The sequence below is a fragment of the Veillonella sp. 3627 genome, assembly GCF_003992195.1.
Classification (GTDB): Bacteria; Bacillota; Negativicutes; order Veillonellales; family Veillonellaceae; genus F0422.
Genome location: NZ_RQVG01000012.1, coordinates 1 through 57,671, shown reverse-complemented (window position 1 = coordinate 57,671; position 57,671 = coordinate 1). Strand labels below are relative to the sequence as shown.

Here is a 57,671-nt window from a genome sequence, read left to right as displayed (position 1 = left end):
CTCTAGGAAACGTATACTATCCATTGTAGACGAGAAGAGCGCAACTAATACAAGTAGATTCTTAGTAGATTTGGAGGCACGTATGGGCTTTAAAGTATGTACGATACAGACAGATAATGGGCGAGAGTTTACTAATTACGGTTTTAAAGAACGAGCGTGTTTGTTTGATCGAGTGTTACGTAAATTAGGTATAAAACATAAGCTAATTTGCCCATTTTCTCCATGGCAAAATGGAAAGGTAGAGCGGATCCATAAGGTTGATGGAGAAAGATTCTATACAAGAAGGTTTAGGAGTCTTAACGCTTTTTTAAAGGAACATCAACGATATGCAGTAGATATAATAACATAGCACAGAAAGTATTGGGGTTTAAATCATCCAATGAATATATAGCAGAGTACTTCTTAAATAAATCATTAGAAGGTTGTGTCACAAATGTTTGACTACTATAGAATAAGACGATGCAAGGCTATGCCTTTTTATTTATAATCTCCTTAAAGTATGTTACAATTAATAAAATACGGAATTCTTTATAAGGAGAGATTCGATGAAATTATTTTCTTCATTAGGAAGAGATTTAGGAATAGATATTGGTACCTTTCACACACATATTTTTGTGGAAGGTCGAGGGGTAGTTGTATCAGAACCATCCATCGTGGCAACGGATGCAAAGCAAGAGAATATCGTCACCGTTGGGGAAGATGCACAACGCTTGTTATTGCGTAATCCAGAAACATTAGCCCCTATGAGTCCTCTGAAAGAGGGCTTTATTGTGGACTATCGTATTGTGTTGTCTATGTTAAAGTATTTTATGAACAAAGCGTCCAAGGCGGTTCGTAGATCTCGTGTCGTCATGGCAGTGCCTTGTGGGATTACCGATGTAGAGCGAAGAGCGATGACAGATGCTATTATTCAGGCAGGAGCTCGGGAAGCTCATTTGCTGGAAAGTCCAGTGGCAGCAGCGATTGGTGCAGGGCTTCCTATCTTTGAGGCCCGTGGTAGTATGGCTGTAGATATTGGCGGTAGTACTACAGATGTAGCTATTTTATCTATGGGTGGTAAAGTAGCGAGCCGCACATCACGGATTGGTGGTAATGAATTAAACGAAGCCATATATCATTATATACGTAATGAGTTTTCTATTATGGTATCCGATGAAACAGTGGAAGACATTAAGCAAACTCTTGGTTGTGCGATCGCTCCATCTATCGAAGGGGAATACACTATCGTAGGTCGTCACTCTGAAACGGGACTCACCAAACGCTGTATGATTCGTAAAAGTGAAGTCTATGAAATTTTGCGACAACCTATTGCAGATATGGTGGCGGTTATACGCAGTATTTTGGAAAAAACACCACCTGAATTAGTGGCAGATATTATGGAAAGTGGCATGCTCCTTACGGGAGGTACGTCCTTACTTGAAGGGTTAGACCGCCACATCCAAGAGGAACTAGGCATTCCTGTACGCATTGCAGATACGCCCGGCGATACGGTGGCACTTGGTTTAGGAAGAGCTGCCGCAGATGTGCAACGTTTAGAACGATTGTTAGTGGCAAGTAAATTACGAAAGGGGCGATCTTAATGCAACAATCTGAACGCAAATGGTTGACTATGATCGTCATTCTTTGTACTGTACTAGGTGTTTTTGGATATGTGTGGAAACAAAGAACACAAGTTCCAGTGGTAACAGTAACTCTAGAAAATTTGATGGCCCCATTTACCTATGGAGCTAGTCGTTTCTTAGAAGGAATACATACGGGGATAGCGATTATTGATGATGGTATTCTACGTGTGAAAGATATGTCTGATATAGAGGAACGCAATGCAGAATTAGAGCAAAAGCAAGTGGCCTATGACGAATTGGTGGCAGAGAATATTCGTTTACGCCAATTGTTACAATTTAAAGGAGAACAACCTCAATTTGCTTTATTAGCAGCCTCTGTAGTGACTCGTGATAGAGGGGCTTGGACGGATACATTCACTATTAGTAGAGGCCGTGCAGATGGGGTAGAGCCAAATATGGCAGTCATTGCTCCCCGCGGGGTCGTAGGCTTTGTGTCAGATGTATATGAACATTCTGCACGGGTACAAAGCATATTAGATCCAAGATCTGCTACTGGTGTTATCGTGCAACGACCAGAATCTAGAATTGCATCTATACTGAAAGGGAATGGGAATCGCCCTATGGAGCCACAAATGGTGAACATTGCCTTAAATGGTGATGTGCTAAAAGGCGATACAATTGTAACTTCAGGGTTTGGAGGTATGTATCCAAAGGGATTATTATTAGGTCATGTGAAAGATATTGTGACTGATGAAGAAGGTTTTGTGAAACATGCAATCATTGAGCCTACGGTAGACTTTCAAAGTTTAGAAGAAGTATTCGTCATTACCAAATCCTTTACAGCGCGACCAGAAACACCAAAATTAGAGCCAAAATTGATTCCTCGCACGCAACGAGATCAAGTAGAAGGTGCTAAAGGGACGGTGCAACAATGAAGCGATTTGCCTGGACATTGATGTTAGTAGGTGTGATTATTATCCAATCTTTAGTCGTACCTAGATGGTTTCCCTACTCTTGGGCACCTCATTTGTTGCTAGATATTGCCTTAGTCGTTACTATACTGAAAGGGCGTTCCTCTGGATTGCTATTAGCAGTTGTAGGGGGTATTGTCCAGGATGTGATGATTGGTAATTATTTTGGATTACATGTGGTATCCTATGCCGCAGTGAGTTATGTCTTAGGGTCTATACATTTGACTATTTATGAAGAACAATGGTATGCCAGTGCCGGGTGGATTGGACTAGGAGCGTCGTTAGTGATGCTAGTGCAAATAGGCTTATTGTGGATTGTGCAGGAGCCTATCATATTGACTACCTATATATGGAATCATGGCATTCCTTCGATAGGTATTGATGCCTTGGTGGGAATCTTAGTGCATAAACTAGTATGGCGCTGGGAAGAAAAAGATGAATACATGTGGTAGAAAGGAGAGACTATGTTAAAAGCACTATATAAAAAGAAAAAAACTACACGCTTTGATGTGTTGTTAACTATAGTCATCCTCGTTTTTGCTGTTTTATTAGGACGTGTATTTTACTTACAAGCTATTGAAGGTGATTATTACCGTGGAAAAGCAGAGGGGAACCGGTTACGTATCTTATCTATGACGGCTACTAGAGGGCTGATGTATGATCGAAATGGTCAAATTATCGTCGGCTCACGACCTGCTTATATGGTATCTATGTTGCCAACTGGAAAACAGGCAGATCCAAAAGTGTTAGAACAATTGGCTGCTTATTTGCAAGTGCCAGTGAAAACCTTAGCAGATAAAATAGAAGCTCATAAAGGTGGTTATGAACCAATTAGATTAGCTAGTGATGTAACCTTAGATAAGGTCACAAAAATTGAAGAACATCGTCACGAATTACCAGGTATTACAGTAGATGTAGAACCACTTCGCTATTACCCTCATGATACGATGGCATCTCAACTATTGGGCTATGTAGGAGAAGTGAGCGAAGAAGAATTGGCAAAAGTAAAGCAAGCAGAATTAGAAGGCACAAATTCTGGAGGCCCTATTGGAGCGGGTACGATTTTAGGAAGATCGGGCCTTGAGAAAATGTATGACTCTGTCTTGCGTGGTGTTGATGGTGGTCGTCAAGTAGAGGTAGATGCCAGCGGACGACCTGTTGAAGAAGTAGGGCGTAAACATACAGTACCAGGGCGAAATATTCATTTGACAATTGATTTGAATTTGCAAAAAGTGGCTGAAAAAGCTGTGTATGATCAATTAGCTACTCTTAGATCGCAAGGTATTCCTGCAAAGGGTGCTGCCGTTGTGGCCCTAGATCCTAATACAGGAGCTGTATTGGCGATGGTTAGTGCCCCAGGATTTAATCCGAATTGGTTTGCCAAAGGGATTACCACAGAACAATGGAACCAACTCAATACTGATGCGAATCATCCTTTTGAAAATAAAGTAGTTACTGGTGAATATCCACCAGGATCTCCTTTTAAAATTATTACTGGCGCAGCCGCATTAGAATTAAAAAAAGTAACTCCTAATGAAATGATTTACGATAGTGGTAAACACTGGTTAATTGATAAGCGAAATGCAGAGGGAGAAGCCTTGGGCTGGCTTGACTTTAATAAAGCCTTAGCCAAATCTGATAATGTGTATTTCTATGAAATGGGTAATCGCTTAGGTATAGAAAATATTGATAAATATGCTAAAATCTTTGGATTAGGAGAAAAGACAGGTATTAAGCTCTATGATGAGGGTCGTGGTAACTTAGCTAGTCCAGAATATAAGAGGAAAGTATTTAATCAAGATTGGTATTTAGGGGAAACTTTTGATGCTGCTATAGGTCAATCTTTTACCTTAGTCACGCCTATACAGATGGCAGTGGTTATGTCTGAAATTGCCAATGGAGGGATTCGTTACCAACCGTATGTGGTGAGCCGCATTGATAATGCAGATGGAACGCCAGAAGAAATCTTTGGACCTAAGAAGCTAGGCGTTTTACAAGTGTCTAAAGCAGTTATGGATATTGTTCGTAATGGTCTTAGAGACGTAACGTTGGAAGGTGGTACAGCAGGGGAAATCTTTAAAGGATTATCCCTAGCAGTAGCTGGTAAAACAGGAACTGCAGAGAATGCTACTGGTACTGACCACGGTTGGTTCGTCGCCTATGCACCTTATGACAAACCCCGTATTGTTGTGGTAGCTCTTGTGGAGCAAGGTGGCTTTGGAGCTAGCTCAGCCGGCTCTATTGTACGTCCGATTTTAGAAGAATATTTTCATATTCCTAAACCGGTTGTTGCACCAGTGAACGGGAAAAAAGGTGATTCCAAAACGGGCACATCTTCTATAAAAGAGCAAAAAGTAGACTAGGAGTATACTATGTGGCAGAGAATTATACGAGAATGGGATTGGATTTTGATGCTGTCTACGATTAGCCTTATCATCATAGGATGCATTGTGATTGGTAGTGCTACGCATGTGAATCGCGAAGGTTTACAACTAACGGGACTGGTATCAAAGCAATTACTATTTTTTGGATTAAATATCATAGCCATTGTAGGTCTACAATGGCTAGATTATGAGCGTTTGCGTCCCTATGCTAAATGGATTTATGCAGCTACCATCCTCATGTTATTGGCTGTTATGATCGTGGGTACATCAGCACTGGGTGCGCAGCGCTGGATTCAGATTGGTCCGATTACTATCCAACCATCAGAGTTTACAAAACTGATGATGATCATTAGCCTTGCCAATATGTTGGAAAGTCGGGTAGAAAAATTAAATTCCTTTAAAGAACTGTTGCCAGTATTCTTGTTTTTAGGAATTCCGGCACTACTAGTATTTAAGCAACCTGACTTAGGAACATCCTTAGTGTATGTGGCTATTTTGGCAGGCATGCTTTTTGTTAGTGGTATTCGAATGCGATTAGTGCAGATTATGGTAGGTACCATGGTGGCATTAGCTCCGCTAAGTTGGTTTGTTTTGCAAGAGTATCAAAAACAACGGATTATGGTATTTTTGAATCCCAATGTAGACCCATTTGGAGCCGGATATCATATTATCCAATCTAAAATTGCAATCGGTTCAGGTTTGCTATTTGGAAAAGGCCTTTTTGAAGGAACCCAAAGTCAACTGAACTTTTTGCCAGAAAACCATACAGATTTTATTTTCTCCGTGGTCGGAGAAGAATTGGGTCTTCTTGGGTGTTGTGTGGTCTTAGGATTATTGTTAGTGGTGGTATATCGTAGTTTTTTAATTGCCAAACGATCAGTAGATCCCTTTGGTATGCTAATTGCTACAGGTATTGGGTCTATGTTTTTGTTTGAAGTCTTAGTCAATGTAGGTATGACGACAGGGATTATGCCAGTAACAGGGATCCCATTGCCTTTCATCAGTTATGGTGTTAGTGCTTTGACCACTAATCTATTGAGTATAGGTTTATTATTGAATATAGTAATGCGTCAGAAAAAACGCATGTTTTAATTGTTAGAAATGAGGCTTATGCCTCTAGTGAGGTTGTATGATTCACTTAGATCCATCATGGTTACAACATGTGGAAAAACCGGCTCGTTATACCGGAGGGGAATGGAATAGCATTGTAAAAGACCACAGTACAGTGGATGTGACAATGGCATTGGCATTTCCTGATGTATATGAAGTAAGTATGAGCCATTTAGGAATAAAAATTTTATATGGTTTGTTAAATGAACGTCAAGATGTGGTGGCTGAGCGTGTCTTTGCCCCTTGGCACGACATGGAAAAGGAAATGCGAGACCGTAAGATTCCTTTATTTTCTTTGGAAACCAAAACGCCAATTCGCGAATTTGATCTATTGGGATTTACATTGCAATATGAAATGAGCTATACCAACATCTTGAATATGCTGGATATGGCAGAGATCCCTTTCTATAGCAAAGATCGAGACATGTCTTTCCCATTGCTATTAGCAGGGGGACCTTGTGTATATAATATTGAGCCTATTGCAGATTTTTTTGACATCGTGTCTATCGGTGAATCGGAAGAATGGCTTGTGGAATTTGTAGAACTATTTAAAACAGAAAAAGCGAAAGGTTTTCCAGGCGGTAAAGAGGCATTCTTGCGCAAAGCAGCCTTAATTGAAGGGACCTATGTACCTGCTTTATATGAGCCAGAATACACAGAGGACGGTCATTTTAAAGGATTAAAAATTTTGGCAGAGGAAGCGCCGGCAGTTGTAAAAAAACGTATCGTAGAAGATGTGGAACACTCCTATTATCCGACAGCACCTATTGTGCCATATTTAGACGTAGTCCATGATCGGGCTGTATTAGAATTATTCCGTGGTTGTTTGCGAGGCTGTCGTTTCTGCCAAGCTGGTATGTTATATCGTCCTGTTCGTGAAAGAACGCCGGAACGGTTATTACAAATGGCAAAGGATATTATTGCCAATACCGGATATAATGAAATTTCTTTAATGTCTCTAAGTTCTGCAGATTATTCTAAATTGCCAGAATTAGTAGATATGCTGATGGGAGAATTTAAAGATAAACAAGTCAGTGTTAGTCTACCATCTTTGCGTATTGACGCATTTTCTATTGACATTGCAAAAAAAGTGCAGCAAGTGCGTAAAAGTGGCTTAACCTTTGCTCCAGAAGCAGGCTCTCAGCGTATGCGTGATGTGATTAACAAAGGTGTTAGTGAAGAAGATTTGATGGCAGCTTGTGAAAATGCTTTCAAATCTGGTTGGAACACAGTGAAATTATACTTTATGATGGGCTTACCGACGGAAACCGATGAAGACGTAGCAGGCATTGCTGACTTAGCTTATAAAGTATTAGATTTGCACCGAGATATTACAGGCAAACGCAATGGCAAGGTGACAGTGAGTTGTTCTTTCTTCGTACCGAAAACACACTCCCCTTACCAATGGTATGGTCAACAAGATGTAGAGGAGATTCATCGTAAACAGAGATATTTAAAATCTCTTATCAACAATCGGAATATTTCCTATCATTATCATGATGGACATACGGGGTATTTAGAGGCTATCTTTGCTCGTGGAGATAGACGATTAGCGCCATCTGTCATAGAGGCTTGGAAACATGGTTGTAAATTTGATGGCTGGACAGAGTATTTTAAATACGATATCTGGATGCAGGCTTTCAAAGATACGAATATTGATCCAGATTATTATGCTCGCCGTGACCGTAGCTTTGAAGAGGCATTGCCTTGGGAACATATTGATGACACCGTAAGTAAAGCCTTTTTACAACGTGAATGGGAGCGTGCTGTAGATGGTACGTTGACGTGGGATTGCCGTCGTAAGCCATGTAATGGCTGTAATGCTTGCCCAGAGCTAGGCACACCAATTATTGATTATAAGGAGGGTGGACGTGTTGAGAAAGTTACGTTTGGCCTTACATAAGGGAGAAGAACTTCGCTTTTTATCCCATTTAGATTATGCTTCCGCCATAGAGCGTATGATTCGTCGTAGTGGGATTAAAATGGCTTATTCTGAGGGATTTAATCCACATATGAAGATTAGCTTTTCCTCTGCCCTTGCCTTGGGTATCACGGCCAGTGCTGAATACTGTGATATGGATGTGTTAGCAGAAGGGTCATTAGAAGAATTGATGAGCCGACTTTCACAATCAGCACCAAAAGGCTTAGAAGTGTTGGATGGACGATTCATGCCGGATAAAGTGAAAAAAATGATGGCCATATGCAATTATGCAGTCTATGAGGTGACAGGTCCGACTGTAGAATACGCAAATTGGGAACAGTTGCTGGAACCTTTTAATAGTGCAGACGAAGTATTATATGAAAAGGTAACACCGAAGAAAACAAGAATGATTGATGTGAAACATTTCATTAAAGAACCCTTGGTAGCAAAGGTAGACAGAGATATGGTAACAATTCGTATGGCTATTGGCGTATATCCAGAAGGGACTATGAAGCCAGGGGATATGTGGAAATTGGGCAAAGAGCAATACGGTTGGCCCGTAACAGATAGTTATTCTATTCACCGTGAAGCGATTTTGATTGAAACGGATGGGGCTTGTATTACGCCTCTAGAAGTGGAATAAGGAGAGACTATGAATCGATTATATGCCAATGTGATGAAAGAGGAAACCCGTCTTGCCATTGTGGATGAGACAGGGGATTTACAACAAATTATATATGAACGACCACAGCTATCGAATCGCGTAAATCATATGTATAAAGGGGTAGTGAAAAATGTTCTACCTGGCATGAGTGCAGCTTTCCTCGACATTGGCATCGGTCAAAATGTGTACCTAAACCTACAAGAACAAGGGAAACAGAAAAAAGTACATGTAGGGGAAGTCTTATTAGTTCAAGTTGTGAAGGACGCCATGCTGGGAAAAAGCGCTCGTGTCACTACTGATGTTAGTTTGGCTGGTCACTATATGGTATTATTGCCACAAGATCAACAGATTCATATTTCTAAAAAGATTACAGACCCAGAGTTGCGTCAGTCTTTGAAAGATATGGCACAACCTTATTTAGAGCGAGGTGTAGGATTTATTTTGCGCACCGCAGCTATGGGGGCTAGTGAAGAAGAAATTGCTCGTGATATGGCCTATTTACATCAGACTTGGGAACACTTGCAAAAGCGCTATAAGGTAGCACAGAATGGAACGGAAATCTATGGAGACGCCAACTTATGGTATCGTGTGATCCGAGACTATGTAGGACCTACGGTAGGTTTTATTATGGTGGATGATGTAGCTGCTTATGAAGAGTTGCAACAATTATTAGGAGCAGGACGGTTTGGTAAGCCTGTAGAAGTCAGCTTTTGGAATCAGAAGGAAGATATTTTTAAAACACATGGTATTGAAGAACAAATTGATGCTCTTTTAAATCATCGCATTGATCTACCCTCTGGTGGCTCCTTACAGATTGATCAAACAGAGGCACTCACTGTGATTGATGTAAACTCTGCTCATTACAGTGGTAAGAATGAACAAGTGGGACAGGTGGCAAAACGAGTGAATCAAGAAGCGGCCCATATGATTGCCAGACAATTGCGATTGCGAAATCTTGGAGGAATCATCATTTGCGATTTTATAGATATGCCTAAACAGGATATGGAAGAACTAGTACAGTTGATGAACCACTTAGTGAAAAAGGATCCTATTAAAACCGTCGTATGTGGTATTACTTCCTTAGGATTGTTGGAGTTGACACGGAAACGGGAGCGCCAAAGTATTCCATCTATCCTCTTTGATACTTGTTCCAGTTGTGGTGGGACTGGACATGTACTAAAAGGAGAAACTGTGTATTTGCAAATCTTACGACGTCTGCGGGAATTGTATCGATTTGGTCGATTAAAAACGGATGTATCCATTGTGGTGCATCCAGATGTGGGGCAATTCTTTACAAAACAAGTATTGGAATCGTTACGTGCAGAGTTGCAACGAACTATACAGATTGAAAATGATACCACAATGGGATTAGAAGCCTATTCCCTATTAGCCTTAGGTGATGTATAATAATAAAATTAGTACTAAAAACAATTACAGTTCTCTATATGAAATGTAATGTTTTTAAGAAAAAGTGCTTGGGATTGCCAAGCACTTTTATTGTTATTTGCAGGAGGGACTTGTGTCATACCTTGAAATATTAATTTTATCGATAGGTCTTGCTATGGATGCTTTTGCGGTTTCTATTTGTAAATCATCGCAGATGAAAGCAGATCCAAAGATGAAAAAAATCACGTTGGCATTCTTGTTTGGTGCATTCCAGTGCTTAATGCCGATCATAGGGGCAGCTGTAGGAGCTCAATTTTCGCAGAATTTTGATGAGTGGGACCATTGGGTTATTTTCATTACTTTAGGCTATTTGGGTATTAATATGATTCGTGCCTCTTTTAGCGATGAGGAAGAGGATACATCTTCCGTGGATTGGAAAGAGATGTTAGCGTTGTCCATTGCCACTAGCATCGATGCTTTAGCTGTAGGGGTTACCATTGCACTATTGCATGTGGATATATATTTTACATCGCTCACCATAGGGGTGATTACCTTCTTGGTATGTCTCGTGGGCATATTTAGTGGATATCATATGATGAAAGCATTTCGTGAAAGAGCCGAAATGGCAGGAGGAGTTATATTGATTCTGATTGGAGTCAAAATATTGCTGCAGCATTTGGGGTACTTGCCTCGCTAAATCGTCTCTTGTGTTGCTATTCTGTCCGTGGCTCTTTATTGTTAGTGTAAGGGAAAATCGCCGCACATTCCTCCACAAACTGATACAGTGGTTAGGTTTGTTCCGGAACATGCGGCGCTTTTCTAGAGTTTGTGCTATTTAGGTAATTACAGTGCCACGGAACGTTCTACGCGACATGGCGTTCCTCACGGGATGGGGGTACACCGTGCTCTTCTTGCATTTTTGTGATTTAGGTGTAAAAAATGCCACAAGGCTACTACACCTAATGGCATTCCTCCACAAACTGATACAGTGGTTAGGTTTGTTTCGGAACATGCGGCGCTTTTCTAGTGTTTGTGCTATTTAGGTAATTACAGTGCCACGGGACGTTCTACGCGACATGGTGTTCCTCACGGAGGGGTCGCACTCTTCTAGGGTTTATGCAAATTAGCTAGTAAGGGTAGCCACAAGGCTACTACGCACAACTGCGTTCCTCTGCAGGGGAGAAAAAAGTGCTTGACGGAATATATTTAGTGGTTTATAATAGTTAAGTATTCACTTGGAGAGGTGTCCGAGCGGCTTAAGGAGCATGATTGGAAATCATGTGTGCGGTGATACCGTACCGAGGGTTCAAATCCCTCTCTCTCCGCCAAGGTTTAAAAGCGTTTATGCACTGCATAGACGCTTTTATTGTTATATCATTGTATTTTGTGGCAAGATGGTATATAATTAACTCAACAAAAGTTATAGTCCCCATTATAGGGTAAACAAAAAAGGACGGGTGCAACCGTCCTTTTTGCTTTCTTATTTTCTGTTCTTGAAGAACTCAATCACCATATATGAAATAATATGGATTAAGATACCTTGAAGAACAGGGGCGAGAAAGACGCCAATACATAAAAAGTTAAAGTCACCCATTTAGGGCTCACCCCCTTTCTTTAAATAAAGGGTTATATAAAGTATACCACATTTTATACTTGAATATATGCGGATATTCGTCCTTTTTGCTTTGTTTTACACCTAGTATCTTACTCAAAAGAATGGTACAATAATTCCGTATGAGGAGGCTTTGTATGGATTTTTTATGGTTATTATTTGACATTATTGGAACAATTGCCTTTGCGATTTCTGGCGCACTTTTGGGGATTCAACGGCGTATGGATATTTTTGGTATACTGATTTTGGCGCTGGTAACTGCTATTGGAGGTGGGATTGTACGAGATGTTATGGTAGGACGCATACCGCCCACATCTTTGCAAACGGGCTTATATATTTCTATCACGTTAATTACGGTTGGGATCATGTTTATCATGTATCGTTATGGCTGGAATCGTTATATTGAAGGTAAAGGTGCGACGAAAGTGTATCTGATAGCAGATGCTTTAGGTTTGGCTTCGTTTACAGTGACAGGAGCGACTATTGGGATAGCTACAGATCCAACTAACTTGGTGCTCACCGTTGTGTTAGGTGGAATTACAGCTGTGGGTGGCGGTATTATCCGAGATATTTTAGCACATCGCACGCCGAGTGTGTTGAAAGAAGAAGTGTATGCCTTGCCAGCTTTATTAGGTGGGATTGCCTACTTCGTAGTGTATGCTATAGGACATCAAATAGTGGCATCCTATGTGACATTCCTTATCGTTTTTATCATTCGCATGATAGCCATTGAGTATCATTGGAATCTGCCGCGTATTGATCGGATTCATCGATAATTTACATATGACTAATCAAGATAATAAGCAAAGAATACTATAAAATAGGAGATATATAAAACATGAGAAAACAACAATGGCGACATAAGTTTGCGATTATGGCTACAGCGGTGGCAACTGCGGTATTGAGCCATGCGATCACTGCAGAGGCTACGACAGTACTCTATGTACCACAAGATGACCGCCCAGTGAGTTTGGCTTATACGGTGGCTACGGCTCAAGATGCAGGATATACGGTGTTAACACCACCTCAATATTACATTTCAGGTCGTAACTTTCAAGGAAATGCAGAAGCGATTTGGAAATGGGTTGATGAGAATATTAGTAAAGCAGATGTGCTTGTGTTAAGTACAGACTCCTTAATCTATGGAGGCCTTGTAGATTCTAGAAAACACAATTTAGATTTACATACTTTGGAATATCGAGTACATCATATTGAAGATTTGCACAAAAAATATCCTAATATACCAATGTATGCATTTGGTACGGTGATGCGCTCTCCTCGTGCTAGTGGTGGCGGTGTGGAGCCAGCCTATTATGATCAATATGGCCCGACTATTTTCCGTATTGCTGCTTTACAAGATAAATTGGACAGTCAAAAATTGACGGCAGATGAACAAAAAGAGTTGTTCATGTTGCAAGCTACGGTGCCAGTGGAATTTTTACAGGACTGGTTCCATCGTCGTCAAAAAAATATGGAAATTAATCGTCAATTAATTGATATCACTAAAAAAGGTGTATTTAAATATTTTGCATTAGGTCATGACGATACTAGTAGTTTATCTCAATCGGCTATGGAAGGTCGTTATTTACAAAAATATAGTAAAGGACTTTCCCCTACGCAATATGGTAGTTTCCCAGGAGCAGATCAATTAGGATTGTTATTAATCGCTCGTGACCATGTGGATCGCAATCACTTGACACCGACATTTGAGGTTATTTATCCATTAGGTGGTGGTGGTGAGACAGTACCACATTATGAGGACCAAAAAGTAGAAAAAACAATTGCTGAACATGTAGTGGCCGTAGGTGGCACGATGAAAACTAAAGGAAAACCATCTGTGTTACTAGCAGTAAATACGCCATTAGGTACAGTGACAGGTGAGTCAGAAGCTTTTGAAAACTTCCCTATGATTTCTAGAAGTACCAATGAATTTTTAGACCATATTCAAGCAGCTATGAATCAAGGAGTACCTGTTAGTATTGCAGATATTGCCTATTCCAATGGATCGGATAATACATTGGTCTATGGATTGTATCAACGGGATTTACTGTATAAAGTTAGTGCTTATAATGGATGGAATACGGCAAGTAATACTATTGGCTATGCCATAGCACAGGGTATTTTAGGAGTGCATATGGATGATCAAAGTCATCGAAATATGTTGACACAACAATATTTGGATAATTGGGCATACCAAGCAAATATTCGTAAAGATGTGTATCGTATGCAAGATTCCATTCGTACAGATAATGTGAAATATACAGGAACCTTAAATGAAACTTTGGAAAGTTATATGGGTGAGCGAGTGCAAGACTTTGCGGCGACTTATTTAAAATTGGATCCACGCACTGTATCCGCTCGATTCCCATGGGGACGATTGTTCGAAACAGATATTACCGTGTATCGTGAACCTGTAGCTCCGTTACAAAAAGAGTTGCGTTTACGCCGTGAAGCAGAAGCAAGAGCTAAAGCAGAGGCTGAGGCAAAAGCAAAAGCGGAAGCAGAGGCGAGAGCTAATAAAGCAAAAGCAGACGCAGCAGCTGCAAAAGCAAAACAAAAGGCTCAATAAGGTAATACAATACAAGGAGAGAGGGGCGTAGCCCCTCTTTTTTGGAGGAATTATGAGAAAACCAGCTATACCGGCCATTACCTATATGCGGGGACTATGTATGTTAGGTGTGATCGGTATCCATGTAGGGTCCTATGCATTAGCGAACCCTACGATTAATATACATCTATTAGGACTGTTAGAAATTGTGTCTCGCTTTACAGTGCCTGCCTTTTTCTTCTTGTCTGCCTTCGGGTTGTTCTATCATACATCGGTGGAGGATGATTTTTCTTATTCTGACTTTTTGCGCCGTCGCACGCAGGTGGTGCTCTATCCCTATATTGTGTGGACTATCCTATATACGGCCTACAATGCGGTATTAGCTCATAACGCATGGGGACTGATGCCACATGTGTTAGGGTTGACTCTACTTTTTGGAAATGGCATGTATCATCTGTATTTTCTAGTTATACTTCTTTGGTTTTACGCTTTGATGCCACTTTGGCGATGGGCCCTGCGGTCTATACTGAAAGCCCCCATAGTGCTGATGACTATATTGTTTTTTGCGCAAATGGCAGTGAATTATTGGTCCTCTTATATGGCAGGTTCTGTACAATTTTCGCAAGAATGGTTGCAGTATATCTTTAGCATGCGCCTCAATTATTTTGTAGGATTTTATATATGGATTTTCCTATTAGGGGGGATATTAGCAGAACGCTTTGATACAATGTTGGAATGGATTGACTCCCACGGTTTCGGCATCACGGTTGGATTTATTTTATCCTTAGTGGCTATGTTAGGCTCCTATTACTATGTAATGGCAGAGTGGGGATATACTCGATTAGAGGCCATTTATACAGTGCATCAGCTAAGTCCACAAGGATTGGTGTATACAGGTATGGGTTGTATCTTTTTTGTGTGGGCGTTCACCGTGTCATCTATGAGTGACATAGTGGAAACCTTTTGGACAGAATTGGGAAATGCGTCCTATGGTATTTATTTGGTGCATCCATTTATGTTGATTCTGTTAGATAAAGTTTTGCAAATCGGCGGATTAGGATATACAACAACGACAGTCGTGCTTATGTATGTGAGCGCAGTCATCTTATCTTTTGGAGTGACAAAAGGATTAGAAACATTGCCGAAACAAGTACGGGCTTATGTATTAGGCAAGTAAGTCGTTTCTTGTAACACTATGCAGCCTGTATTGTTTTTTACTGAATATTGCAAAGGGAAGAGCACGACATATTCCTCCACAAACTGATACAGTGGTTAGGTTTGCTCCGGAACATGTCGTGCTCTTCTTGTGTTTGTGTGATTTAGGCAGTGAGGAACGCCACAAGGCTGCTACTTGTAACTGTGCTCCTCGGTGGGAGGGAAGAGCACGACATATTTCTCCACAAACTGATACAGTGGTTAGGTTTGCTCCGGAACACGCTGTGCTCTTCTTGTGTTTATGTGATTTAGGCAGTGAGGAACGCCACAAGGCTGCTACTCGTAAACGCGTTCCTCAGGTGGAGGGACGTTATTTGCAAACTTGCGCGTTGCTTAGTTTGCGTCAGTGGTAGATTGTTTGCTTCTACAGGAGATTTGATGTAAAAGGTGTAGAATTTTATAGTTGTCTGTACTATAATGAAGATAATACTTGATTCGTATGTATACTATGAGGTGTTACTATGAAAGAATTAACATATTTTAATGGCGAGATGGTAGAGTCTGGCGCCAAGGTGGTTAGTCTTGATGATAGAGGATATTGTTTTGGTGATGGTGTATACGAGGTAGTGCGGGTGTATAATGGTCGCGCTTTTGCCTTTTCCTACCATCAAGATCGCTTGTATCGTTCGATGCGTGAAATGGACATTCCTGTGCGCATGCCACCTGATGAGTTGCAAGAGTTGCACGAAATCATGATTGAACAAAGTGAAATTACTGATGGATATATTTACTTACAGATTACTCGTGGGGTAACACCACGTCATCATGCGTTTGAGCGTTCTAAATTAGAACCGCAAATGTATATGTTTATTAAACCGATTACAACGGATTTAGGGGCCTTGCAAGAAGGTGTAAAAGCCATTACCTTGCCTGATGAACGGTGGGCTCGTGTAGACATCAAAACACTAAACTTAATTCCTAATATTTTGGCACAAACAAAAGCCGAGAAAAAAGGTGCTTATACAGCTATTTTAGTGCGTGATGGCATTGTTACAGAAGGGGCTACATCTAATGTATTTGTGATGAAAGATGGTGTGTGTTATACGCATCCAGCCAACCATCATATTTTAAAGGGTATCACCCGTCAGTTAGTGGTAACTCGTGTAGCACCAACAGCAGGGATTACGATTATTGAGCGTGAATTTGATGAAGCTTTCCTAAAAGATGCAGACGAAATCTTCTTCACCGATACCATTGGTGGCATTATTCCGATTACCAGCTTGAATCGTGAACCTGTAGGTGATGGTAAACCAGGTAAAGCAGCAAAAGTATTAGCTGAACAATTACAACATTTAATGGAAGAAGGGTTAGCATAATGTCAGTCAAAACGATAACAGGAAGTGCCTTACTCTTAGCAATTGCTTTGCTAAGCCAAGGATTTCTTCGCATGATTATTCCTATGCACGGTTTGGTGCAATTTTTAGTGGGCTCCATCGTAGGTGCTTGTACGGCACTGGCTACCTGGCGCTATGGTTTGTGGAGTGGATTCGTTGTAGCTTGTGTAACGCCCCTCATGGCATTTTTACAAGGTATGTTGACCATACCTTTATTTGTACCTGTGGTGGCTATTGGTAGCATGGCATATGCAATTACTGTAAAGGTATTAGGAACAAAACGTGTATGGATGACAGCTATTACAGGGGCTATCGTAAAAAGTGTAGTTCTTTATGGTTTATTCTTGGCACTATTCCAATTGATGCCGGGCATTCCTGAAGCGATGCAAAAAGGCATCTTGTTCAGCATGGGCTGGCCACAGCTGATTACTGGTAGTTGTGGTATTTTCTTAGCTGCATTTATTGCAAAACGTGGTGGTATTAAGCTACAGAAACAAGACTAGCTAGTATGTGAATTGTATGTAAGGGAGTGTATTTCATCATTATATAATAAGTATATAGTGAGTTAACATAGGGGCCCCTACCTAGGCGGGAGCACGTTTGTTATAAAGAGTAAGCACCTCTGAATATGGAGTTATAGATTTAAGTTATAAAAGACGATAGGCAAGTAGTATAGTGGGAATTATTGACAGTCTGTCTACTCACATTGTACAATTTATGCATACCCGAGAGCTCTTAGGTAACTGAGGGCTCTTTTTTATTTAGTTTGAAAAGGAGAGGATTTCATGATAGAACTTAAACAGATTCGAAAAGTCTATGAAGGTGCTGTCCGCGTGGAAGCCTTGAAAGAAATTAATGTAACTATAGAAGAAGGCGAAATTTTTGGCGTTATTGGTCAATCTGGGGCCGGTAAATCTACCTTGATTCGTTGTATCAATATGTTGGAACGTCCTACATCTGGATCCGTTATTGTAGATGGTGTAGATTTAACGAAGTTGAACACAGTAGAATTACGTGAAGAACGTAAACACATTGGTATGATTTTCCAACACTTTAATTTACTTTCATCCCGCACAGTGTACGACAATGTAGCATTTCCATTGGAATTGCAAGGATTGTCAAAAGAAGAAATTAGAGAACGTATTTTACCAATTCTAGACATCGTGAAACTGTCGGATCGTTTAGACAACTATCCGTCTCAATTATCCGGTGGTCAAAAACAACGTGTTGGTATTGCCCGTGCCTTAGCCAGCAATCCAAAAGTGTTATTATGCGATGAAGCTACGTCAGCTCTTGACCCACAAACAACAAAATCTATTTTAGCCTTGTTGAAAGACATCAATCGTCGATTAAACTTGACCATTGTCTTGATTACTCATGAAATGAATGTTATCAAAGAGATTTGTGATCGTGTAGCTGTTATTGAAGGTGGTACGATTATTGAAGAAGGTCCTGTAGTGGATGTATTTACAGAACCAAAACAAGCTACAACGAAAGAATTCGTGTCTGCCATCATCCGTCATGACTTGCCAGAAGATGCCATTGCTCATTTAACATTGAATGAAACTTGGGTAGAAGGAGCCAATCCGATTGTACGATTGACTTTCAAAGGCAATGTAACAGATGAACCTGTAGTGGCAAGCATTATTCGTAAATTTGATACAGATGTAAGTATCTTGTTTGGCGGTGTAGATTATATTCAAGATATGAGCTTTGGTCATTTGATTGTAGAATTAAAAGGGGAGCGTGCTAAATCAGAAGCGGCTATCGACTACTTACATAATTTACCAATTGGAAGCGAGGTGATCGGTTATGTCACAGCAAATCATTAATTTATTGCTACAAGGTTTCTTAGAAACTGTACAAATGACGGTGATTTCCACTGTAGTAGCCGTTCTATTAGGTGTTCCATTGGGCGTAATTTTAGTCATCACCAGCCGTGGTCATATCATGCAAAATGAATCGGTGAATAAAGTGCTAGGTGCTATCGTAAATGCCACACGTTCCATTCCGTTCATCATTTTAATGGTAGCCATCATTCCATTTACTCGATTAGTAGCAGGTACATCTATTGGTACGACTGCAGCTTGCGTGCCATTGACATTGGCGGCTATTCCATTCTTGGCTCGTTTGGTAGAAACAGCGATCAAAGAAGTGAATGGAGGTGTTATCGAGGCAGCTCAATCCATGGGGGCTACACCATTGCAGATTATTTGGAAAGTGTTGTTGCCAGAAGCGTTACCAACATTAATCGATAATATTACAGTCTTAATCGTTAACTTAATTAGCTATTCTGCTATGGCAGGTGCTATCGGTGGTGGCGGTCTTGGGGATATTGCGATTCGCTATGGATACCAACGTTTCCAAGGAGATGTGATGTTAGCCACTATCATCATCTTAATTGTATTAGTACAAGTCATCCAAAGTGTAGGTGACTATTTATCCCGTAAAGTAAATAAAAAATAAAGGAGATACTATGAAGCGTATTTTAGTCGGCTTATTAGCCATTGCATCTTTAGTGTTACTATTAGCAGGATGCGGTAAAGAAGAAGCAAAACCAGCAGCAGATGCACCAATCAAAGTAGGTGTAACAGCAGGTCCTCATGCAAAAGTTATGGAATTTGTAAAAGGTGAAGCAGCAAAACAAGGATTGAATATCGAAATCGTTGAGTTCAGCGATTATATTCAACCGAATATTGCCTTAGATCAAAAAGAATTGAATGTGAACTCTTTCCAACATCAACCATTCTTGGATAACACAGTAAAAGATAAAGGTTTGAAAATTCAATCTATCGGCAAAACAATCTTATTACCAATGGCGATTTACTCTAACAAATATAAAGATTTGAAAGATGTACCAAATGGCGCTACTGTAGCGATTCCTAACGATCCTACCAATGGTGGTCGTGCCTTGTTATTATTACAACAAGCAGGTTTGATTACATTAAAAGACGGTGGTACTGTAAAATCTTCCGTAGCAGATATTACAAGCAATCCTAAAAACATTGATATTCGTGAATTAGAAGCGGCACAAATTGCTCGGTCCCTAAATGATGTTGATGTAGCAGCAGTGAATACAAACTATGCAATTCCAGCAGGTTTGAACCCACAAAAAGATGCTGTTGTAGTGGAAAGCACAGATTCTCCATATGCTAATGTAATTGCTGTTCGCACAGAAGATGTAAATAATGAAACATATAAAAAATTATTGTCCATTTACCAATCTGAACCAGTACGTAAATTCATTCAAGAAGAATTCAAAGGATCTATTATCCCAGCGTTCTAAGTGAAAAGAATCAGCAAACAATTATACAACAGAGGTTAGTTGATATACGAGTATCAACTAACCTCTGTTTTTTTGTACAAGAACAATGAATTAATGATATATGTATGATATTTCCTATGGTATAATGGTAGTGAAGTAAAGTACATTCTGAATAGAATTATGAAGGAGTAGAAGGTTGAATCAAAAACTTAAGAATCCAATACATGACCAGTTATTTCGGGCCGTCTTGTCGTTGGAAACACTAGAAGAATGTTATGAATTTTTTGAAGATATTTGTACCATTGGAGAATTAAAATCTATCTCTCAACGCTTAGAAGTGGCACGATTGTTGAAAGCAGGTACAGGGTATGAGCAAATTGTAGAATTAACAGGAGCTAGTACGGCGACCATAAGCCGTGTGAAACGGTGCTTAAATTATGGTGCTGATGGATATAATAAAATTTTGCCTCGTATTGAGGACTAGAAGATACAATAAGACATCAAAGTGATGTATATAAGAGAGGAGGGCTCACACTATGGAAGGTGATTTACTCATAGGTATTATACTATTTTTTGCAGGAGCCCTAGCGGGGTTTATTGATTCTATTGTAGGTGGAGGTGGGTTGATTTCGTTACCCGCTTTGATGTTGACGAATATGCCGGTGGCCATGTGCTTAGGGACCAATAAATTATCTAGTGTCTTTGGATCTGGCACAGCAATGATTAACTTCGCTAGAAACAAATTGGTAGATTGGACATTCGTGAAATGGATCATGCCATTCACTCTGCTTATCTCCATGGTAGGCGCCTATATAGCAGTCTATGTGCCAGGCACATTTTTAAAACCCCTTATTATTGTATTATTGTTGGCAGTATTCATTGTGGTGCTTACCAAAAAAGATTGGGGTACCATAGCACAAGTGGAACGTAAATCAGGATGGAAATTACTTGCTTATGTAGCAGCGGCCATTGTTATCGGCTTATATGATGGATTTCTTGGACCTGGCACAGGGGTGTTTTTAATATTCTATTTCTTGTTTATGGGTTATGATTTCTTAGGCGCATCAGGAAATGCCAAAGTACTAAATACAGTGAGTAACTTTGGGTCCTTGATGGTGTTCATCTATATGGATCAAGTGAACTATGGCTATGGTTTAGCAGTTGCAGCGGGACAAATTATTGGCGCTACTGCGGGATCAAAGTTAGCCATGGTGAAAGGCGCAGGACTAGTGAGATTTTTGTTTATCGCTATGTCTCTGACAATGTTAATGAAATTGTCCTATGACTATTTACTTTCACAGGGGATTATATAGTAGGAGTAACTATGCAAAAATTTAGTGATAATCAAGTAGCATTAATTAGCGGCGGCACATCGGGCATAGGCTTTGCTACGGCAGAATTGTTGTTAAAGCAAGGCTGGTGTGTGGTGATTAACGGCCGCAATGAATGGGATGGACAAGAAGCGGTTGTAAAATTGCGCCGTATTTCCTCGAAAGTACGATTTGTGCAAGGAGATGTAAGTAAGGTTATGAATTGCCGTCGTATTGTGGAAGATACGATTCGTTTGTTTGGCAATTTAAATGCCTTAGTAACAGCAGCTGGGTATTATGAAGAACGACTATTAGAAGATGTGGATGAGCAAAACTTTGATGAGATGTTCGGAACCAATGTAAAAGGTACTGTCTTTTTATGCCAAGCCGCAGCACCGTACTTGAAACAAGTGCATGGTAGTATTGTGACCATATCAAGTGATGCAGGACTACAAGGTAATGTGGCGTGCACTGTGTACGGAGCATCCAAAGGGGCTGTAGTGAGTTTTACGAAATCACTGTCCTTAGAAATGGCACCTCATCGTGTTCGCGTTAATTGTGTGTGTCCTGGTGATGTAGACACTTCATTAGTGGCAAAACAATTAGCCAATGAACCATCGGGTGATATTGTGAAAGCTAAGGAAGAAATGGCTTTACACTATCCATTAGGACGGATTGCTCAACCGCGAGAAGTAGGCGAAGTCATTGCTTTTCTTATCAGTGAGAAAGCATCTTTCGTGACGGGTGCAGCTTGGACTGTAGACGGTGGACTAACAAGTTGGTAATTCATTGAGAAATTTGATACAATAAGGATAATAAGTACATTTACATTTAATGTTTTGTGGTCAATATAGGAGACAAATATGGAGCAGTTGGAATACAATAATGCAACACTTCCTCAAGCAACGAATGTACAAGAAGAAGTAGAAATGATTTGCCGTTGGGCAGCAGCTCGTGCAGCTGGTATCGCGGCATTACCAAAATTTAATTATGTAGGTTTATTGGCTAATGATGTGTACATGGTATCACGCATTGCTCAAGTATATGGCGTATGCCCTGCTAAAGAAGGGGTGACTGGATTTTTAGTCGGTCTTGGTGGTAGTGCTGTAGCAGCGTTAGTATGTACAGTCGTGCCAACAGTGATTCTTCGCGTCCCTGTGGCAGCGGCTATTACCTATGGTGTTGGTAAAATGGCTGCAAAATGGATTGAAGATGGTATGCCAGCATGTCCGAACTATGAAGAATATCGTCAACGTTTAGTAGATATTTATGAACATAATAAAGAAACAGTCATCACATTGGCGAATACACCACTTCGAGATAAACCGTTGGGTAATGAAACTGTAGATTTCTTAAATGATGTACAGGTGTCTGGTAATGATTACTTAGCAAGTGCCAAAGGCTTTGCAGGTTCTTTTGTTGGAGCTGATTTGTTGGCTAATGTAAGTGCTGTAAAAGATCTAGCAGTAGGAGCCGTATCCATCTTGGCAGCTACGGTGAAAGACACATTAGAGAAAAGTGGTAATGAAGAATTACTAGATAATGCTCGTCATGCTGCAAAAGGCGTAGGCTCTTTACTTAAAATTTTAGCAACTGAAGCATTATCTTTAACTGGTGCCGTAGCAGGTACATCAGCATCTAAAGCAAGTGTATATACAAAAGCAGCTTATGAAAAAGCAGATACGGTGCGACAAACATTAAATGATTCCTTACAAACTAAAGTAGAACCAGTGGTGGAAAAAGCCACAGCTGTTATGCAAGATGTAAAAGAAGTGGTAGAACCAAAATTACAACAAGTGAAAGAAAAGGTAGAACCAAAACTTCAACAGGTAAAAGAGGTGGTAGAGCCGACATTACAGCAAGTAGAAGAAAAAGCTTCTGAATTGACAGCCAAAGCGATTGACCACGCACAAGAAGCGGTGCAAGACATTCGTGAAAAAGCGGAAGTTGTGAAGGAAACAGCAGTGGAATTGGCAGAACAAACAAAAGAAAAAGCCATTGACTTAGCAGAACAAGCAAAAGACAAGTTCAAACAATAATCAGAGAGGTTATAACTATGAATATCTTACAAATCCTTAAGTATGGAAAAACCTTTACATCTGATGCCTTTATGTCTACTGTGAATCGCATGGGTCGTAATATTATGTTTGCACGAAAAGCTGTTATGTTATATTATTGTTTACGTGATGCAGATACACCAGCATTTGTAAAGGCCGTTATTGCAGGCGCTTTAGGATACTTGATATTGCCTATTGATTTTATCCCAGATAGCGTACCAGGTCTTGGCTGGGTGGATGATGTGGCAGTATTAGCAATTGCTATGAAAGTAGCGAATCGCTATATTAAGGCTTCCCATAAGGAAAAAGCACAAAAATTTGTGCCTATCGGATCAATTGATTAATCAGTAAAGGGGCTCTTTGGAGCCTCTTATTGCATAGGAAAGGTAGTATACGATGATTTCTACATCTTTACGTGTCCGATTTTATGAAACGGATATGATGGAGATTGCCCATCATACGAATCATTTACGGTGGTTTGAAATGGGGAGAATTGAATATTTTCGCCGCTGTGGTATTAGTCTATGGGACATGATGCAAGAGGGCATCGTCTTTCCTATTACAAAAGTGAGCTGTGAGTATAAGGAAGTGGCACGCTTTGATGATGTATTGCGGGTGGAATTAACAGTAGCCTCTTTGTCGCGGGCTCAATGTACTTTCTCATATCGGATTATCCGTGACAGTGATAATGCATTGATCTGTACAGGGGAAACACAAAATGTGTTTACGGCTAAAGAAACAGGTAAAATTATTCGCTTGCCAGATGTATTTTTTAAACCCATGAAAGCCGTAGCAGAGGAGGAGTAGGGAATGACGCCCATACAGAAGGAATTACCTATTGGAGTATTCGACTCTGGAATCGGTGGATTGTCTGTATTATCTGTGCTAGCACAAGAATTTCCGGAAGAAGATTTTATTTATGTTGGAGATAGTGCAAACAATCCAGTAGGCAATAGGCCGATTGAGGAAATTGAAGGCATTGCTACGAAAATTGCAGAGTTTTTAGTGGCCCAACCAGTGAAATTTATAGTGATCGCATGCAATACATTTTCTGTGGTAGCCTTGGACAAACTATCCAAACAATTTGATGTACCTATTGTGGGGATGGCCCAGGGGATTCATGATGCTCTGCGTATCAAAGTCAAACAGAAACGTAAAGGACCTTTAGGCATTATGGCTACCGTCGCGACTATTAATAGTCATAAACATATGGATGCGGTACATAGCTTAAAACCTCATGTGAAAGTGGTAGAACAAGGCTGTAAAGATTTGGCGGCCTGTATTGAAGAAGGTCATTTAGATGATGCAGTTTTACGACATTGTGCAAAAGAATATGTACAGCCTTTGGTAGAGGCAAATGTGGAAGTGGCCATTTTAGGATGTACCCACTATCCTTTAGTAGAACCCATATTGCGTGAGTTGGCTAAAGAACAAATTTGCTTTGTAGACCCTGCGTGGGAAACATCTGATGCTGTAGGAGCTATTTTGTACGGAGAAGATTTGGAGCAGACATCAGGTAGGAAAGGCTCTATACAAGTTTGTGTTACTAGCCATGCGGATCGAGTAACGTCTATCGTACAAGATATTTTCAAGGATACTAGCTTAGAAGCTAAGCTCATTACTCTATAGGAGGAATTATGTATATTTACACATTAATAGATACCCTAGTGTGGATAGCCTGTATCATTGCTATCATTTATATTGCCTACCGCATATTTGCATGGCGCCAAGGCAATGAAGACATTGTAATCTTGGTAAAACGTCGCACTCCATTTGTGGTAGAAGACATTAGTTTTGATCAAGTAGTGTTATCTACGGATATTCCATTTGTGAATAGAGGCAAACAATACGGAACCATCATGGATATGTTCCCTCGTCATTTGTTACCACAAGAACAATTTGACAATGTACGAATTCAATCGTGGTTAACCGACGCAAAAGCAGAACGTCATGATGGCTATTGGGAAGCGTTAGTCTATAAACAACGACAAGGCAGTACTATTCGTTTGCGTCTAGTGATGACGGCTAATAGTGGTAACATTCGTAAAGACTTAGTGGGATTCCCAGACATGCCTATCGATATCTACCATCAAGTGGTAGGTCGCGAGGCGTACCGTATTTCAAAAACTAGAATTACTCTAACTGCAGAAGAGTTAGAAGTAGCAATGCGTAAATAGGAGGTATATCATGGCTGAATTAGAACTTTTACCAATCCCTACGCGTATTTTAACGAACAAAGATGATATCGTTGAGGCTATCGTAGAATTTGCAGGCCCTTATATTGGACCAGAAGATATTGTGTGCGTAGCAGAATCCGTCGTGGCTATCACGCAAGGGGAGTTTACACGACCAGAAGATTTAAAAGTATCTTGGCAAGCTAAATTTTTAAATCGCTTTATTCATCCGGATGGATCTATGGCATCTGTGTATGGTATGCAAGCAGCTATGGATAAAGAAGGGGAATGGAAAATGATGTTTGCCTTCCTCTGTGGAGCCGTAGCTAAAGTGTTTAAAAAATCTGGTGTGTTCTATCAAATGGCACGGACCGCATCCTTAACAGATGATGTGACAGGGACTATGCCTCCGTTTGATAAATGCATTGTATATGGACCAAAACAACCAAATGCAGTAGCCGATGCTATTATGAAAGCCACAGGAGCTTATGGAGCTTGTGTAGCGGACGTGAATGATTTAAAACGAGCTGCTATCTTAGGGCATAGTCGTGGATTGAAACCGCAGCAAATTGCGCAAATTTTAATCGATAATCCATTTGGCAATGATAGCCAAATGACACCTATCGTTGTGATTAAAAATTATGCCTCTGTGTCTGCACGGAGACGATAAAAATTGTTGATACTTAGGCTTGCAAATTGAGTCGTATCAGCGTATACTGAAAGAGAACTTTGGGGAGCCTACTGGCTGAGAGTAAACGAAAGTTTTGACCCATAACCTGATTTGGATAATGCCAACGTAGGATAAGTTTGATTCGTCATACTGAGGACATCCAACAGGATGTCCTTTTTTGTGCTTTTATAGGATGGTATATCGTATATGAGTATACATGGAAGGTGTATCTAAGTGGATGTACAAGGGGAACAGAATAGTGAGACGATAGAGTGCTACAGCATGAAGGGGCATACCACCGCGGGTATGGTTTTTCGTGCTGTTTTTTTATACTAGTATGTGGTGAAGGAGCCATGACGGATAATTGGTATGATACTAGTTTGGAATAGGTATATAGCAAACGCTATAGTTAGGAGGATATGATGAAAGTAAATGGAGCAACCTATCATTATGAGGGGCAAACAGTGCAAGAAGTACTGGCAGCCCTAGCGTTTCGAATGGATCGCATCGTAGTGGAATATAATGGGAAGATTCTTTCTAAAGCAGACTGGGAATCGACTCGTGTCAGCGCTGCAGATACAATGGAAGTAGTAACCTTTGTAGGAGGTGGCTAAATGGTATCTTTACAGGATAAAAAAGTTCTGCTCATCGGCGTGGGCGGTGTTGGATCCCATGTGGCAGTGGCATTGTGCCGTGCTGGAATTGGTCAGTTAGAAATCGTAGACTTCGACGTTGTGGATGAAAGTAACTTAGGCCGTCAATATTATGAGGTGAATGATGTGGGCGTTTTAAAAGTAGAGGCTATGAAAGGCCACCTCAATCGGATGAATCCAAACTGTGAAGTCATCGTCCATAATGAATGCCTCACACCAGAGAGATTATCTGAATTAATCGATGGCTATGACATGGTCGTAGAAGCAGTGGATAAGGCTGTCACAAAAGCATGGATGACAGAAGTGATTCTAACTCATCCTACAGAACCCTTATTAGTTGGCTGTTCCGGTATGGCAGGTTGGGGGGATAGTAATGGTATCCGCCGTGAACGGAGACATCATCGTTGGTATCTATGTGGTGATGGTGTGAGTGATATCGATTCTATCGGAAAAATCACTGCGGCTCGTGTCATGGTGTGCGCCGGACATATGGCAAATGCCGTCATTCAATTATTACACGGAGAAGATATTGATTAAGGAGGAACCTATGACACGTTCAGTAAAAGATATGGAAGCACAAGATACATGGACCTTAGGGGGACATACATTACAGTCTCGATTTATCTTGGGGTCTGGAAAATTTTCTATTGACTTAATCGAGGCTGTCCTAGAAGAAGCGGGCGCAGAAATGATTACCTTAGCCCTACGTCGTGCGGTAGGTGGAGAAGTGGAAAATATCCTAGATGCTATCCCAAAGGATACTATCTTAATCCCTAATACGAGTGGCGCTAGAGATGCTGAAGAAGCGGTGCGTATAGCAAGATTATCCCGAGCTACAGGTTGTGGAGATTTTGTAAAAGTAGAAATTATGAAAGATTCAAAATATTTATTGCCACATAATGGGGAGACCATTAAAGCTACAGAAATATTAGCAAAAGAAGGATTCATCGTTATGCCATACATGTATCCAGACTTAGAAGTGGCTCGTGATTTGGTGAATGCTGGAGCCGCTGCGGTGATGCCGTTAGCGGCGCCAATTGGATCTAATCGTGGATTGCAGACAAAGGAATTTATCAAAATTTTAGTGAATGAAATTGATTTGCCTATCATTGTAGATGCTGGTATTGGTGCTCCATCCCAAGCAGCAGAAGCTATGGAAATGGGCGTAGCTGCGATCATGGCAAATACAGCCGTAGCTTCTGCGGGCCATATTCGAGGTATGGCGAAAGCATTTGGTTTAGCCATCCAAGCAGGACGATTGGCCTATTTGTCAAAATTAGGGCCTACTCTTGAAATCGGTGGTAGCGCTTCATCTCCGTTGACTGGATTTTTGAGATAATAGGAAAGGAATAGCCATGTCTAGTACCACCAGATACCATATAGACGATCCATGTTGGAAGTATCGCTCCCACATGGATCAAATTGAAAGTCCCATTTTAGAAACGGTATTGCGAGAACGTGAGCAATATACGTACGATCAATATACAGCAGATGATGTGCGCCGTGTATTGCAAGAAGATACCATTGATGTAGAAGGACTAAAAATTTTATTATCTCCTGCAGCAGAACCATTTTTGGAAGAACTAGCAGAAAAAGCAAAGGCTGTACGAACGCGATATTTTGGCAATTCTGTATATTTGTTTACACCGTTATATATTTCAAACTATTGCGATAACCTATGCGTGTATTGTGGCTTCAACTGTAAAAATCAGATTCATCGGGCGAAGTTAGATGAAGCAGGTATTGAAGAAGAATTAAAAAATATTGCCAAAACAGGATTACAAGATATTCTAATTTTGACTGGGGAAAGTGAACGCCATAGTCCTATTTCTTACATTGGGCGTGCCTGTGAATTAGCAAAAAAATATTTTAAGGTAGTGGGCGTAGAAATTTATCCTGCCAATGTAGACGATTATGCATACCTACGAGAATGCGGTTGCGATTATGTGACCGTATTCCAAGAAACGTATAATTGGGAAAATTATAAAACATTGCATTTGTTAGGAAATAAAAGCGTATTTCCCTATCGACTTGAAACGCAAGAACGAGCTTTGCGAGGGGGTATGCGGGGAGTAGGTTTAGCAGCCTTATTGGGATTGGATGATTTCCGAAAAGATGCCTTTGCCACTGCTTTGCATGCCCATATGCTACAACGCGCGTATCCTCATGGAGAAATTAGTATTTCCTGTCCACGCCTGCGGCCTATCGTCAATGATGATACCATCAATGCAGGGGACGTAGGAGAAGCTCAATTATTGCAAGTCATCTTGGCATATCGCTTATTCCTACCTTATGCAAATATTACGATTTCCACTAGAGAAACAGCCAGGTTCCGTAACGGGGTCCTACCATTAGCAGCGACGAAATTGTCAGCAGGTGTCAGCACAGGTATAGGCGAGCATTCTTCTGAAGATAATAAAAAAGAAGAAGGGGATGCACAATTTGAAATTGCTGACAGTAGAACCGTAGCAGAAGCCATGGAAGATGTGAAAGCCTTAGGAATGCAAGTGGTGATGAGTGATTATATCGATGTGCTCTATGAAGAAAAATAACCAATCTATAGACACCTTAGTATTGATTACAAATCGCCAGCTACTGAAAGATGACATTAGCTTAGCAACATATGGTGTAGCACTGTCTAGAGGGATAGAAAGACTAGAAAAGTATGGCAAACAATGTATTAATCATACAGAAGAAAGCAGTTTACCGTATAATATACGTAGAGCATATAGATCTACAGTAAAAGCGAATCTTCATAGTACTAAATTGCCTGATGCGAGGGCAGATAGTGCTGAACCAGACAACTGGATGAGAAATCACAGTAGTCTGTACACCCTATGCCGTGACACTGATTTACCCTTTGAAGAGTACATCCAACTCTGTGATACCATCGGGGATACCGTAGTGCACCATGGAAAAGTTATTACGAATCGAGAGCAATTAGCTATCGTTTTGGCAACAGCAAAACGAATCCATCTACCCACTAATCTAATACGCTATTGGCAATCCGAACAAGAAGAACTATGGATTACCTTGCAACAACATTTTCATGACATAACTATGTGGAGTACCGTCCACAACGAAGATGACATCAAGTTGTTAGCATCCCTAGGAATCCCTAATTTGGAGTACGTCTTAATCAGTCCCATCTTTCCCACACCATGCAAAACAGGACACCCTGGCATTGGCGTTAAGAGGGGAAAGGAGCTGTTGAAACAAATTCAGACTCATTACCCACAAGTACAAGGTATTGCTTTGGGAGGTATCCACGAGCACAATTACCAAACGTGTTTGCAACATTCTATTACCGGCGTAGCTATTATGTCTGATTTCATGAAGCGAGTGCATAGCCATATTGACATTTAAGAACGCCATACACTTCGGAGCAAATCTCAGTGGAACGTAAATTTGTGGAGAAGTGCATGGCGTTCACCCTTTACGCTCTAGGCACGAAAGCGGGGAAAGAACGCCATATACAGCGGAGTTTGCAAAACAAGTCTCAATCCTGTAAAATAGATAGGTAAAGATCATAAGGAGGAGCTATGTTACTGTCAATTGTTGTTCCCGTATTTAATGAGGAAGATAATATTCAAAAATTTTATACTACAGTCAAAGATGTATTGCAAACACTTGACTATGACCATGAAATTATTTTCGTCGATGATGGGTCCAGTGATGATAGTGCAGGCATGCTACGATATATTGGTAATCAAGATCCAAAAGTAAAAGTGCTGTTATTGGCAAGAAATTTCGGTCATCAATTAGCCTTGACCTGTGGATTAGATTACGCTCAAGGTGATGCGGTAATCACCATGGATGGAGATATGCAACATCCACCAGAGTTGATTCCAGAACTAGTCAAACATTGGGAAGCAGGTGCAGATGTAGTACGTACCATTCGTGATTCCACAGAAGATGCTAGTTGGGCAAAAGCTTTTACATCGAAATACTATTACAAAGTGCTTAATAAATTAGCCAATGTTCCTATCGTGGAAGGTGGTTCCGATTTCCGGTTGATGAATCGAAAATCCTTAGAAACATTGAAAAACTTCCGTGAACATGGTAGATTTTTGCGGGGCATTGTAGGCGACTTGGGATTCGTACAACATGAATTTCACTTCGTAGCACCCCCACGCTTTGCAGGGACTTCTAAATTTAGTGTAAAAAAAATGATGCGCTTTGCTTTAGACGGCATTACAGCATTTTCTAGAGTACCTTTGCGTTTAGCCTTATATATCGGCTTGCTATGCGGACTATTAAGCCTGATTATGATCGGACACATATTGTTTGTTCACTTCTTCTCTGACAATGTTATCAGTGGTTGGTCTACCCTAGGGGTGGCTATCTTCTTCCTAGGTGGCGTACAACTGGTAGGTATTGGTATCATCGGAGAATATGTGGGACGAATTTTTGAAGAAGTCAAACAACGACCGTTATATTGGGTGAAAGACGCCATAAACTGTCACATACAAGACAAATAATCGTATATAAGAGAGGAGTCCTATGACGAGTAAAAAGAAACAATACCTGGCAGTCGCTCTATTAGTAGGCTTTTTAGGTACTAGTGTACAAGGAGCTTACCAATATGGTGATACAGGCAATGAAATTCTTGGTATTCAAAAGAAACTCATCGCTGCTGGTTATAAAGCTAGGGAAACTAGCGAATATGATGCAAACACAAAGTGGGCTGTTAGATTGTTCCAAAAAGATAATGGATTAACAGTGGACGGAATATTGGGAGCAGTGACCTATAAAAAATTGATGGGCAAACCACTGCCGGCGACAACAAAAACGGTATCTAAAAAGAAAGAAATTTCTGAAAAAGATGCTAAATTATTAGCCCATATCGATCCAAATAGAGAATCCACAGCTATCACATCTACGTTAAAGCATAAAAAAGACAAAAGCTCTGCCCCACAAGGGCTGACTTTCAAAAAGAAAGGCAAAACATACAAAGGCTTAGAGATTGGACATCAACCTATATCTGGCAATGTGAAAGAGATTTTGACCTATGCTAATACGTTTACGGGAGTGCCTTATAAATTTGGAGGCACTACACCAGCAGGGTTTGATTGCTCTGGATACATTCGCTATGTATTCCAAAAAATTGGTTACGATTTACCACGTCAAGCTGACGAACAGTACACAGTAGGTAAAAAAGTAGAGAAAAGTAATCTACAACCGGGTGATTTAGTGTTCTTTGAAACCTATGAACCAGGGATTTCCCATTCTGGTATTTACATCGGCGATGGACAATTCATCAGTGCCACATCTAGCAGTGGTGTAGCCGTAGCAGATATTGATGATAGCTACTGGGGACCACGCTATGTAGGGGCAAAACGCGTACTATAATACACAAGCTGTAATGATGATGTCATTACAGCTTGTGCCATATATGCGATAACTAGAAACATAAAGGAGTTAACTATGACGCACGCAGGCATTCACATACAAGATGTACAATTTTCCTATGGATCTCAGACGGTTATCCATAATATGACAATCACCATTCCCAAAGGTGAGTTTGTACTGGTGGTAGGACCTAATGGATCTGGTAAAACCACCTGGCTTCGTATGGTAGCAGGACTATTAGAACCGACAGCTGGACATCTTTGTTTAGACGGCATTAGTCCGAAAGAAGCACAAATGAAAGGACTCATTCACTTAGTGCCACAAATTTATAACAAGAATGCAGCCCAATTTCCAGCTACCGTAGAAGAGGTAGTGGGACTCGCTTTATTTCACGTACCGAAGGAAGATAGAAAAGGACGCATCTTGGATGCTTTGGAATTGGTGGGCATGCAAGATTTCTTGAAACGCCGTATTGGAGAACTCAGCGGTGGTCAACAACAACGTGTCATGTTAGCACAGGCCTTAGCACGGAAACCGAACTATATTTTGCTAGATGAGCCAACCAGTGGTATCGACTTTGAAACAAGCAAAAAAATATACGAAGTGTTGCGATCTTTAAAAGAAGAAAACATCACTGTTATTATGGTCACTCATGATGTGACAGAAGCTATGGAAGTAGCAGATACAATTTTATGTGTGGATGGACATGCTTGTTACTATGGACCTTGTAAAGGCTTTATGGAAAGTCATCAAGGCTCTCGTTTAGCATGGCATTTAGGAGGTTAAGATGGATATTTTATCCTATACATTTATGCAACGTGCCTTTTTAGCTGGCCTCATCGTGGCTCTCATGTGCCCCCTAATTGGTATGTTCATTGTCATTAAACGGCAATCTATGCTCGGTGATGGATTAGGACATATTGCCTTTGCTGGTGTGACGGGGGCATCTTTACTGAAAGTATACCCTCCATTAGGTGCTGTTATATTGACCGTTCTTTCTGCCATGGGCATAGAACTCGTGCGTCGCTACCAAAAACAATACGCAGATATGATAATGGCATTATTCTTTTATGCAGGCTTAGCTCTGGCTATCGTATTTTCTACAATGGTAAAAATGCCTAGCACTGGACTATTGAATTTTTTGTTTGGCAGTATTTTAACGGTGACTATGACAGATATTTATGGTATCGGTGCGGTAGCTGTCGTAGTGGGTATTATCATGAAATTTGTGTATCACTCCTTAATGCTTACCTCCTTTGACGAGGAAATTGCTCGTACAGTAGGTATCAATGTGAATCGTGTGAATATGATTTTTGCCATCTTAACAGCCCTTGTAGTTGTCATGGGGATGACCGTAGTAGGGATTCTATTGATCAGTGCGTTGATGATAGTTCCTGTTGCCTCTGCTCATTTATGGAAACGAGGCTTCAAAGAAACCTGGGGTATCGCTACCGTCTATTCCGTAATATCCGTCATCGGCGGACTGTGCAGCGCCTTTTGGTTGGACTTTGCACCAGGGGGGACGATTGTGCTGACAGCTATTGGACTCTATGTCATTACGTTTTTGGTGAATTTGTTTAAGTGTAGGTAGATCTAAAATATAAAATTAGTATGGAAAGTATCATTATCCTATATAAGTTAATGACCTCACCTAAATGCATACTTTCATCAAAATCTGTGGTATAATAAAGGCAATAGACAATTTTAGGAGGGAAACCATGACAGGAAATGAATTACGCCAAGCGTATTTGAATTTTTTTGAAAGTAAAGGACATTTAAAGCAAGAGAGTTATTCTCTTGTTCCAGATAACGACCCATCTTTATTATTAATCGGTGCTGGTATGGCGCCTTTGAAGCCATTTTTTACAGGTAAATTAGTACCACCTTGCACACGAATTACGACAAGCCAAAAGTCAATTCGTACAGGGGATATTGAAAATGTAGGACGCACAGCACGTCACCATACATTCTTTGAAATGTTGGGAAACTTCTCTTTTGGTGATTATTTCAAAAAAGAAGCCATCCATTGGGCATGGGAATTCTTAACAGAAGTTATCAAATTAGATAAAGAAAAATTATATGTCACTGTATATCCAGATGACCAAGAAGCCTATGATACATGGCATAAAGAAATCGGTTTACCAGAAGACCATATTAGCCGTTTGGAAGATAATTTCTGGGAAATTGGCGAAGGTCCATGTGGTCCAGATAGCGAGATTTTCTTCGACTTAGGACCAGAGCGTGGCTGCGATGATCCAAACTGTGCACCAGGTTGTGATTGCGACCGTTTCCTTGAAATTTGGAATCTTGTATTCACGCAATTCAACCGTACAGCAGAAGGTACATACGAACCATTGGCTAAGAAAAATATCGATACCGGTGCTGGTTTAGAGCGTTTGGCATCTGTATTACAAGGCAAAGAAAGTAACTTTGAAACAGATTTAATTTTCCCAATCATTGAGGCTACAGCGAAAAAAGCAGGTGTTACGTATCATACAGATGCGAATACAGATGTTTCTTTGAAAGTTATTGCTGACCATATTCGTGCTATTGTGGCATTGATTGCAGATGGTGTGTTACCATCTAATGAAGGCCGTGGCTATGTGCTTCGCCGTATTTTGCGCCGTGCTGTTCGTCATGGTCGTCTATTAGGTATTCAAGGACCATTTTTGGTACCATTAGTAGATATCGTAGTAGATATCTTGGGCGGAGCTATCACGAACATCGTGGAGAAACAAGACTTCGTAAAACGAGTGGTGGCGAACGAAGAAGAACGCTTTAACCAAACATTGGCATCTGGCCTAGACATGTTGAGCCAATTATTGGATACATTGAAAGCTGAGGGCGCTACGACAGTACCAGGTCAAGACGTATTCAAATTGTATGACACCTACGGATTCCCATGGGAATTGACAGAAGAAATCGCTTCTGAAGCTGGTTTCACTATCGACCAAGCTGGTTTTGAAAGTGCTATGAATGAACAACGTACTCGTGCTCGTGAAGCTCGTGAAGACGTAGACGCAAAAGTAGCTACTCCAGATATTACCCATTTATCTGGCGAACATATTTCTGACGATGAAAGTGCCACAGCATCCACAGTCTTGTTAATCGGTGAAGGGGCAAAAGCCATTGAACGTGCTGAAGATGGTCAAGATGTTACGATCATCGTAAAAACGACTCCATTCCACGCAGAAGGAGGCGGACAATTAGGTGACACTGGCTTCATCGTAGGCCCATTGGGTAAATTAGAAGTACACACGGCTAAAAAATTACCAGAAGGCACTACCTACCATGTAGGGACTGTCGTAGAAGGTAGCATTTCTGTAAACGACGAAGTGACATTCGAAGTTGATGTAGAACGCCGTCAGCATATGGCACGTAATCATACAGCAACACACTTATTGCATGCTGCATTGCGTTCCGTATTGGGTACGCATGTAAACCAAGCGGGCTCTTTGGTAACACCAGACTATTTGCGCTTTGACTTTACACATTTCTCGCCAGTAACAGCAGAAGAATTGCAAACCATTACGAACATAGTAAATGAACAAATTCTTCGTGCTTCCACATTGGAAGTAGAAACTATGTCCATTGATGCGGCGAAAGCAAAAGGCGCTATGGCGTTGTTCGGTGAAAAATATGGTTCCGAAGTACGAGTTGTATCTGTGCCAGAATTCTCCATCGAATTGTGTGGCGGTTCTCACGTAGAAAATACTGGTTTCATCGGTCAATTCCGTATCACTTCCGAAGGTGGTATTGGTTCTGGCGTACGCCGTATCGAAGCGGTGACAGGTAAAGCAGCGCTTATGTTAGCACAACAAGAAGAACAAACATTAAAAGCAGTAGCTTCTCTTGTGAAAGGAAAACCACAAGAAGTAGTAGGTAAAGTACAACAAGTATTAGACCATGCAAAAGCTGTAGAACGTGAGCTAGATCAAGTGAAAAAAGAATTGAATAGCGGTAACCTTGATGGTGTCTTAGCTGGTCAATTTACAGTAGGCGATGTAACAGCAGTAGTAGCCTCCGTACCAGTATCTGATATGGGCGAATTGCGTGACATGGCGGATATGGTTCGCGATAAAATTGGCTCTGGCGTAGTATTATTAGGTGCAGCTGGTGGCGATAAAGTAAACTTTGTCTGCATGGCTACGAAAGATGTAGTTGGCAAAGGTATCCACTGCGGTAACATCGTAAAAGCAGCGGCTCAAGCAGCTGGTGGTAATGGCGGTGGTCGTCCAGATATGGCACAAGCTGGTGGTAAAGATCCAGCAGCGATGGACCAAGCCTTAGCAGCAGGTAAAGAGGCAATCCAATCCATGGTTGGATAAGTTTACTCATAGATGAGATTTTCACTAGAAAACTCATGATAAGGAGGGATTATATGAATCTTTCAGATAAAACAATGGTGATTAAACCGGTACAAACAACACCGTTGACACCAGAAGAAGTATTCCAACATGTGTTCCAAGCCTTGGCGGAAAAAGGGTATAACCCAATTAGTCAAATCACAGGATATCTCATTTCTGGAGATCCAACGTATATTACAAGTTATAATAATGCTCGTAGTGATATTCGTAGCATTGAACGAGATGAGCTTATTGAAGAACTTGTGAAAGAATATGTGAAAGCGAAACAATTATAATGCGAATTATGGCACTAGATGTGGGAAGTCGGACCATAGGCGTAGCATGCAGTGATGCGCTGTATATTACAGCGCAAGGCATCGAAACTATTCGCCGCACATCTCATGAAAAAGACTTTCAGCGCATTGCGGAGTTAATCCGTGAATATGAGGTAGACACTATTGTGGTAGGCATGCCAAAAAATATGAATGGCACCAAAGGAGAACGGGCTGAAAAAACGGAAGCCTTTGTGGAAAAGATGCAAGAAGTCATCTCCACGCCAGTTGTATTTTGGGATGAACGTCTATCTACAGTGATGGCAGAAAAATCTTTAATTGCTGCTGATGTAAGTCGTAAAAAACGGAAAGAAGTCATTGATAAAATGGCAGCAGTTGTCATTTTACAAGGCTATTTAGATAGTCGTTCATAAGGAGGTTACCATGATCGAACAAGGTTATGAAGGTGAAGTATCTGTGATTGTCATTGAAGACGAAAATGGAGAAGAAATGTATTATGAAGAAGAAATGCTAATTCAACATGATGGAAAAGCATTTGCGATTTTAGTATCTCTTCCTCCAGAAGAAGACACTGAACATGATGAACCAGAAGTGATTATTGCGCGTATTGATGAAGAAGAAGGAGAACAAGTTTACGTAGCTCCTACTGATGAAGAATTCGATGCAGTCATTAAATTATACGAAGAAATGGACTAATCGTTAGTCAAGGCTGTAACAGACTGTCGAAAGACAGTATGGTTACAGCCTTTTCTGTATAAGAGAAGATGGATTACATACATGCTAGGTAAAAAAGTATTGTACCTAAAGGCGTTACGATATATGGTCTAGGTGAGTGTATCGATGATAGATTGACCTATACTATATAGAAAAATTGCTATATATACTGCTAAAATGGTATAATATAGTATTCGTTGAAAAAGGAGTGTGCTATGAAACAATATGCAAACTATATCTATAGATGTGTAGCAATTCTAATCGTAATTTTGCTTGGAATCTTAGCAGGTATATATTATATTCCTTGGACTGGTGGTTCAAAGGAAGATGTAGAAACAGTTGTTATCAGTGAAAATCAAACTGGTGCACAGATTGGGGATGTACTCTATGAAAGAGGACTGATCACGTCACCTGCTGTGTTCCGTGGTGCTCTACGCTTAACGGGAACCATGGATAAGTTACAACATGGATATTATCAGATTCCACACCATTCTAGTTTAAGTGAGATCATTGGCTTGCTCCAACAAGGTAGATTACAAACGGTGAAACTTACCATTCCAGAAGGATTTACCATTGGTGAAATTGGCAAACGCATTGAAGAACAAGGCATCGATACGCAGTATGCATTCATGGAAAAAGGAAAGACCTATACACCTTATGAGTATATGGTGGGAACGAAGCCTGTTACCTATCGGGTGGAAGGATTTCTATTCCCTAGCACCTATGAAATTCCTGTAGGTAGCAAAGCAGAAGATGTGATGGCCATCATGGCGGACGAAATGAATCGCCAATTAACACCAAAAATGCGCCAAGATATTGAAGCACAAGGAATGACCATATTTGAATTTATTACCTTAGCATCCTTGGTGGAAAAAGAAGCGAAGTTTGATGAAGATAGACCGATCATTGCCGCAGTTTTTCGTCAACGCTTAAAAACTGGTATGCCCTTAGAATCATGTGCTAGTATTCAATATATTTTAGGATATCCTAAGCCCTTGATTAGTATTGAGGATACAAAATTGGAAAGTCCGTACAATACATACCTTCATAAAGGGTTGCCACCAGGACCTATTGCAAACCCAGGCATCAAATCCATGGAGGCAGTTTTGTATGCGCCACCAACGGAGTATTTATTCTTTGTAGCTGACAAAGAAGGACATCATCATTTTACGAAAACCTATGATGAACATTTGAAAATAGTGGATCAAATTTATGAAAATTAAAGATATTTTAAATGAACAACGTATTTATGCGCTTTTGCATGATGTGCCAATTTTACGAGAGTCAGAAGTAGAACTCTTTGAAGACTTAATCAGTTTATATAAACCAAAGCGAGTCTTAGAAGTGGGCACTGCTATTGGATACTCTTCGCTGTTATTGGCAAAGCATATGGACAAAGAAGGACAGCTTATCACTATGGAATTAGATGATGTACGCCATGGGATGGCTAGCCATTTCATTTCACAATCAGACTATGCAGAGAAAATCACTCTATTAAAAGGAGATGCTACAGAATTGCTCGAAGGCCTAGAGGGTCCCTTTGATTTAGTATTTTTAGATGGCCCTAAAGGTCAGTACTTAAAACAGTTGGAACTCATTGAACCCCAATTAGTAGAAGGGGCTGTGGTATTAGCGGATAATGTCTTATTCCGTGGTTATGTGCGGGGAGAGAAAGAACCACCTCGTCGCTTTAAAACAATTGTGAAACGCTTGCAAGCGTATTTAAACTATGTAGAACAAAAAGAATATTACAATACTACTATCTACCCTATGGGAGATGGTATGAGTGTAAGTATATGGAAAGGAAAGATTCATGACTAAACGACATATGGAATTACTAGCTCCTGCTGGTAATATGGATAAATTAAAAATGGCTATTCGCTATGGTGCAGATGCCGTATATTGTGCAGGCCGTGCCTTTGGCTTACGCGCAGCTAGCTCCAATTTTGACAATGATCAATTGAAAGAGGCTGTAGAATTTGTACACAGCCATGGCAAAAAAATCTATGTCACTTGTAACATTATTCCGCATAATGAGGACTTAACAGGCCTTGAAGAGTATTTACAATTTTTGGAAAGTATCAAGGTCGATGCAATTATCGTAGCGGACTTGGGTATTTTCTTGTTGGCAAAGCGTGTGGCTCCAGGCTTAGAATTGCATGTGAGTACACAAGCAAATACAACGAACTATTTGACTACAGAGTTCTGGAAAGAACAAGGGGCTGCTCGTGTAGTAGTAGCTCGTGAAGTCAGCATTGAAGATATCAAAACCATGCGTGAGAAAGCAGATATAGAAATTGAAGCCTTCGTACATGGAGCTATGTGTATTTCCTACTCTGGTCGTTGTTTGTTGAGCAATTACATGACAAATCGTGATGCAAATCGTGGGGCTTGCACGCAGGCATGCCGTTGGAAATATAATTTAGTAGAAGAAAACCGCCCTGGCGAATACTATCCAATTGAAGAAGATGAACATGGTACATATATCTTTAACTCTAAAGACCTATGTCTATTAAAATATATCCCTGAGCTCTATAAAGCGGGTGTAGATAGTTTAAAAATTGAAGGTCGCATGAAGTCGGTACACTATGCAGCTACTGTATCCAAAGTATACCGTGAAGCCATCGATAAATTCCTAGAAGAAGGAGATGACTGGTATGTACGTGATGAATGGTATGCAGAATTAGAAAAAATTTCTCACCGTCCATACACAGAGGCTTTTGCCATGGAAAAACCAGGGGAAGAAGCGCAAAACTATGGTAAATCTTCCAATACGCAAACCCATGATTTCATTGGATTAGTAGAAGGATACAATGTAGAAGAAGGCTATGCCTACATGGAACAACGTAACAACTTTAAAGTAGGGGAAGAAGTAGAGTTTTGCCAACCTCATGGACCATTGGTGAAACATGTGATTACACGTATCACTGATGAAGATGGCAATGATATTGATGTGGCAAAACATGCACAAATGAAATTGCGTTTGTACATTGATACACCATTGGAGGAATACTCCATGATGCGTCGTGAAACGAAACAAAAATAATTCCTTACGACATAGGGGAGGAACAAGATGCAAGAACAAGAGATTGTGTATGATCCAGAGTATGTGTACTTTCAAATTGAACGGACATATACAAATTATGTGAATCGGATTTTAGAAGGCTATGAATACGTAGGGGTCATGACAACGGTGAATGCGGAGGGATTGTGTATGGTTCGTACTACAGAATCAACACGTGAATTGGCAAAAGAAATTTTACAATCCCTACCGATTTCTGTGACTCTCTTGGAGTGAGTGAATTGTAACAGAGAGACACCACATGAGTTGTACTGGTAGTAAGTATTGGTGATTGAAAGTGGAGATCTAAGAGATATGACAGCAGACAATAAGAAACGGATGCAATATGAACTATATATTCCAGCTCAATTTGATGAATCTTGTCGAGGTTCTTTAGAAATATTGATAGAACATAAGTTGGCGAATGTAGGAGAGGTTCATGAGGGGGAATCGGTATATAAAGAGAATGGTGAGATTGACCATTGTGTAGTTCGGTTTTCTATGGATGAAGGTTCTGAGTTAGTAGAGGAAATGCTTATCTCCTTGGATGAATTAGGGATTCCTTATGGTGCCAAGTTGTATCAAAATGGAAAGGTCATTGCAGAATTAGGTAATTTACATCATGTACATGTGATGCTGGATGCTTCCTTAGGGGATACAAAAAAATTCAAACGATTGGATGCTAAAATTACAGCGGCATTGGAAGAGAATAGTATTGTAAGTACAACATGTATCGATATTCCTAAAGGAATGGCAAGATTTGTGTATTATGTAGCAGATAAAGAGTTAGCGGTGGAGGTAATCAATACCTATCTTCGTAGGAGTGACTTAGGAGTAGGTGCTACCATTGATGTCGTCGATTCAGGGCTGACCATTCATGAACGGTATATGTCAGATATATCTCGCGTGTATCGTGGGTTAGTTCCCGATGTATGGAACGTCATTCAAGGTGAATGGAAAGGGATATCACCACAAGAATGGATGCACCTATTAAAGCGATATCCTAAGACACCAGAAGGGCTTAGTTTCTTGCTGAATGTGGAAAATGGAACATACCAAAAAGAATATACTTCTTTGCATGTAACATTTCCATTATTTATACATGATAATAAACAATTTTATTTATTGTCGGCTCGTCAAATGTTAACATTTGATCGGGAGGGACTGAGTACAAGAAAACTAGATATTCAGGGTCCTACGGATAGACCATCACAAGTGCGTGCTACCCCTGCTAGCTGGGATTTATGTTTGTTTGCGGCGACTGGTGAAGGGGAAAATGCATCTAGGTTATACCTTGACTTTAACCCAACCAAATCTGGTACAGTAGGACAAGTATTATACTTTAACGGTGAAACGAAAACGTTGACATTGCTAGGGCCATCTTTTAGTCATGTATTGTTAGTGCTAATGAAAGAAGCTTCTCATGGATCTGGAGATTATCTGATTCAATCTATTATAGAAAAAACTATGAGTTTGGATGTAGATACCATGGATGTACAAAGTGCGGAAAACCAACTCTTGTTTGAAGCTATGCGGAATTTATCTGAAAGGATCTTAGATAGTATAGGCGATATGGGACCTATGATAGGTAAACGCGGTTTTATGGGGATGGTCTTGCTGGAAGATACAGCATTTGATGTGAATCGATTTAAGAAGGACTTGCTTGCAAGATGGGATATTGATTCGATTACCAGTCCAGAAGGGATGAAAGTTCGAGCTGCTATTGCGACAGTGGATGTGGATTCAGTAGAAGAAGATGACATGGAAGAAGCTCATTTCTTAGTGATTGATGGCTATAAAGTAGTAGTTGCCCCATTCTCCTTTCCTATGCCACGACAGGCGGTAGAACAAGGTGGCATGAGAAATTATCTTTGGGAATCTGCTGTAGAGGTAGGAACACGACATACGTACCATGTGGCGATCAGTATTGTGGAAGGTCCGGGTAATCCTTTGGAAGAAGGCATGTTACTAGCCAAGCTACTTTCAGTGGCTACAGAGCAAGAGGGAGCTAGTGCAGTGTACACGAATGGTGTGCTATATGAAGCTGACAAATTCCATGAAGAAACGGAAACCTTACGAGATGATATGTTGCCTATGGCGAATATGATATGGGTAGATATGGATTTTGAAGAGGATGGCACCATCTCCTTATCTACGAGTGGGATGGAACTGTTCAACCAATTAAATGTGGAGTTCCTTCATTGTCCATGGGATCCAGAGAAAGCTTGGAACTATATCCTAAGTGTAGCGGATTATATTTTGACATCTGATAAGCAGGTAAAAGATGGAGATTCTGTTGGTAGAACAAATGAGGAGCAACTAACGGTACATATCAATGAGCCGGTTCATGCGGATGGAAAACAAAGCATACAAATTTTCTTTACTGAAAGTGAAGAAGAATAAATGCACGAGAAGCGGGGCGTTGGAATACTAACGCAGCCGTTTCTCTTAGTTATATATGGAATCTTGGTACAGTGAGTAGGGAGTGCTGTGTTCCATTTCCGCTTGCCATGTACGGTTAGAAAAAAGTTAAATAAATTATAAAAAAATACTTGCATAGATGTGATGGATATGATATTATATATTTGTTGTTACAGCAAGTAGCAAACGGTAGTGAAACAGTGTTTCCCAAGGACAGTTAAGATGAATCACTACTATGGATAGAAGATATCGGGGCATAGCGCAGTTTGGTAGCGCACCTGGCTTGGGACCAGGGGGTCGCAGGTTCGAATCCTGCTGCTCCGACCATTTTCTTATGTGCGGGTGTAGCTCAATGGTAGAGCCCCAGCCTTCCAAGCTGGTTGCGAGGGTTCGATTCCCTTCACCCGCTCCACTTATACATGTGATTGTATTCAATACGCTCCCATACAGAGACAATGTCTATGTGATGGGTTATTTTATTATGTATGGGTAATTGGATATGATTGTAATTACATATGGTTCAGTAGCTCAGTTGGATAGAGCAACGGCCTTCTAAGCCGTGGGTCGGGGGTTCGAATCCCTCCTGGATCACCAGAGTACTAAGGATTCTACTTGAAGTAGGATCCTTTTTGTGTGGGAGGGATGCTATCGCTAAGACCTTCGCGTCGCCTATGGCTCCTAAAGGTCTAAGCTTACCGCTATTCCTCCTGGATCACCAAGTATTAGCACTTTGTTTCGACAAGGTGCTTTTTCATTTGGAGGGCCCTTCGCTACGCTTCGGGGTGAACATCGTATCGACTAAGCGTGCGTCGTCGCTATGCTCCTAGCACACTAAGTCGATTACGTATCCCTCCTGGATCACCAGAGTACGAAGGATGCTACTTTATGTAGGATCCTTTTTGTGTGGCAGGGATGCTATCGCTAAGTTCTCCGCGTCGCTATGCTCCTAGAGAACTAAGCTTACCGCTATCCCTCCTGGATCACCAGAGTACGAAGGATTCTACTTGATGTAGGATCCTTTTTGTGTGGGAGGGGTGCTATCGCTAAGACCTTCTCGTCGTCTGTGGCTCCTAAAGGTCTAAGCTTGCCGCTATCCCTCCTGGATCACCAAGATTGGCACTTTGTTTCGACAAGGTGCTTTTGTTTCTGTTTATAATTATAAGTAGTATTAAATGTTATCAACAGTATGCACGATTTATGCTATAATAAAACTTGAAGAGTCATCAACGTGAGTTGGGCTCATCTCTTCCTATTATGGGAGGAGGTGATAGTATGACCGAGTTTGAAAAGTTCTATTTGATCATTTTAGCTTTGGAATTACTAATTCATTTTATTGATATCTTGAAATAGATAATAAAATGACCTAACGTAAAGAGGTCTGACCACCTCACACGTTAGGCCCATTTCTTTTTGCCATTGAGATGAGCCTAACGCCGTTCACACGTTGATGGCTCTTCTTATTTATACACGTAGTATAGCATATTCTGAGAAAAAATACTACTGTTAGCTCCTATTAACATTATTATATGCATTTTTTCTCTTTCCAGAATAACAAAACTCCGATGGCGTTAACTATGTAGAATATATACTTCCCTACGTTTGCAAAGTTGCCTTAGGTGAAGGCTTTCAATAGTTGCACGATATTATAAACCATCCAAAATGGCCATTGCGTATCTAATTTTAAAGCGTTAAATAGGTTAGCAATGAGTGAGAAGGCGAATACGATCGTTGTTAGTGTGGATAAGAAATTTATATTCTTATTAAAACCGGTATAATTGGCTACAATTGAAATGGTAAAAGTGACGATAGTGATAATAGTTCCTACTATATATTTTCGGGACGGAGTAATCGTGTTAGGAATGCCTTCATAAGAGGCTTTCCATTTTTTGATGGCAAATGTATAGATGATAAATGTAATAGGATAGGTAATAATGGCCGCTTTATTTCCCAGTATATAATCTATTGCACCGGAGAGGATTGTATTTACAATGCCTAGATAATTCCCCCAGTTGCTTAATTTCCCTGTAAATCGTGTAGATAACATGGAAATACCAACGTTGATAACAGAAATAAGGCCAAAGGGGATGAAAGTAGTCCAAGGGCCCCAATCTACATACTTTTCAAGTCGAGTATTAAGGTATCCAGCAGAGATAGAGATAGTAACAACAAGTGCAACACCAATGACATCAAACAATTTAAAGGTAGCACTTAGAAATGGACTTTTAGATCCTAATAATATTGACTCCATACCTAAAGGAATGCAGTTCTTTTCAATGCTAACGAAATATATTTATATAAATAGTTTGCATTGTCGATTTTTCCATAAAAATATGATAGACTTTTTGTATGGACAAATTGTATCGCTATATTCATAGTAGATGATAATAGTATTTATAGATGAAATTAATTATTATAAAATTAAAGATGAAGGGCTTAGGGAAACTGCAAAAAAGGTGATTTAAATGGCAATAAAAAAATTTTTATCACGTGAAAGTCTGAAAAATAGATTAAAATGTAGAGGGCTTATTTTTAAGGATGATGAATTAAATAAAGTGCTAGTAGAACAAAATTATTATTCTCTATTTAATGGATTTGAAAACTTGTTCTTAGATACATTAAATCCTAAAATATATAAAAATATTACTTTAGATGACTTTAAAGCGGTGTACTCTTTTGATAAAAGATTTTCTAATATTATATTTTCAAGGCTAAATAAGGTAGAAGAGAAGTTAAAGACCTCAATTGTATATCATTTTTCGAAACGGCATTGTACGATGCTTAATGATACGATGCAATATACCAATAAATCAAATTTTATGGACCCTAGTGATACAAATACATCGAGTGTTACATATTGCCCATATTCTCTAAATTATCCCTTTGTCAATGAACAAAATAAAAAAATATACAGTAAGTTTGCTGATTTTATCCTTTTTAAACCATTTTACTTAACGAATCTGATTGATAGGAATGATCATATTGACATGAAGTTTTATCAATCAAAAAAGTATATAGCACCAGCGAATGTTGCAGTATATAGAGATATTCATAAGATTCCACATAAGAATGTCGCAGTCCCTTTTTGGGTGTCTATAGAAACCTTAACGTTTGGAGAGACTGTTAGATTATTACACTATTTGCAAGATGATGTACTAGAGGATGTTTTAAGTGATTTTAAATTAAAGAAAAGTAAGCGATCAGAGTTCCTGAACATGATGGATTTTTTGCTGTGTTTGAGAAATAATTGTGCACATACATCTGTAATTAATCACTTTACCACACCTACATATTATAAGGTTAATTCTAATGTAGTGAAGGCATTTTCATTAAATCCTCAAAAACATTATGGGTATCAGGACTCAAAACTATCTTTATTTGATGTGCTCAAAATTTTAGGATATTTTGAATCCTTGATAGAGTTAAAACAATTGATGAAAAAGTTCTTTTATTCTAATCACCGGAGAATGGGATATCTTGCGGGAAATAAATTGAATCAAAAGTTGTTAAAACGTATGGGATGTTCTAATTATGGACAGTGGAAAACAATGCTGTCAGGGAAAATGCAGTATACTCTATAAATAATGAGTTGACTGAATATAGTAATTCTGATAGTATAATAGATACTTAGATATGGCTCTTAAGAGCTCTTGGTGATGGAGGCATCACCTACTGAAAAAGGACAACACTATGTGTTGTCCTTTTTTGGATTCTAATTTCTCTGATTTATGAACATACCTAATGCAAAGAGGTCTGCTAACCTCAACATGTTAGGCGTCATCATATTCCCAAATTTTGAGATGAGCCTAACGCCGTACACACGTTGATGGCTCTTCTTATCTGTATCTGTAGTATAGTATAAGAAAAAATACTACTCTATTTCCGTGGCGAATAAGCCTAGAGGATTCTATTGTTGAGATATCTAGGATGCTTATGACGCAGTCATGAACTTTGACTTTGATGGTATTGGCAAAACTCGGTAAATGAAAAGAAACAGGTGTCCAAGATAGTTGAAATTTTTGTATTTGAAGATAGTTTGGTAGTTTCACTTTGAATTTTTATGCAAAGTAAGTGATATGTTCTTGTTTTGGTACAGTTAAGCTTGTAAAGACGTATATATGTAATTAGCATAATTGAGAAATAGAATTACCTATAAAAGTAGGAGGAAAAAATATATCTATTTCTAATTAATTCGATGTAGTCCTCAAAGTTTTAATATATATGTACAAGAATAGATGGAAAAATATTGATATATCGATATTTTTGGATGTAAATTTAAGAAAAATTTTTAAATTTCGTAAAAAAACTATTCCAATATGCACTGAATTGGTATATAATGAAAATTGAAAATTATTTTGATAAGTAAAGTAGTTTGTGTTAGGTATTTAGTGTGAAAATAGGGGCTGGATGAAGTGTCCCAAAAGGATGGTGTGTAAATAGATATAAAATAATAATGAATGTTTATCTATTTTAATAAGTTGATTATGAAATACGTAAGCATTCAATTTTTTGTGCCATAAATGCTTAACTTATGAGTATATATTGTAAGTGAGCATCATTTTTTTTTGTTATGTAAATGTTGTAATCATATGAGTATAGGAGTTTAGTATGAACAAAATTTTTAAAGTAATTTGGAGTAAGTCAAAACAATGCTATATTGTTGTATCTGAAATGGCAAAAAATCATTCTGGTAAAAAGAAAATTGTTGTAGCTAGCATCTTGGCGGCTATGGCTGTGGGATCCGGAGCCTTGGTGACGGATGTATCGGCAGATCCAGTAAGAGGTGGAGTATCTTTAGCAGGAGGTGAAACCAAGACCGATGCGACTATTGCAATTGGCTCAGGCAGCTATTCTGATGGAACAGCTATTGGAGGCGATGGATCTAGGAGAGTTGAGCCAGGGATTGCTATTGGTGTAAATGCAAAAGCAATGGGGAACTCAAATGTAGTAATGGGACTGGGATCTCAGATCATAGGTCATTCTTTTGGTGTTGCAATCGGGCGTACTGCTCAAGCTACAGACGATTATGGCGTAAGTGTAGGATATAATACACATGCAGACCTTCATGGCATTGCTATGGGTGAACAATCACGAGCTAAGAAAACAGGGGCTACATCATTTGGTGTTAGTTCTCGTGGCTATGGTAATGGTGCTATAGCTGTAGGGTGGCAGTCGTTAGCGGGCGCTAATGTATATAATGAAAATGGTGTGCCCAATAATGATATCAATACTGATAATGGTAAAACTATTAATGATTATGATAAATGGGGCGATGTTGCCATTGGTGTCCGTACTATTGCTACAGGTGGTAATGCGACTGCCTTAGGTCGTGGTGCTACAGCTAGTGCAGCTAATGCTATCGCTATCGGTGGTGGTGATGGTGGTGAACCAACTAAGGATGGTAATACAGCTTCCGATAATAAAGAAAAAACTAAAGCCACAGCAGAAAAAGCGGTAGCCATTGGTTATAAAGCCTTAGCATCCGATAAAAGTGCTACATCTATAGGTACAGATGCGCAAGCAAGTAAAGCCAGAGCTACAGCTATCGGTTATGAAGTACGAGCGGTAGGTAAAAATGCCGTAGCAATTGGTTCTAGTGGCGAGAACAGCAATAGAAAATTAAATTCAGCAGGTGAAAATGCCATTTCTATTGGTACAGCAGCACAAGCTAATAATAATGAATCTACAGCTATTGGTAAAGAGGCGTTAGCATCTAATACTAATGCTATTGCACTTGGTACAGGCGCAGAAGGAACAGGTAATACTGCTACAGCTATTGGTTATCTAGTGAAAGCAACAGAGAGTAATGCATTTGCAGCAGGTAGTGAAAGCTTAGCTTCTGGTAAAAACTCTATTAGTATTGGTAGTACATTTAATAATACAACGAATCAATCGACTGGCGAAGCTTCTATTGCCATTGGTGCTGCTGCACGGTCTACAGGTGCTGGATCTGTAGCCTTGGGTAGAAATGTTCAATCCTTAAGAGAATATACCACAGCAATTGGTACCAACATTACAGCTAGCAAGGAGGCTTCTGGTAGCACAATTATTGGGTATAATTCTTTTTCAAAAGCGAACCAGTCTGTCAATATTGGTTCTACAAATGAAACGCATGAAGCGGCTCAATACTCTACAGCGATTGGTTATGATGTACGAGCAAAAGGTAAAAATGCTGTTGCTATTGGATCTAGCGCTGATAGTAGTGCAAAAGTAATTGCTGCAGGTGCAGATGCCATTGCCATTGGTACATCAGCGCAAGGTAATGCTGTCGCATCAACAGCGATTGGTAAGCAAGCAGTAGCAAGTGGCGAAAACTCTATTGCATTTGGTACCTCTGCCAAAGGAGTTGGAGCCTCTGCCACAGCAATTGGTAATGGTGCCACAACGGCGAACGCTAATGCTATTGCATTGGGTACATCCGCGCAAGGGACAGGAGAATCAGCTACAGCGATTGGTAATGGGGCTCAAGCAACCGATTCACATGCTTTTGCAGCGGGTGTAGGTGCTAAAGCAACAGGTAGCTCTGCTATTGCTGTAGGTAATAGTGCGTCAGCGGCTAAAGCTAACTCAGTAGCTATAGGTACTGACACAACGGCTTCTGAAAAAGAAACTGTGGCGGTAGGTTTACGGGCTTCTGCAAATGGCTTGCGATCTGTTTCTGTTGGTATTGATACAGAATCAACAACAGCAGACGGCGTTTCTGTAGGTTACCTATCAAAATCAAAAGCGTTGGGTGCAGTGGCCATTGGTAGAAATGCAGTGGTAACAGCAGAAAAATCTACTGCTGTTGGTTATGATTTAACAGTTTCAAATTCAGCAAGTACAAACATTGGTTATACATCTACAGTGAATGCGAACCAAGCGACAAGTATTGGTGCTCGAAATTTAGTGGAATCGGGAGCACAATATGGTACTGCCCTAGGATATTTTGTTAATATATCTGGTAAAAATGCGATAGGTATTGGTTCTAGCGGAGATGTCAAAAATGTAGTAGCTTCTGCTGAAAATGCGGCTGCCATCGGTACATCTGCACAGGCGACAGCATCTAGTGCGATGGCTTTAGGTACTAATGCAAATGCTGCCTTAGCACATTCGGTAGCACTAGGTGAAGGGTCTACTACAACGGAAGCAGATGGAGCTGGAAAAACAGCGTATTTGTCTGGTGAATCTACTAACAATAGCGGTAATGGTGTGATTTCCGTTGGTAATAAACGAAATGATTCTGATAGAACAGCTACTATAACACGTCGTATTGTCAGTGTAGCGGGTGGTACTGATGATTATGATGCAGTGAACGTGAAACAGTTGAAAGCATTAGAATCCAATGAGTGGTTATTACGTACACAAAATGTGGGAGATGCTAACCCAACTGATGTGGCGCCTCAAACTGTGAATAATCAAACTAAGAAACGTGTTACTTTAAAAGCAGGCGACAATATTGCCATTTCTAATTCCAATGGTGTTGTTACGTTGAATGTAACAAATGTTGTGAAAACAGTAACTAGTGGGAATACAGCTGCTTTAACAGTAAATAATAACAATGGTGCTGTTACGATTACACCGAATATTGCTAGTTCTGTAGGAGCAGCGAATGAGGATAACAAACTTGTTACCTCTGGCAAAGTAAAAGCAGCTCTTGATGATAAAATTGATAAAACAGCTGAGATGCATATCAAATCAGGTGAGTATACAGTAAATACTGATGGTACAGCTTCTTTGATTCAACAAAATGGTAATAACCAAGATCAAAGCACTCGCGTTACGATTAAAGATATTGCTAAAAAATCTGTAGTAGATACATTGCAGTCCGATTATAATACTTTCAAGATGAAAGCGATTACTTTCACTGGTGACGATACTCAAGGTGTAGCACGTACTTTAGATACAACATTAACTGTCAAAGGTGGTGCGAATTACACGTCTACTACAACGAATACTAATATTCGTGTGGAAAAAGACGGTACGACTGGGTTAGCTGTTAAATTATCTGACAAGTTAACAGGCATGAAAGAAATCTCTGGCACTGGTTCGCAAGATTTAGTGATCAATAATGGTAATACTAAAGTCACTGTAAAAGCTCCAGCTAATGGAGACAATGGTACAGTCGACTTTGGTAATGCGAAAGTAGTAGCATCTAACTTAGATGCATCTATCAAATATCGTGCTAACGATGATGCAGCAGCGAAAGCTAAATCTGTTAAATTAGCTGATGGATTTAACTTCGTAGCAAGTAAAGATGCCACGACTACGGCAGAAGGTCCAAAATCTGGCTTGGCTATCAAAGCAGAAGATAATGGCAAAGTAACATTTGGCTTAGATAAAGCGACTCGTGAAAAAGTTGACAACGCAGCGGATAAAAACTTAAGTAATTTATCTGATGATGGTAAAAATAAAGTCAAAGAATTAGCAAAAACAGCAGCACAAGATGCTGTGAAAGTAGCTAATGGTATTAATACCACTGTTGAAAAAGATACAGCAACTGCAGGTGTAACGACATATAAAGTAAATGCTAATGATACAACGGTAGCAGTTACTGGAAACGGACTTGCTATTACTGGTGGTGATTTAGGTACAGATAAAGTACGTAAATACTCCTTAGATTTATCTGCAGCTACAAAAGGTAAATTAGCTGCTGTAGGAAATTTAGCAACAAATGTGATTGGTGGAACTACAATTGCTACAGATGGTACTGTAACAGGACCTACTTTCAACATTACTAAAGCAGATGGTACTGCTGAAAATGCTGGAACTATTAAAGAGGCCATCGAAAAATTAGATGCAGCGAATAAGGGGCAAAATACTAAAATCTCTGATACTGCAGAAAAAGTAACAAATTTAGCTACTGCATTAGGTGGTGGTGCTAAAGTAGAAAATGGTACTTTCACAGGTCCTACATATAACATTACAAAAGCGGATGGTTCAGGCACAGAAACCGCATCTAATGTTGGCGAAGCCATTACTAAATTAGATACTCGTATTACTACAGCTAATGGTGCATTAGTTACTAAAGGCTTAGACTTCACAGGTAATGACACAACTGATGCTGGTAAAGTACATCGTGATTTAGGTACTACTTTGACAATTAAAGGTGCAGAAAACTTCACTCGTGCAGCAGCTGAGAATAACATCAAAGTTGTGAAAAATGGCGATGCTCTTGATGTAAAATTGGCAGAAAACCTTGCGAAGATGAAAGAAATCTCTGGTGATGGTGCTAGTGATTTGGTGATCAAAAATGGCGATACAAAAGTAACTGTAAAAGCTCCAACTAATGGAGACAAAGGTACAGTCGACTTTGGTGATGCGAAAGTAATTGCTAAAAACTTAGATACAAGTATTGCTTATAAATCAAATCAAGACACTGCTAAGAAAACAGTTAAACTGCAAGATGGATTTAACTTCACAGCAGCTACAGAGACTACTACCACTGCAGAAGGTCCTAAATCTGGTTTAGCAATCACAACAGGCGATAATGGTGTAGTTACATTTGGTTTAGACAAAGCGACTCGTGAAAAAGTCGACAATGCAGCGGATAAAAACTTAAGCAATTTATCTGATACAGGAAAAACTACAGTTAAAGAATTAGCAAAAGGCGCAGCACAAGATGCTGTGAAAGTAGCAGACGGTATTAATACTACTGTTGAAAAAGATACAGCAACTGCAGGTGTAACGACATATAAAGTAAATGCTAACGATACTACAGTAGCGGTAACAGGTGATGGACTTGCGATTACTGGTGGAGATTTAGGTACAGATAAAGTACGTAAATATTCCTTAGATTTATCTGCAGCTACAAAAGGTAAATTAGCAGCTGTAGGAAATTTAGCTACAAATGTAATCGGTGGCACTACAGTCAATGCAGATGGCACAGTAGTAGGACCAACTTTCAGTATTACAAAAGCAGATGGCACAAATGAAACGGCAAATACCTTAAAAGATGCTATTGATAAGTTGAACGCTACAAATGCTGGACAAAATACAAAAATCTCTGAAACAGCAGGAAAAGTAACAACTTTAGAAGGAAAAGTAGATGGTATCGTTGAAAAAGGTATGGTATTTGCTGGTGATGATGCAACAGCAGATAAAGTAACTCGTAAATTAGGAGAAACTTTAAACATCCACGGTCAAAATAATATTACTGTGAAAAAAGATGGTACTGCAGCAGATACATTAAATGTAAAACTTGCTAGTGAATTGAAAAATATCACATCTATCAGCAGTGGAAATGGTACAACAGGCTCTACAGTTACATTAGGTGCAGATGGTGTATCTATCGCTAATACGAAAGATGGAGCTACTAAAACTGTTACAATCGGTAAAGATGGTATCAATGCTGGTGGTATGAAAATCACTAATGTAGGAGAAGCTAAAGCTGAAGGCGATGCAGCGAATAAAAAATATGTAGATGATGCAATTACCAACTTAGGAAATATTGTATCTGGTAATGCTACCTTAAACTTTGCTGGTAATGTAACAAAAAATGCACAAGATCAAGCAACTGAAAAAGTAGGGTTATCCTTGGCAACAGGTACATTACATGTGAATGGTGCTGAAAACGAAATCACTACGACAGCAAAAGGAGATACAATTACAGTTGGATTAGCTGAAACTGTAAAAGCTCAATTAGCAAAAGTAGGTGATACATCCTCTAACGGACGTGATGGCAAAGATGGTACATCTGGTGCGAAAGGCTTAACTGGTAAAGACGGCTTAAATGACAAAACATTAACTGAAAAAGTGAATGCATTACGTAATGGTGAAGCCGGATCTGTAGTATATACAGATGAAAATGGTACACGTTTAGTAAAAGCTAAAGATGGAGAATACTATAAAGCTGCAGATGTAGATGCAACAGGTAATGTATTGAATGGTGCAACAAAAGCTACTACTGTAGAAGCTCGTGTGGTGAACCCAGATGGTACAACAACAGGTGGCACAACTAAATTGTCCAACATTGCAGATGGCAAAGTAGCAGCAGGTTCCAAAGACGCTGTGAACGGTGGTCAATTACATACTGCTAAATCTGAAATTGGTGCTATCATCGGTGGCACAACAATTAATGAAAATGGCAAAATTACAGGACCAACTTTCAGCATTACTAATGAAGCTGGTACTGCTGAAAATGCTGGAACTATTAAAGAGGCCATCGAAAAACTAGATGCAGCGAATGCAGCACAAAATACTAAGATTTCTGAAACTACAGAAAAATTAACAAAATTAGGTGAAACGGTTACTACCAATTACAATGATTTGTCTAAAAAAATCACTGATGGTGCTACGAATATAACTAATACACTTACTACTAAAGGCTTAGATTTCACAGGTAATGACACAACTGATGCTGGTAAATTACATCGTGATTTAGGTACCACTTTGACAATCAAGGGAACTGAAAACTTCACTCGTGCAGCAACTGAGAACAACATCAAAGTTGTTAAAAATGGCGATGCTCTTGATGTGAAATTAGCAGAAAACCTTGCCAAGATGAAAGAAATCTCTGGTGATGGTACTAGTGATTTGGTGATCAAAAATGGCGATACAAAAGTAACTGTAAAAGCTCCAACTAATGGAGACAAAGGTACAGTCGACTTTGGTGATGCGAAAGTAATTGCTAAAAACTTAGATACAAGTATTGCTTATAAATCAAATCAAGACACTGCTAAGAAAACAGTTAAATTGCAAGATGGATTTAACTTCACAGCAGCTACAGACACTACTACCACTGCAGAAGGTCCTAAATCTGGTTTAGCAATCACAACAGGCGATAATGGTGTAGTTACATTTGGTTTAGATAAAGCGACTCGTAGCACTATTGATAACGCAGCAGATAAAGACTTAAGCAATTTAACTGATACAGGAAAAACTACAGTTAAAGAATTAGCAAAAGGTGCAGCACAAGATGCTGTGAAAGTAGCAGATGGTATTAATACGACTGTTGAAAAAGATACAGCAACTGTAGGCGTAACTACATATAAAGTAAATGCTAACGATACAACAGTAGCAGTTACAGGAGATGGACTTGCGATTAAAGGTGGAGATTTAGGTACAGATAAAGTACGTAAATATTCCTTAGATTTATCTGACACAGTAAAAGCAAAATTAAATGCTATTAACAATGTAGGTGATACAGCATCTAATGGTCGTGATGGTGTAAATGGCGCATCTGGTGCGAAAGGCTTAACTGGCAAAGATGGCTTAAACGATAAAACATTAACAGATAAAGTGAATGCATTACGTAACGGCGAAGCTGGATCTGTAGTATATACAGATGAAAATGGTGCACGTTTAGTAAAAGCTAAAGATGGAGAATACTATAAAGCTGCAGATGTAGATAAAGATGGCAATGTATTGAATGGTGCAACAAAAGCTACTACTGTAGAAGCTCGTGTGGTTAACCCAGATGGTACAACAACTGGTGGCACAACTAAATTGTCCAACATTGCTGATGGTAAAGTAGCAGCTAATTCTAAAGATGCTGTGAACGGCGGTCAATTGAACACTGTTAAATCTGATTTAGCCACAGCCTTAGGTGGTGGTGCTAAAGTAGAAAACGGTGTATTCACAGGCCCTACGTACAACATCACTAAAGATGATGGTAGCAATACAACAGAAGCTGTGAACAATGTAGGGGATGCGATTTCTAAATTAGATGGTCGTATCAATAATGCGAACACTGTCCTTGGCAATAAAGGCTTAGATTTCTATGGCAATAAAGATGCTGCTGATACAGATAAAGTACATCGCAATCTTGGTGAAGCTTTAAAAGTGAAAGGTGCAGAAAACTTCACTCGTGAAGCTAATGCTAAGAATAATATTGATGTAGTGAAAAATACTGCAGGTGATGGTTTTGATGTGAAATTAGCAGAAAACCTTGGCAATATTAAATCTATTAGTAATGCTACAGGAGCAGGTAAACCAGGTTCTACAATTACCTTAGGAGCAGATGGTGTTTCTATCGCTAATACTGCAGCAGGTGCAGATGGAGCAGCTGGCGAAACTAAAACTGTTACAATCGGTAAAGATGGTATCAATGCTGGTGGTATGAAAATCACTAATGTAGCGAAAGCGACAGACAATGGCGATGCAGCGAATAAAGAATATGTAGATGATGCGATTAAGAACTTAAATACAACAGTGACTAATAATGCAAATCTACGTTATGCTGGTGATACTAACGTAGGTGCAGCAGCTGATGCAGATCACTTGAACTTACCATTGGCCACAGGTACTTTAAAAGTAGCTGGTACTGCTGATCAAATCAAAACTGTAGCTAACAATGGAACGATTACTTTGTCCTTAGCTGAAAAAGTAACAAATAAGTTAGATAAACTTGGTGATACAGCAGCAGATGGACGAGATGGTAAAGCGGCTAATGGACAAGCTGGTGATGCAGGTAATGCTGGTGATAAAGGTGCGACTGGTAAAGACGGCTTAAATGGTACAAACTTAACAGATAAAGTAAATGCATTACGTAACGGCGAAGCTGGATCTGTGGTATACACAGATGAAAATGGTGAACGTCTAGTTAAAGCAAATAACGGTAATTACTATAAAACTACAGATGTAGATAAAACAGGCAATGTAGTAAACAATGCACAACCGGCTACTACTGTAGAAGCTCGTGTGGTTAACCCAGATGGTACAACAACTGGTGGTACAACTAAATTGTCCAACATCGCTGATGGAAAAGTAGCAGCAGGCTCCAAAGATGCTGTGAACGGTGGACAATTACATACTACTAAATCTGAAATTGGTGCTATCATCGGTGGCACAACAATTAATGAAAATGGCAAAATTACAGGCCCAACTTTCAGTATTACTAATGCGGCTGGTACTAAAGATGATGTCACTACGATTAAGGATGCTATTGAAAAATTAGATGCTACCAATGCAGCACAAAATACTAAGATTTCTGAAACTACAGAAAAATTAACAAACTTAGGTGACACAGTTACTAACAATTACAATGATTTATCTAAAAAAATCACTGATGGTAGTACGAATATAACTAATACACTTACAACCAAGGGCTTGGATTTCACAGGTAACGATACAACTGCGAAAGTACACCGTGACTTAGGTACTACTTTGACAATCAAAGGTGCAGATAACTTCACTCGTACAGCAACTGAAACAAATAACATCAAAGTGGTTAAAACTGATAATGACCTTGATGTGAAATTAGCAGAAAACCTTGGCAATATTAAATCTATTAGTAATGCTACAGGAGCAGGTAAACCAGGTTCTACAATTACCTTAGGAGCAGATGGTGTTTCTATCGCTAATACTGCAGCAGGTGCAGATGGAGCAGCTGGTGAAACTAAAACTGTTACAATCGGTAAAGATGGTATCAATGCTGGTGGTATGAAAATCACTAATGTAGCGAAAGCGATAGACAATGGCGATGCAGCGAATAAAGAATATGTGGATGATGCGATTAAGAACTTGAATACAACAGTGACTAATAATGCAAATCTACGTTATGCTGGTGATACTAACGAAGGTGTAGCAGCTGGTGAAGATCACTTGAACTTACCATTGGCCACAGGTACTTTAAAAGTAGCTGGTACTGCTGACCAAATCAAAACTGTAGCTAACAATGGAACGATTACTTTGTCCTTAGCTGAAAAAGTAACAAATAAGTTAGATAAACT

49 protein-coding genes, 4 tRNA genes and 1 riboswitch (1 of these 54 running past the window's edge) are annotated in these 57,671 nt (G+C 39.8%); of the genes, 51 read left to right on the top strand and 2 right to left on the bottom strand.

Going from position 1 to position 57,671, the window contains the following annotated elements; all coding sequences use genetic code 11:
- The 14 genes from EO114_RS07995 to EO114_RS07005 all read left to right on the top strand — a co-directional run.
- Nucleotides 1–349, top strand: the 3' portion of a protein-coding gene (locus EO114_RS07995) for a DDE-type integrase/transposase/recombinase (RefSeq protein WP_370447309.1). 119 nt of this gene lie to the left of the window's left edge; 349 of the gene's 468 nt are visible here — the last part of the coding sequence; its start codon lies beyond the left edge, outside the window; the stop codon is at nucleotides 347–349.
- 196 nt (nucleotides 350–545) lie between these two features.
- Nucleotides 546–1,580, top strand: a complete 1,035-nt coding sequence (locus EO114_RS07065) for a rod shape-determining protein (RefSeq protein WP_127010205.1) — start codon at nucleotides 546–548, stop codon at nucleotides 1,578–1,580.
- Nucleotides 1,580–2,497 (top strand): rod shape-determining protein MreC, encoded by a 918-nt coding sequence (gene mreC, locus EO114_RS07060; protein ID WP_009352838.1) that lies wholly within the window; start codon nucleotides 1,580–1,582, stop codon nucleotides 2,495–2,497. The genes EO114_RS07065 and mreC overlap by 1 nt, the downstream gene beginning before the upstream one ends.
- Nucleotides 2,494–2,985: a rod shape-determining protein MreD gene (gene mreD / locus EO114_RS07055; protein WP_127062354.1), complete on the top strand. Its 492-nt coding sequence runs from the start codon at nucleotides 2,494–2,496 to the stop codon at nucleotides 2,983–2,985. Before mreC ends, mreD begins: the two co-directional genes overlap by 4 nt.
- Before the next feature lie 12 nt (nucleotides 2,986–2,997).
- Nucleotides 2,998–4,896, top strand: a complete 1,899-nt coding sequence (mrdA, locus tag EO114_RS07050) for a penicillin-binding protein 2 (RefSeq protein ID WP_127062352.1) — start codon at nucleotides 2,998–3,000, stop codon at nucleotides 4,894–4,896.
- A gap of 9 nt (nucleotides 4,897–4,905) precedes the next feature.
- Nucleotides 4,906–6,009, top strand: coding sequence for a rod shape-determining protein RodA (gene rodA, locus EO114_RS07045; RefSeq protein ID WP_009352948.1), 1,104 nt, complete (start codon nucleotides 4,906–4,908; stop codon nucleotides 6,007–6,009).
- 37 nt (nucleotides 6,010–6,046) lie between these two features.
- Nucleotides 6,047–7,930 (top strand): TIGR03960 family B12-binding radical SAM protein, encoded by a 1,884-nt coding sequence (locus EO114_RS07040; protein WP_127062350.1) that lies wholly within the window; start codon nucleotides 6,047–6,049, stop codon nucleotides 7,928–7,930.
- A complete protein-coding gene (locus EO114_RS07035) occupies nucleotides 7,902–8,591 on the top strand; it encodes a TIGR03936 family radical SAM-associated protein (protein WP_062401257.1) in 690 nt (229 codons plus the stop codon). The genes EO114_RS07040 and EO114_RS07035 overlap by 29 nt, the downstream gene beginning before the upstream one ends.
- A 9-nt stretch (nucleotides 8,592–8,600) precedes the next feature.
- Nucleotides 8,601–10,019 carry an Rne/Rng family ribonuclease gene (locus EO114_RS07030; protein ID WP_127062348.1) on the top strand — a complete coding sequence of 473 codons (1,419 nt, stop codon included), beginning with the start codon at nucleotides 8,601–8,603 and terminating at the stop codon, nucleotides 10,017–10,019.
- Between the two features lie 112 nt (nucleotides 10,020–10,131).
- On the top strand, nucleotides 10,132–10,695 hold the full coding sequence (locus EO114_RS07025; protein ID WP_127062345.1) for a manganese efflux pump MntP family protein: 564 nt from the start codon (nucleotides 10,132–10,134) through the stop codon (nucleotides 10,693–10,695).
- A 540-nt stretch (nucleotides 10,696–11,235) separates the two neighbouring features.
- Nucleotides 11,236–11,326, top strand: a tRNA-Ser gene (locus EO114_RS07020).
- A gap of 421 nt (nucleotides 11,327–11,747) precedes the next feature.
- Nucleotides 11,748–12,386, top strand: coding sequence for a trimeric intracellular cation channel family protein (locus tag EO114_RS07015; RefSeq protein WP_009352969.1), 639 nt, complete (start codon nucleotides 11,748–11,750; stop codon nucleotides 12,384–12,386).
- A 62-nt stretch (nucleotides 12,387–12,448) separates the two neighbouring features.
- Nucleotides 12,449–14,179 carry a DUF4127 family protein gene (locus EO114_RS07010; RefSeq protein ID WP_009352870.1) on the top strand — a complete coding sequence of 577 codons (1,731 nt, stop codon included), beginning with the start codon at nucleotides 12,449–12,451 and terminating at the stop codon, nucleotides 14,177–14,179.
- Between the two features lie 52 nt (nucleotides 14,180–14,231).
- Nucleotides 14,232–15,335, top strand: coding sequence for an acyltransferase (locus tag EO114_RS07005; RefSeq protein ID WP_062401340.1), 1,104 nt, complete (start codon nucleotides 14,232–14,234; stop codon nucleotides 15,333–15,335).
- A gap of 286 nt (nucleotides 15,336–15,621) precedes the next feature.
- On the opposite strand, the gene EO114_RS08080 is transcribed toward EO114_RS07005, so the two are convergent.
- Nucleotides 15,622–15,792, bottom strand: a complete 171-nt coding sequence (locus tag EO114_RS08080) for a hypothetical protein (RefSeq protein ID WP_370447312.1) — start codon at nucleotides 15,790–15,792, stop codon at nucleotides 15,622–15,624.
- A gap of 42 nt (nucleotides 15,793–15,834) precedes the next feature.
- On the opposite strand from EO114_RS08080, the gene dat reads away from it, so the two are divergent.
- From dat to EO114_RS06825, 35 genes are all read left to right on the top strand, one after another.
- Nucleotides 15,835–16,689 carry a D-amino-acid transaminase gene (gene dat, locus EO114_RS06995; protein ID WP_127062342.1) on the top strand — a complete coding sequence of 285 codons (855 nt, stop codon included), beginning with the start codon at nucleotides 15,835–15,837 and terminating at the stop codon, nucleotides 16,687–16,689.
- Nucleotides 16,689–17,210, top strand: coding sequence for an ECF transporter S component (locus EO114_RS06990; RefSeq protein WP_009352874.1), 522 nt, complete (start codon nucleotides 16,689–16,691; stop codon nucleotides 17,208–17,210). The genes dat and EO114_RS06990 overlap by 1 nt, the downstream gene beginning before the upstream one ends.
- Nucleotides 17,211–17,492: 282 nt before the next feature.
- A complete protein-coding gene (locus EO114_RS06985; protein WP_009352946.1) occupies nucleotides 17,493–18,539 on the top strand; it encodes a methionine ABC transporter ATP-binding protein in 1,047 nt (348 codons plus the stop codon).
- A complete protein-coding gene (locus EO114_RS06980) occupies nucleotides 18,520–19,173 on the top strand; it encodes a methionine ABC transporter permease (RefSeq protein ID WP_062401332.1) in 654 nt (217 codons plus the stop codon). Before EO114_RS06985 ends, EO114_RS06980 begins: the two co-directional genes overlap by 20 nt.
- 10 nt (nucleotides 19,174–19,183) lie before the next feature.
- Complete coding sequence (locus tag EO114_RS06975) at nucleotides 19,184–19,993, top strand: MetQ/NlpA family ABC transporter substrate-binding protein (protein WP_052847057.1); 810 nt, start codon at nucleotides 19,184–19,186, stop codon at nucleotides 19,991–19,993.
- A gap of 175 nt (nucleotides 19,994–20,168) precedes the next feature.
- Nucleotides 20,169–20,456 carry a YerC/YecD family TrpR-related protein gene (locus EO114_RS06970; RefSeq protein ID WP_009352920.1) on the top strand — a complete coding sequence of 96 codons (288 nt, stop codon included), beginning with the start codon at nucleotides 20,169–20,171 and terminating at the stop codon, nucleotides 20,454–20,456.
- A gap of 52 nt (nucleotides 20,457–20,508) precedes the next feature.
- Nucleotides 20,509–21,285: a TSUP family transporter gene (locus tag EO114_RS06965; RefSeq protein ID WP_009352995.1), complete on the top strand. Its 777-nt coding sequence runs from the start codon at nucleotides 20,509–20,511 to the stop codon at nucleotides 21,283–21,285.
- Between the two features lie 11 nt (nucleotides 21,286–21,296).
- Entirely contained in the window at nucleotides 21,297–22,067 is a 771-nt protein-coding gene (locus EO114_RS06960) for an SDR family NAD(P)-dependent oxidoreductase (RefSeq protein WP_009352933.1), read from the top strand.
- A 78-nt stretch (nucleotides 22,068–22,145) separates the two neighbouring features.
- Entirely contained in the window at nucleotides 22,146–23,321 is a 1,176-nt protein-coding gene (locus tag EO114_RS06955) for a hypothetical protein (RefSeq protein WP_127062340.1), read from the top strand.
- Nucleotides 23,322–23,338: 17 nt separating this feature from the next.
- Nucleotides 23,339–23,683 carry a YkvA family protein gene (locus EO114_RS06950; RefSeq protein WP_127062338.1) on the top strand — a complete coding sequence of 115 codons (345 nt, stop codon included), beginning with the start codon at nucleotides 23,339–23,341 and terminating at the stop codon, nucleotides 23,681–23,683.
- 52 nt (nucleotides 23,684–23,735) lie between these two features.
- Nucleotides 23,736–24,146, top strand: a complete 411-nt coding sequence (locus EO114_RS06945) for a thioesterase family protein (RefSeq protein ID WP_127062335.1) — start codon at nucleotides 23,736–23,738, stop codon at nucleotides 24,144–24,146.
- Between the two features lie 3 nt (nucleotides 24,147–24,149).
- On the top strand, nucleotides 24,150–24,968 hold the full coding sequence (gene murI, locus EO114_RS06940) for a glutamate racemase (protein WP_127062332.1): 819 nt from the start codon (nucleotides 24,150–24,152) through the stop codon (nucleotides 24,966–24,968).
- Between the two features lie 8 nt (nucleotides 24,969–24,976).
- Entirely contained in the window at nucleotides 24,977–25,516 is a 540-nt protein-coding gene (locus tag EO114_RS06935) for a hypothetical protein (RefSeq protein WP_127062330.1), read from the top strand.
- A 10-nt stretch (nucleotides 25,517–25,526) separates the two neighbouring features.
- Nucleotides 25,527–26,183: a coenzyme F420-0:L-glutamate ligase gene (locus tag EO114_RS06930; protein ID WP_127062328.1), complete on the top strand. Its 657-nt coding sequence runs from the start codon at nucleotides 25,527–25,529 to the stop codon at nucleotides 26,181–26,183.
- A gap of 50 nt (nucleotides 26,184–26,233) precedes the next feature.
- Nucleotides 26,234–26,333, top strand: a riboswitch (TPP riboswitch).
- Nucleotides 26,334–26,605: 272 nt separating this feature from the next.
- A complete protein-coding gene (thiS, locus tag EO114_RS06925) occupies nucleotides 26,606–26,797 on the top strand; it encodes a sulfur carrier protein ThiS (protein WP_164723796.1) in 192 nt (63 codons plus the stop codon).
- Nucleotides 26,798–27,373: a sulfur carrier protein ThiS adenylyltransferase ThiF gene (gene thiF, locus EO114_RS06920; protein ID WP_009352805.1), complete on the top strand. Its 576-nt coding sequence runs from the start codon at nucleotides 26,798–26,800 to the stop codon at nucleotides 27,371–27,373. It begins immediately after the preceding gene.
- Nucleotides 27,374–27,404: 31 nt separating this feature from the next.
- The gene (locus EO114_RS06915) at nucleotides 27,405–28,175 is read left to right on the top strand and encodes a thiazole synthase (protein ID WP_127062359.1); all 771 of its coding nucleotides are present in this window, start codon (nucleotides 27,405–27,407) and stop codon (nucleotides 28,173–28,175) included.
- Nucleotides 28,176–28,191: 16 nt separating this feature from the next.
- Nucleotides 28,192–29,388 (top strand): 2-iminoacetate synthase ThiH, encoded by a 1,197-nt coding sequence (gene thiH / locus EO114_RS06910; RefSeq protein ID WP_240629070.1) that lies wholly within the window; start codon nucleotides 28,192–28,194, stop codon nucleotides 29,386–29,388.
- Nucleotides 29,375–30,202, top strand: coding sequence for a thiamine phosphate synthase (locus EO114_RS06905; protein WP_164723795.1), 828 nt, complete (start codon nucleotides 29,375–29,377; stop codon nucleotides 30,200–30,202). Before thiH ends, EO114_RS06905 begins: the two co-directional genes overlap by 14 nt.
- A 176-nt stretch (nucleotides 30,203–30,378) precedes the next feature.
- The gene (locus EO114_RS06900; protein ID WP_062401317.1) at nucleotides 30,379–31,317 is read left to right on the top strand and encodes a glycosyltransferase family 2 protein; all 939 of its coding nucleotides are present in this window, start codon (nucleotides 30,379–30,381) and stop codon (nucleotides 31,315–31,317) included.
- Between the two features lie 22 nt (nucleotides 31,318–31,339).
- Nucleotides 31,340–32,188 (top strand): NlpC/P60 family protein, encoded by an 849-nt coding sequence (locus tag EO114_RS06895; protein ID WP_127062317.1) that lies wholly within the window; start codon nucleotides 31,340–31,342, stop codon nucleotides 32,186–32,188.
- A 75-nt stretch (nucleotides 32,189–32,263) separates the two neighbouring features.
- Nucleotides 32,264–32,974 (top strand): metal ABC transporter ATP-binding protein, encoded by a 711-nt coding sequence (locus EO114_RS06890; RefSeq protein WP_009352919.1) that lies wholly within the window; start codon nucleotides 32,264–32,266, stop codon nucleotides 32,972–32,974.
- A 1-nt stretch (nucleotide 32,975) separates the two neighbouring features.
- Nucleotides 32,976–33,779, top strand: coding sequence for a metal ABC transporter permease (locus EO114_RS06885; protein ID WP_127062314.1), 804 nt, complete (start codon nucleotides 32,976–32,978; stop codon nucleotides 33,777–33,779).
- 127 nt (nucleotides 33,780–33,906) lie between these two features.
- The gene (alaS, locus tag EO114_RS06880) at nucleotides 33,907–36,516 is read left to right on the top strand and encodes an alanine--tRNA ligase (protein WP_127062312.1); all 2,610 of its coding nucleotides are present in this window, start codon (nucleotides 33,907–33,909) and stop codon (nucleotides 36,514–36,516) included.
- A 53-nt stretch (nucleotides 36,517–36,569) separates the two neighbouring features.
- Entirely contained in the window at nucleotides 36,570–36,830 is a 261-nt protein-coding gene (locus EO114_RS06875; RefSeq protein ID WP_009352873.1) for an IreB family regulatory phosphoprotein, read from the top strand.
- Nucleotides 36,830–37,240: a Holliday junction resolvase RuvX gene (ruvX, locus tag EO114_RS06870; protein ID WP_126939628.1), complete on the top strand. Its 411-nt coding sequence runs from the start codon at nucleotides 36,830–36,832 to the stop codon at nucleotides 37,238–37,240. Before EO114_RS06875 ends, ruvX begins: the two co-directional genes overlap by 1 nt.
- 10 nt (nucleotides 37,241–37,250) lie before the next feature.
- Complete coding sequence (locus EO114_RS06865; RefSeq protein ID WP_009352989.1) at nucleotides 37,251–37,523, top strand: DUF1292 domain-containing protein; 273 nt, start codon at nucleotides 37,251–37,253, stop codon at nucleotides 37,521–37,523.
- A gap of 233 nt (nucleotides 37,524–37,756) precedes the next feature.
- Entirely contained in the window at nucleotides 37,757–38,764 is a 1,008-nt protein-coding gene (gene mltG / locus EO114_RS06860; protein WP_009352937.1) for an endolytic transglycosylase MltG, read from the top strand.
- Nucleotides 38,754–39,362, top strand: coding sequence for an O-methyltransferase (locus EO114_RS06855; protein ID WP_127062310.1), 609 nt, complete (start codon nucleotides 38,754–38,756; stop codon nucleotides 39,360–39,362). The genes mltG and EO114_RS06855 overlap by 11 nt, the downstream gene beginning before the upstream one ends.
- Nucleotides 39,355–40,587 (top strand): U32 family peptidase, encoded by a 1,233-nt coding sequence (locus EO114_RS06850; protein WP_127062308.1) that lies wholly within the window; start codon nucleotides 39,355–39,357, stop codon nucleotides 40,585–40,587. Before EO114_RS06855 ends, EO114_RS06850 begins: the two co-directional genes overlap by 8 nt.
- Nucleotides 40,588–40,614: 27 nt before the next feature.
- Nucleotides 40,615–40,839, top strand: a complete 225-nt coding sequence (locus tag EO114_RS06845) for a DUF4911 domain-containing protein (protein WP_062401305.1) — start codon at nucleotides 40,615–40,617, stop codon at nucleotides 40,837–40,839.
- Between the two features lie 78 nt (nucleotides 40,840–40,917).
- A complete protein-coding gene (locus tag EO114_RS06840; RefSeq protein ID WP_127062305.1) occupies nucleotides 40,918–43,005 on the top strand; it encodes a DUF4261 domain-containing protein in 2,088 nt (695 codons plus the stop codon).
- A gap of 268 nt (nucleotides 43,006–43,273) precedes the next feature.
- A tRNA-Pro gene (locus tag EO114_RS06835) sits at nucleotides 43,274–43,350 on the top strand.
- 11 nt (nucleotides 43,351–43,361) lie between these two features.
- Nucleotides 43,362–43,435: transfer RNA gene (locus EO114_RS06830), tRNA-Gly, on the top strand.
- A gap of 105 nt (nucleotides 43,436–43,540) precedes the next feature.
- A tRNA-Arg gene (locus tag EO114_RS06825) sits at nucleotides 43,541–43,617 on the top strand.
- 1,018 nt (nucleotides 43,618–44,635) lie between these two features.
- On the opposite strand, the gene EO114_RS06820 is transcribed toward EO114_RS06825, so the two are convergent.
- Complete coding sequence (locus tag EO114_RS06820; RefSeq protein WP_009352974.1) at nucleotides 44,636–45,271, bottom strand: nicotinamide mononucleotide transporter; 636 nt, start codon at nucleotides 45,269–45,271, stop codon at nucleotides 44,636–44,638.
- 214 nt (nucleotides 45,272–45,485) lie between these two features.
- Here EO114_RS06820 and EO114_RS06815 point away from each other — a divergent pair, with 214 nt between their 5' ends.
- Both EO114_RS06815 and EO114_RS06810 read left to right on the top strand, forming a co-directional pair.
- A complete protein-coding gene (locus EO114_RS06815; protein WP_127062303.1) occupies nucleotides 45,486–46,601 on the top strand; it encodes an Abi family protein in 1,116 nt (371 codons plus the stop codon).
- A gap of 1,027 nt (nucleotides 46,602–47,628) precedes the next feature.
- A partial coding sequence (locus EO114_RS06810; RefSeq protein WP_164723794.1) for an ESPR-type extended signal peptide-containing protein occupies nucleotides 47,629–57,671 on the top strand: 10,043 nt, incomplete at its 3' end.

What these genes read in the sequence shown, in the direction of transcription:
- EO114_RS07065 (WP_127010205.1), top strand. Translation starts at nt 546, where the DNA reads ATGAAATTATTTTCTTCATTAGGAAGAGATTTAGGAATAGATATTGGT.
- mreC (WP_009352838.1), top strand. Translation starts at nt 1,580, where the DNA reads ATGCAACAATCTGAACGCAAATGGTTGACTATGATCGTCATTCTTTGT.
- mreD (WP_127062354.1), top strand. Translation starts at nt 2,494, where the DNA reads ATGAAGCGATTTGCCTGGACATTGATGTTAGTAGGTGTGATTATTATC.
- mrdA (WP_127062352.1), top strand. Translation starts at nt 2,998, where the DNA reads ATGTTAAAAGCACTATATAAAAAGAAAAAAACTACACGCTTTGATGTG.
- rodA (WP_009352948.1), top strand. Translation starts at nt 4,906, where the DNA reads ATGTGGCAGAGAATTATACGAGAATGGGATTGGATTTTGATGCTGTCT.
- EO114_RS07040 (WP_127062350.1), top strand. Translation starts at nt 6,047, where the DNA reads ATGATTCACTTAGATCCATCATGGTTACAACATGTGGAAAAACCGGCT.
- EO114_RS07030 (WP_127062348.1), top strand. Translation starts at nt 8,601, where the DNA reads ATGAATCGATTATATGCCAATGTGATGAAAGAGGAAACCCGTCTTGCC.
- EO114_RS07015 (WP_009352969.1), top strand. Translation starts at nt 11,748, where the DNA reads ATGGATTTTTTATGGTTATTATTTGACATTATTGGAACAATTGCCTTT.
- EO114_RS07010 (WP_009352870.1), top strand. Translation starts at nt 12,449, where the DNA reads ATGAGAAAACAACAATGGCGACATAAGTTTGCGATTATGGCTACAGCG.
- EO114_RS07005 (WP_062401340.1), top strand. Translation starts at nt 14,232, where the DNA reads ATGAGAAAACCAGCTATACCGGCCATTACCTATATGCGGGGACTATGT.
- dat (WP_127062342.1), top strand. Translation starts at nt 15,835, where the DNA reads ATGAAAGAATTAACATATTTTAATGGCGAGATGGTAGAGTCTGGCGCC.
- EO114_RS06990 (WP_009352874.1), top strand. Translation starts at nt 16,689, where the DNA reads ATGTCAGTCAAAACGATAACAGGAAGTGCCTTACTCTTAGCAATTGCT.
- EO114_RS06985 (WP_009352946.1), top strand. Translation starts at nt 17,493, where the DNA reads ATGATAGAACTTAAACAGATTCGAAAAGTCTATGAAGGTGCTGTCCGC.
- EO114_RS06980 (WP_062401332.1), top strand. Translation starts at nt 18,520, where the DNA reads ATGTCACAGCAAATCATTAATTTATTGCTACAAGGTTTCTTAGAAACT.
- EO114_RS06975 (WP_052847057.1), top strand. Translation starts at nt 19,184, where the DNA reads ATGAAGCGTATTTTAGTCGGCTTATTAGCCATTGCATCTTTAGTGTTA.
- EO114_RS06965 (WP_009352995.1), top strand. Translation starts at nt 20,509, where the DNA reads ATGGAAGGTGATTTACTCATAGGTATTATACTATTTTTTGCAGGAGCC.
- EO114_RS06960 (WP_009352933.1), top strand. Translation starts at nt 21,297, where the DNA reads ATGCAAAAATTTAGTGATAATCAAGTAGCATTAATTAGCGGCGGCACA.
- EO114_RS06955 (WP_127062340.1), top strand. Translation starts at nt 22,146, where the DNA reads ATGGAGCAGTTGGAATACAATAATGCAACACTTCCTCAAGCAACGAAT.
- EO114_RS06950 (WP_127062338.1), top strand. Translation starts at nt 23,339, where the DNA reads ATGAATATCTTACAAATCCTTAAGTATGGAAAAACCTTTACATCTGAT.
- EO114_RS06945 (WP_127062335.1), top strand. Translation starts at nt 23,736, where the DNA reads ATGATTTCTACATCTTTACGTGTCCGATTTTATGAAACGGATATGATG.
- murI (WP_127062332.1), top strand. Translation starts at nt 24,150, where the DNA reads ATGACGCCCATACAGAAGGAATTACCTATTGGAGTATTCGACTCTGGA.
- EO114_RS06935 (WP_127062330.1), top strand. Translation starts at nt 24,977, where the DNA reads ATGTATATTTACACATTAATAGATACCCTAGTGTGGATAGCCTGTATC.
- EO114_RS06930 (WP_127062328.1), top strand. Translation starts at nt 25,527, where the DNA reads ATGGCTGAATTAGAACTTTTACCAATCCCTACGCGTATTTTAACGAAC.
- thiS (WP_164723796.1), top strand. Translation starts at nt 26,606, where the DNA reads ATGAAAGTAAATGGAGCAACCTATCATTATGAGGGGCAAACAGTGCAA.
- thiF (WP_009352805.1), top strand. Translation starts at nt 26,798, where the DNA reads ATGGTATCTTTACAGGATAAAAAAGTTCTGCTCATCGGCGTGGGCGGT.
- EO114_RS06915 (WP_127062359.1), top strand. Translation starts at nt 27,405, where the DNA reads ATGGAAGCACAAGATACATGGACCTTAGGGGGACATACATTACAGTCT.
- thiH (WP_240629070.1), top strand. Translation starts at nt 28,192, where the DNA reads ATGTCTAGTACCACCAGATACCATATAGACGATCCATGTTGGAAGTAT.
- EO114_RS06905 (WP_164723795.1), top strand. Translation starts at nt 29,375, where the DNA reads ATGAAGAAAAATAACCAATCTATAGACACCTTAGTATTGATTACAAAT.
- EO114_RS06900 (WP_062401317.1), top strand. Translation starts at nt 30,379, where the DNA reads ATGTTACTGTCAATTGTTGTTCCCGTATTTAATGAGGAAGATAATATT.
- EO114_RS06895 (WP_127062317.1), top strand. Translation starts at nt 31,340, where the DNA reads ATGACGAGTAAAAAGAAACAATACCTGGCAGTCGCTCTATTAGTAGGC.
- EO114_RS06890 (WP_009352919.1), top strand. Translation starts at nt 32,264, where the DNA reads ATGACGCACGCAGGCATTCACATACAAGATGTACAATTTTCCTATGGA.
- EO114_RS06885 (WP_127062314.1), top strand. Translation starts at nt 32,976, where the DNA reads ATGGATATTTTATCCTATACATTTATGCAACGTGCCTTTTTAGCTGGC.
- alaS (WP_127062312.1), top strand. Translation starts at nt 33,907, where the DNA reads ATGACAGGAAATGAATTACGCCAAGCGTATTTGAATTTTTTTGAAAGT.
- EO114_RS06875 (WP_009352873.1), top strand. Translation starts at nt 36,570, where the DNA reads ATGAATCTTTCAGATAAAACAATGGTGATTAAACCGGTACAAACAACA.
- ruvX (WP_126939628.1), top strand. Translation starts at nt 36,830, where the DNA reads ATGCGAATTATGGCACTAGATGTGGGAAGTCGGACCATAGGCGTAGCA.
- EO114_RS06865 (WP_009352989.1), top strand. Translation starts at nt 37,251, where the DNA reads ATGATCGAACAAGGTTATGAAGGTGAAGTATCTGTGATTGTCATTGAA.
- mltG (WP_009352937.1), top strand. Translation starts at nt 37,757, where the DNA reads ATGAAACAATATGCAAACTATATCTATAGATGTGTAGCAATTCTAATC.
- EO114_RS06855 (WP_127062310.1), top strand. Translation starts at nt 38,754, where the DNA reads ATGAAAATTAAAGATATTTTAAATGAACAACGTATTTATGCGCTTTTG.
- EO114_RS06850 (WP_127062308.1), top strand. Translation starts at nt 39,355, where the DNA reads ATGACTAAACGACATATGGAATTACTAGCTCCTGCTGGTAATATGGAT.
- EO114_RS06845 (WP_062401305.1), top strand. Translation starts at nt 40,615, where the DNA reads ATGCAAGAACAAGAGATTGTGTATGATCCAGAGTATGTGTACTTTCAA.
- EO114_RS06840 (WP_127062305.1), top strand. Translation starts at nt 40,918, where the DNA reads ATGACAGCAGACAATAAGAAACGGATGCAATATGAACTATATATTCCA.
- EO114_RS06820 (WP_009352974.1), bottom strand. Translation starts at nt 45,271, where the DNA reads ATGGAGTCAATATTATTAGGATCTAAAAGTCCATTTCTAAGTGCTACC.
- EO114_RS06815 (WP_127062303.1), top strand. Translation starts at nt 45,486, where the DNA reads ATGGCAATAAAAAAATTTTTATCACGTGAAAGTCTGAAAAATAGATTA.